Origin of the sequence: Arthrobacter sp. AFG7.2, from assembly GCF_002892835.1 — a bacterium.
Lineage (GTDB): Bacteria > Actinomycetota > Actinomycetes > Actinomycetales > Micrococcaceae > Arthrobacter.
In genome coordinates this window covers 56,736-113,935 of record NZ_PJMB01000010.1, presented here as the reverse complement: position 1 = coordinate 113,935, position 57,200 = coordinate 56,736, and the positions used below count along the sequence as shown (strand labels likewise).

Here is a 57,200-nt window from a genome sequence, read left to right as displayed (position 1 = left end):
GGCACTGGTGGTCCAGAGTGCACGCTCGTGGGAGGAACGTCCCGCTGACCTGAAGGTTCTCGACGCCGGGCGGGAAGCGGACAGCGGCTGGTTCATGTCCAACACCATGCTGGGCGGCGTCTGTTATGTGGACAGGTACGCGGACAACCTGGACGGGCTCCGCGCCAGCATCCCTTACTTCAAGGAACTGGGCCTGACCTACCTGCACCTCATGCCGCTGTTCCTGGCACCCGAACCGCATTCGGACGGCGGCTACGCGGTCTCAAGCTACCGGGACGTCAATCCAAAGCTGGGAACCATGGAGCAGCTCCGTGACCTCGCAGCCGAATTCCGCGGCCACGGCATCAGCCTGGTAGTGGACTTCATCTTCAACCACACCTCCGACGAACACGAGTGGGCGCGCAAGGCGGCCGCCGGAGATCCTGAATACAGCGATTACTACTGGATCTTCCCGGACCGGACCATGCCGGACGCGTATGAACAGAACGTGCGGGAAATCTTCCCCGAGAACCACCCCGGGTCCTTCATCCGGATGGAGGACGGCCGCTGGGTCTGGGCCACGTTCCACACCTATCAGTGGGACCTGAACTACGCCAACCCGGACGTCTTCCGCGCAATGGCCGGGGAGATGCTGTTCCTGGCCAACCAGGGCGTGGACATACTGCGCATGGATGCAGTGGCCTTCATCTGGAAGCAGCTGGGCACCCCCTGCGAGAACCTGCCCGAGGCCCATATCCTCCTTCAGGCGTTCAATGCCGTGTGCCGGCTCGCCGCTCCCTCACTGCTGTTCAAGTCCGAGGCCATCGTCCATCCGGACGAGGTGGCACTCTACATCGACCCCGCCGAATGCCAGCTTTCCTACAACCCGCTGCAAATGGCCCTGATCTGGGAAACGCTGGCCACACGCGACGTCGCACTCCTGGCCCAGGCACTGGAACGGCGGCACAACATCCCGGCCGGCACCTCGTGGGTGAACTACGTCCGCAGCCACGACGATATCGGCTGGACATTCGCGGATGAGGACGCGGCAGAACTGGGCATCAACGGTTTCGACCACCGCCGCTTCCTGAACTCCTTCTACGTCAACCGTTTCCCCGGCAGCTTTGCCCGCGGCGTGCCGTTCCAGGACAACCCCAAGACCGGGGACTGCCGGATCTCAGGGACGACGGCGTCGCTGTGCGGCATGGAGGTTGACCCGGCAGAGGCTGTGGAGAGGATCCTGCTGGCGCACTCGGTTGCCTTCAGCACCGGCGGGATTCCCCTGCTGTACCTCGGCGACGAAGTTGGCCAGGTCAATGACTACGGCTACGCCAAGGAGGAAGGGCACGACGCCGACAGCCGCTGGGTGCACCGGCCCCACTATCCGGCCGGGCAGTACGCGCGGCGGCACGAGGCTTCGACGCCGGAAGGTGCTGTGTACGCCGGCCTGAAAAGGATGATCGAGGTGCGTTCGGCCACCCCCGGGCTTGCGGGCACCACGCTGATCCCGTTCGACACCCGCAACAGCGGTGTCCTGGCGTACCAGCGACCCGCCGGCGCAGCTGCCGGGGGCGAAACCCGCGTCCTGGCCCTGGCAAACTTCAGCGACTCGCCGCAGTCCCTGCCCGCGGAAACCTTCGGCGGATTCCTGCCCGCCGCCGTCGACCTTCTCTCCGAAGCCGCGGTCCAGTTCGACGAGGGCGTCATGCTCCTCCCCCGCCAATATCTCTGGTTGCTTGTCACTCCCCGGTGATTGATTGGGTCCATCCGCTCCCGGCGTGAAACCATACGGAACATGGCCCAGAAGATTGCGTACCAGGGTGAGCCCGGCGCCAACTCCAATATCGCGTGCAAGCAGATGTTCCCCGACATGGAAAGCGTGCCCTGCGCCAGCTTCGAGGACGCTTTTGAACTCGTCTCAAGCGGCGAGGCGGAGTTGGCCATGATCCCCATCGAAAACTCCATCGCAGGCCGGGTGGCGGACATCCACATCCTGCTTCCCCAGTCCAACCTGCAGATCGTGGGCGAGTTCTTCCTGCCCATCCACTTCGACCTGCTGGGCATCCCGGGCAGCACCATCGAGGATGCCACCGAAGTGCACAGCCACATCCATGCCCTGGGCCAATGCCGCCGGCTGATCCGTGACCACGGACTGAAGCCGGTAATCGCCGGTGACACCGCCGGCTCCGCCCGCGAAGTCAGCGAATGGAACGATCCCCGCAAGCTCTCCCTCGCGCCCCCGCTCGCAGCGCAAATCTACGGCCTCGAAGTCCTGGCGTCACGGGTGGAGGACGATCCCTCCAACACCACCCGCTTCGTGGTCCTTGCCCGGGAAAAGGAGCTGCCGGCCAAGGATGAGCTTTCCGGACCGGCTGTCACGAGCTTTGTGTTCCGCGTCCGCAACGTCCCCTCCGCCCTGTACAAAGCGCTGGGCGGTTTTGCCACCAACGGCGTGAACATGACGCGGCTGGAAAGCTACATGGTGGGCAACGAATTCGCTGCCACCATGTTCATGGCCGACGTCGAAGGCCACCCCGAGGACCTGCCCCTCAAGCTGGCACTTGAGGAGCTGGACTTCTTCACCACCGAGGTGCGGATCCTCGGTGTGTATGCTGCCGCCGACTACAGGACTGGTCAGACGGTCAGCGTCTGACCCGCCGGGTGGCGCTTGAGCAACGGGCCGAAGAACTCCGCCAGCTCGCCGGTTGCCGTCAGCGGCAGGACGTTTGCCACGTACTGATCCGGGCGCACCACCACCACCACGCCGCCGCGGTCCAGGCCGCGGAGTTCAAAAATGTCAGCGTTGGGGTCGGTGGCGTAGACCTTCTCGTAGTCCGTGAGCTTGAAAGGGCCCACCTGCGGCTTGAAAACCGCCGGGACGGCGTTGATGTCAAGATCGGTGTGGGGCTGCTGGTAGATCACCTTGACGTCGAACCAGGCATCAGGATCAGCGTCCGACGGCGTCGCGGCCAGCGGTGATTCCGGCGAGTTCGCGAGCCATGCGGCAAACTTGCCCGTGCCCGATTCCGCCTGCTCCCCGGCCACCGGAGCCGGCTGGTCAGCGAACACATAGATCCTCCACCGGCCGTCGGCCGTGGCGTGATGGCCGAGGTGGATCGGGTTGGTGTCGCCCACGCGCACCACGGGGGCGGATTTGAAGCGCTTGCCCACCGGGAAGCCGGTGGCGAGCTCCTGGTGGTCGGAGCTGCCGACCACGATCGAGGGAGTGTACTGGGTCATGAAGCCGGCCGGGAACTCGGCGGTGCTGACGTAAAAGTCCTCAAGATCCGAGGGGTTGGCGAATTCCTCGGGCTTCTTGGCCATCATCGTGGACCACTCTTTGTCGAAGTCGATGAGGTTCTTCGCCACCACCTGGCGCTCTTCGGAGTAGGTGGCCAGCAGGCTTTCCGGGCTGCGTCCTTCGAGCACGTGCCCGAGTTTCCAGGCCAGGTTGAAGCCGTCCTGCATGGAGACGTTCATGCCCTGACCGGCCTTGGCACTGTGGGTGTGGCAGGCATCGCCGGTGATGAACACGCGGGGCGTCCTGGTGCCGCGCTGCTCCGGGAGAACGTCGTCGAACCTGTCCGTCAGGCGGTGGCCCACCTCGTACACGCTGTGCCACGCCACGTTGCGGACGTCCAGGGTGTAGGGATGGAGGATCTCGTTGGCCTTGTGGATGATCTCATCGATGGTGGTGCTGCGGACCGCACCTTTGTTGTTGGGGTCCACTTCGCCGAGGTCCACGTACATCCGGAACAGGAATCCGCCCTCGCGGGGAATGAGCAGGATGCTCCCCTTTTCAGCCTGGATGGCGCATTTGGTCCGGATGTCCGGAAAGTCGGTGACGGCCAGGACATCCATGACGCCCCAGGCGTGGTTGGCGGCGTCGCCCGCCAGGTGGCAGCCGATCGCATCGCGGACCTTGCTCCGGGCACCGTCAGCACCGATGACGTACTTTGCCCGGACCACCCGGTCGTTCCCCTCGTGGGGACCGGAGGTGTGGCCAAGAGTCACCGTGACGGGATACTCCCCCTCGCCCGTGACCTCAAGGCCACGGAACTCGTAGCCGTAGTCGGGGGTCATGCGCGTCGGAGAATTGGCCGCGACCTCGGCGAAGTAGTCCAGCACCCGTGCCTGGTTGACGATCAGGTGCGGAAACTCGCTGATTCCCATCTCGTCATCCACCGCGCGGGCGCTGCGCACAATGCGGGAGTGGTCCGCCGGGTCAGGCTTCCAGAACGCCATTTCCGTGATCCGGTACGCCTCTGCGATGATCCGCTCGGCGAACCCGAAAGCCTGGAAAGTCTCGACGCTGCGGGCCTGGATGCCATCCGCCTGGCCAATGGGGAGGCGCCCTGACCGGCGTTCAACAATGCGGGTGGTGACGTTCGGGAACTGCGAAAGCTGTGCGGCAGCGAGCATTCCGGCAGGCCCGGTGCCCACGATGAGGACATCGACCTCGGCGGGGAGATCAGCAGGGCGGTTGATGCCGACGCCGGCAGCGGGCTTGACGCGCGGGTCTCCGGAGACGTAGCCGTGGTGGTGAAACTGCACGGGATTCCTCACTTCGTTGTGTGGTTGCTTCGGCCGTTTCTGTTCGATAATAGAATTCCAGTTTCCATATTAGAAAGCTGCGGCACAGCACCACAGTACGCCACCTGTGACAGGGACTACAAGGGCGGGAATAGTCGCAGCCGGGCAGCTGCCGGCCTAAACAAAAACCGCGCCGGGCGCAGCTTGCGGCTGCAACCGGCGCGGCATCCTGCCGCTCCACCCGTTCAGGCGAGGGACAGGAAGAGCTTCTCCAGGTCTTTCTTGTCCATCGTTGCGTCTTTTTGGACGATGCACTGCTCAAGGCCCGTGGCGATGATGGCGAATCCTGCCCGGTCCAGTGCCTTGGAGACGGCGGCGAGCTGGGTCACGACGTCCTTGCAGTCCCGGCCTTCTTCCAGCATGCGGGTGACAGCGGACAGCTGGCCCTGGGCGCGCTTCAGGCGGTTGATGACTGGGGTCAGTTCTGAGGGATTGAGTTCCACGGGTTTCTCCAAAGGTCGGGGGCTTACACCCATTCTATACCCCACGGGGTGTTTTGACTACCCCCGGGGGTATCTGCAATACTCGGTGGGGTATCCACCCGACCCCTTCCGAGAGGCCAATCATGACTTCCCCTTCCACGGCAACCACCGTCACCGCCCTTGCTCCTGAAACCCTCCAGTCCTGGTTCAAAGAGCATCAGGACCTCGTGGTGCTCGATGTCCGCTCCGCCGCAGAGTTCGAGTCCATGCACATCCGCGGCTCCTACAACGTGCCGCTGCCGCTGCTGTCCGAGCACACCGACGAGCTCGCCGCCCGTCTCGGCTCCCGCGTAGTCCTGGTCTGCCAGTCCGGCGTGCGCGCCGAGCAGGCCCGCCAGCGCCTTGCCAAGGCCGGAATCGACACCGCCTACGTCCTGACCGGCGGCGCACCCGGCTTCGCCGCCGCCGGCGGGGACGTCGTCAAGGGCAAGGACCGCTGGGACCTGGAGCGCCAGGTCCGCCTCGCCGCAGGGTCCCTCGTGGTCCTGGGCCTGGCCGGCGGCAAGTTCGTCTCCCCGAAGATCCGGACCCTTGCCGGGGTCATCGGCACAGGCCTGACCTTCTCCGCAGCCACCAACACCTGCGCCATGGGCAAGGCCATCTCGGCCATGCCGTGGAACAAGGCCGCCCAGGAACCCACCCGCGAAAGCGCCATCCTCGCCCTTCCCGTGGCCACCGAGGTGAATGACGAGGCCAAGGCCTCATGACCCTCACCCTGCTCCTGGTTCTCGCCCTGTCGGTAGTCATCGGACTCTCGCTCGGCGTCCTGGGCGGCGGCGGATCGATCCTGACCGTGCCGATCCTGGTCTATGTGGCCGGGTTTGAGGCCAAGGAAGCCATCGCTGCTTCCCTGTTCGTCGTCGGCGTCACCTCCGCGGTCAGCGTGATCAGCCACGCCCGCGGCGGCAGGGTGATGTGGCGCACCGGCCTGATCTTCGGCGCCGCCGGCATGGCCGGCGCGTTCGTCGGGGGCCTGCTGGGCGGGCACATCCCCGGCCAGATCCTGCTGGTCGCCTTTGCCGTCATGATGGTGGCCACCTCCGTGGCCATGCTCCGCGGCCGGAAAAAGAAGAACGACGACGGCGCCGCGCCGGTCAAACACGAACTGCCCCTGGGCAGGGTCCTGCTTGACGGTGCCGTGGTCGGGCTCATCACCGGCCTGGTGGGCGCCGGCGGCGGATTCCTCGTGGTCCCGGCCCTGGCACTGCTGGGCGGGTTGCCCATGTCCGTTGCCGTAGGCACCTCCCTGGTGGTCATCGCCATGAAGTCCTTCGCCGGGCTCGCCGGTTACCTCACCACCGTCCAGCTCGACTGGGGCATAACCCTAGGCGTCACGGCAGCGGCCATCGCAGGCTCGCTCGCCGGCTCCAAGCTTGCAGGCCGGATCCCGGAAGCTGTCCTGCGGAAGGCCTTCGGCTGGTTCGTCCTGGCCATGGGAACCTTCGTCCTGATCCAGCAGGCACCGGCAGACCTGCGGTGGTTCATCGCCGCCGGAATCGCAGCCCTCACCGCAGCCACCGCAGGCATCTGCTGGTTCTTCATCAGCTCCTGCCCCCTGCGCAACCGCACCAGCGGCCGCCGCAGCAAAATTCCCTCACCCGCCTGAACCAACAACGCCAGCCAAGGAGAACACCATGGGCCTCATCAACTTCCTGAAAAAAGCCTTCAGCAAGCCCTACACTACGGTTTCAGTAGCTGAGGCCAAGGACCTCCTGTCCTCGGGCGCCGCGCTGATCGATGTCCGCTCCGCCCAGGAATGGCGCTCAGGACGGGCACCCCAGGCCAAGCACATCCCGCTGGACCGGCTGCAGGCCGGCACTGCCGGTATCAACAGGAACAAGCCCGTGATCGCTGTCTGTGCATCCGGGGTCCGCTCCGCCTCAGCAGCACGGCTCCTCGCCTCCCAGGGCTACCAGGCCTACTCCCTGCGCGGCGGCATGGGCGCCTGGCGTGCAGCCGGTGAACCCGTCCGCTAACTGCACCCACTATTTCGAAGGAGAATCCAATGGCTGAAATCACCATCACCGAAGCTGAACAGCGGCGCACCACCGCCCGCATCCTCGATGTCCGCGAGGACTTCGAGGTCGCGGAAGGCATGATCCCCGGCGCCCTGCACATCCCCATGGGCCAGCTGCAGGCACGCCTCTCCGAACTGGACCCCGCAGTCCCCGTCATCGCCGTCTGCCGCAGCGGCAACCGCTCATCCCGTGTGGCGGACGCCCTCAACGGAGTCGGCTTCACAGCGGACACGATGGGTGGCGGCATGATCGCCTGGACCCGCGCCGGCCTCCCCACCACCTGACCCTCCCCTCCCCGCAAACACGACCACGCACACGCACCAAAGACAACCCCCGAAAGGAACGAAAGACGATGGCAACCATCGACCTCACCGAACAGAGCTTCGCCCAGACCCTGGAGAGCAACGCGATCGTCTTCGTTGACTTCTGGGCAGCATGGTGCGGCCCGTGCCGCATGTTCGCCCCCACCTACGGGAAGGCCGCAGAACGCCACCCGGACATCACCTTCGCCCAGGTGGACACCGAAGCGGAACAGGCCCTTGCCGCAGCAGCAAACATCACCTCCATCCCCACCCTGATGGCCTTCAAGGACAAGACCCTGGTCTTCTCCCAGCCGGGAGCCCTCAACGCCACCGGCCTCGAAGAAGTCATCCAGGCCGTCAAAAACCTGGATATGGACAAACTCCGCGCTGAGGCAGTCCAGCAGCCCGCCTGACACCTGCACGGATTCGCTGCGGATATCCCTCGTTGCTGGATACCCCCCGGGGTATTACACTTGAAGCAAGACCTCCCTACAACACCTACTCCACGAAGGAGAGCACCAGATGCTTATCGAGCGCATTTACGATGAAGACCTCGCCCAGGCCAGCTACCTGATTGGCTGCCAGGCCAACGGCACCGCGGTTGTTGTCGACGGCCGCCGCGACATCGCGGTCTACCAGGAACTGGCTGAAAAGAACGGCATGAAGATCATCGCCGTCACCGAAACCCACATCCACGCCGACTACCTTTCCGGCACCCGCGAACTGGCCGCCGCCACCGGCGCGAAGATCTACGTGTCCGGCGAGGGCGGACCGGACTGGCAGTACGAGTTCGACGGCGAACGCCTTTACGACGGTGACAAGATCACCATCGGCAACATCAGCATCCAGGCCGTCCACACCCCGGGGCACACCCCCGAGCACCTGTCCTTCCTGGTCACCGACGGCGCGTTCAGCGACCAGCCCGGCTACCTGCTCTCCGGTGACTTCGTCTTCTCCGGCGACCTGGGCCGCCCGGACCTGCTGGACGAGGCAGCCGGCGGCATCGACACCCGCTTCGAAGGCGCCAAGCAGCTCTTCGCCAGCCTGCGGGACAAGTTCCTGACCCTCCCGGACTACGTCCAGGTCCACCCGGCGCACGGCGCCGGCAGCGCCTGCGGCAAGGCCCTCGGTGCCATCCCGTCCTCCACGGTCGGTTACGAGCGGCTCTACTCCTGGTGGGGCCCCTACCTCGCCGCCAACGACGAGCAGGGCTTCATCGACGAACTCCTCGACGGCCAGCCCGACGCGCACGCCTACTTCGGCCGAATGAAGCGCGAAAACCGTGAAGGCCCCGCCATCATGGGCGAACGCACCCCGCTGCCCGAGCTCGCACCCGACATCGTCGCAGCAGGCCTGGCAGAGGACACCCTGACCTTCATCGACACCCGCCCCAACAGCGAAGTCCATGAAGGCACCGTTGCCCGTTCCCTGAACGTGCCGGCAGGCAAGTCCGTTGCCAGCTATGGCGCCTGGGTCGTGAACCCCGAGACCGACAAGAACCCGCTGGTACTGCTCGCAGCAGACCAGGAACAGGCCATGGACATGTGGGACCACCTGGTCCGGGTCGGCATCGACAACGTCGCCGGCTACGTCACCAGCATCGAAGGGCTCCCCCTGACCACCCCGAAGCTGATCCAGCCGGAAGAGCTGCAGGGTTTTGACGCGGCCATGGTCGTGGACGTCCGCAACCGGAGCGAACACATCGCCGGGAACATCCCCGGCTCGTACCAGCTCAGCGGCGGCCGGGTCATGTGGCACCTGGACAAGCTCCCCACGGACGGCACCATCGTGACCTACTGCCAGTCCGGCGTACGGAACTCCGTGGCAGCCAGCGCCCTGCGCCGGGCCGGGTACGACGTCGTCGAACTCGACGGCAGCTACGCCGCCTGGGACGCCTTCCAGCAGACCCGACAGAACGCCGTCTCAGCAAAGTAAACCCCTCAGACCGCCCGGGCAGACCCCCCTCCTGCCCGGGCCCGCCCGGACGCGTCCCCCACGCGTCCGGGCACCTTTATGTCCCCGGAACGAAAGCGAGCATCCCGGAATGGCCGGAACAAAGGCGGAAAGGACACTGGACTCCGCCGGTGTCGTGCTGGGCCTGCGGCAGAACCTGGCGCAGTTCATGCTGCTGGTGACAGTGAACGCCCTGGTGGGCGGCACCCTGGGCCAGGAGCGCACCGTGCTGCCACTGCTGGCGGACCAAGTCTTTGGCGTGGGCCAGTACACGGCCGCCCTGACGTACATCGCGGCGTTCGGGCTGGCCAAAGCTGCCACCAACTACTTCGCCGGCACCTTCTCGGACCGCTACGGCCGCAAACCCGTCCTGGTCGCCGGCTGGCTCATCGCCCTCCCGGTCCCGCTCCTGCTGATTGCTGGCGATTCCTGGGGCCTGATTGTGGCCGCCAACGTCGTCCTGGGCATCAGCCAGGGCCTGACCTGGTCCACCACCGTCATGATGAAAATGGACCTTGTGGGCCCCGAACGCCGCGGCCTGGCCATGGGACTCAACGAAGCCGCCGGCTACCTCGGCGTTGCCGGCGCGGCGCTGGCCACCGGCTACATCGCCTCAACCTACGGACTGCGTCCAGGGCCCTTCCTCCTCGGCGCAGCCTTCATCGCCATCGGCCTCGGACTCTCAGTCCTGACCATCCGGGAAACCCACCACCATGCCAAAACCGAAGCCGCCACCCATGTCCCGATCCACGCCGGCAGCCATGCAGGGCTGAGCAACCGCGACGTCTTCACCCTGACCAGCTTCCGCGACAAATCCCTCTCCTCCGTCAGCCAGGCCGGTCTGGTCAACAACCTCAACGACAGCCTGGCCTGGGGCCTGTTCCCCGTCCTGTTCGCCGCAGCAGGGCTCAGCATCGAACGCATCGGCATCCTCGCCGCGGTCTACCCGGCCGTCTGGGGCGCCGGGCAAATGATCACCGGCCCGCTCTCGGACCGGATCGGCCGCAAACCGCTCATCGCCGGCGGCATGCTCGTCCAGGCCGCGGCCCTGGCCATGGTCGCAGTCGGACAGCATTTCCACACCTGGCTCGCTGCCGTCATCCTGCTCGGCGCCGGCACAGCCATGGTCTACCCCACGCTCCTCGCGGCAATCGGCGACGTCGCCCACCCGCTTTGGCGGGCACGTTCCGTGGGGATTTACCGCCTGTGGCGGGACGGCGGCTTCGCTGTCGGAGCCCTGCTTTCCGGGGTGCTGGCCGACGCTTACGGCATTCCCGCGGCTGTGCTTGTGATTGCTGCCATCACCGCATCGTCCGGGATGCTGGTGGCCGTGCGGATGCGCCGAAGTGATCATCACCGGCGCGCCTGAATTCAGCGCAGTTCAACCCGAGGCGTCGTCACAGCGCGGAGAGAATCCCGGCGACGTCGTCCAAAGCGCCGGGCACCAGGGAGTAGTAGGCCCACGTGCCGCGCTTTTCCCGGTGCAGGATCCCGGCTTCGACCAGGATCTTCAGGTGGTGGGAAACGGTGGGCTGTCCAAGGTCCAGCGGCTCCGTCAAATCACAAACGCAGGATTCCCCGGACTCCTCCGCCTTGACGATGGAGAGCAGCCGCAGGCGGTTGGGATCAGCCAGGGCCTTGAAAACCAGGGCCTTCCGCTGGGCCTCTTCGACGCTTAGTGCCGGCTTGCTGGAGGGAACGCAGCACGATGCGTCGACGGCGGGGCCGGCAGTCTGCAGGAGGTTCATGACACCCATTATGCACATAGATTGACATCCATCGATATAGCTGGCAATACTTCCTATATCGACTTTCATCAATCTTTTACTGAGCCGCCCAGGAGACCCGTGAGCACCCGGACCGAGACACTGCCCGCCCAAGGGGAAGAGGCCGTCGTCGGCAAACTCTCAACCCTGGACCGCTTCCTCCCCGTGTGGATCATCGCCGCAATGGCACTCGGCCTCCTGCTCGGAAACGTGGTGCCCGGCCTCAACACCGCACTGGAAGCGGTCAAAGTGGGCGAAGTGTCGCTGCCCATCGCCGTCGGCCTGCTGGTGATGATGTACCCGGTCCTGGCCAAGGTCCGCTACGACCAGGCCCACAGGGTGATTGCAGACAGGAAGCTCATGATCTCCTCCCTGGTGATCAACTGGCTCCTGGCCCCGGCCTTCATGTTCGTCCTGGCCTGGCTGTTCCTGGCGGACCTTCCCGAGTACCGGACCGGCCTGATCATCGTGGGCCTGGCCCGCTGCATCGCCATGGTGATGATCTGGAACGACCTCGCCTGCGGGGACAGGGAGTCCGCCGCCGTCCTGGTGGCCATTAACTCCGTCTTCCAGGTGGTGGCCTTCGGCGCACTGGGCTGGTTCTACCTGCAGCTGCTGCCGTCGTGGCTGGGCCTCCCCACCACCAGCGCGGATTTCTCCTTCTGGGCCATCACGCTTTCGGTGCTGATCTTCCTGGGCATCCCGTTGCTGGCCGGCTTCCTCACCCGCACCCTCGGCGAAAAAGCCAGGGGCCGCGACTGGTACGAAGGCGCGTTCCTTCCCAAGCTCGGACCGTGGGCGCTCTACGGCCTGCTGTTCACCATCACCCTCCTCTTCGCCCTGCAGGGGGAGACCATCACCGCCCGCCCGCTGGACGTTGCCCGGATCGCGCTTCCACTGCTGGTCTACTTCGTGGTGGTCTTCGGCGCAGGAATGCTGACCGGCAAGTGGCTGGGCTTGGGATACGCCAAAACCACCACCTTGGCGTTCACCGCGGCGGGCAACAACTTCGAACTGGCCATTGCTGTGGCGATTGGCACCTTCGGCGTCACGTCCGGCCAGGCCCTTGCCGGCGTCGTCGGCCCCTTGATTGAAGTGCCGGCACTTGTTGCACTTGTATACGCCGCACTATGGGCGCGCAAGCGCTTCTTCACCCCAACTGCCGTTTCCCTCTGACCGTCCACTGGAGAACACCATGACCACCGAAACCGCCAAGAAGCCATCCGTCCTGTTTGTCTGCGTCCACAACGCCGGACGGTCCCAGATGGCCGCGGCCTTCCTCACCAGCCTTTCCAAGGGTGCCATCGAGGTGCGCTCCGCCGGCTCCCAGCCCGCCAACCATATCAATCCGTCCGCCGTGGAAGCGATGGCCGAGGTAGGCATCGATATGTCAGCGGAGGTTCCCAAGGTCCTCACCACGGAGGCAGTCAAGGAATCAGATGTCGTCATCACCATGGGCTGCGGCGACGAGTGCCCGTACTTTCCGGGCAAACGCTACGAGGACTGGGTCCTGGAAGACCCGGCCGGCAAGGGCGTGGAGTCAGTCCGCCCCATCCGCGACGAGATCAGGGTCCGCATTGAGGACCTGATCGCGTCTCTGACCCCCGCCGTCAAGTAACTTCCCAAGAGCACCAGGAGACTCCCATGAGCGAGACAGTGAACGCAGAGACAGGGAACACAGACACCGTGAACACCGAACAGCTGATCATCATCGGTTCCGGCCCTGCCGGCTACACCGCCGCCATCTACGCTGCCCGCGCCGGCCTGAAGCCGCTGGTCCTGGCGGGTTCGGTCACCGCGGGCGGTGCCCTGATGAACACCACCGAAGTGGAGAACTTCCCCGGGTTCCCGGGCGGCATCCAGGGCCCGGAGCTCATGGACGGGCTGCAGGAACAGGCAGAAAAGTTTGGCGCCCAGGTAGTGTTCGACGACGTCACGGAGGTGACGCTGACAGGGCACCTTAAGCGGGTGGTCACCGGCGGCGGCGACGTGCACGAAGCCCCTGCCGTTATCCTGGCCACTGGCTCGGCCTACAAGGAACTTGGCCTTCCCGAGGAGAAAAAGCTCAGCGGCCACGGCGTTTCCTGGTGCGCCACCTGCGACGGGTTCTTCTTCCGCGAGCAGGACATCATCGTCGTCGGCGGCGGCGATTCGGCCATGGAGGAAGCGATGTTCCTGACCCGCTTCGGCAAGTCCGTCACCGTCGTCGTGCGTAAGGGCGAACTTCGCGCCTCCCGCATCATGGCGCAGCGTGCCAAGGACAATCCCAAGATCAGCTTCGCGTGGAACTCAGCCATCACCGCCATCCACGGGGACGGCAAGGTCACTGGCGTCACGCTCACGGACACCCGCAGCGGGGAGACCCGCGAGCAGTCCGCCACCGGCATCTTCGTCGCGATCGGCCATGTGCCCCGCACCGAACTGGTGGCCGGGCAGGTGGACCTCGACGAGGAGGGGTACATCAAGGTGGACTCCCCCACCACGGTCACCAACCTCTCGGGCGTCTTTGCCTGCGGGGACGCCGTGGACCACCGCTACCGGCAGGCCATCACCGCCGCCGGCACCGGCTGCGCCGCAGCGCTCGACGCCGAACGCTACCTCGCGGCCCTCGAGGACGCGGACAGCATCGCCACCGCACTGGTGGAAGAACCAACCCACGCCTAGAAACACTGCCAGGGGAGGGGGTGAGCTGAATGGGTACAGGATGCTGCGACGATTCCGGTTGCTGCGACGACGGTTCCTGCACTGACCAAGACTGCTGCTAATCACACCCCCCTCCCCCAACCAGGCAGCAGCAAGTGTCACAACAGCCTCTACTGCACCTGGTTGGGCCACACGAGCGGCCAGCCCTACGGATGAAAGCAGGACCCCATGGACGCAGCACAGATCCTTCCAGCATCTGACCTTCCCGTTGCCGTCATCGGCGCCGGCCCCGTTGGCCTGGCTGCCGCGGCGCACCTGCTGGAGCGCGGCCTTGAGCCGCTCATCTTCGAGTCAGGTACGACGGCGGGCGCGGCCATTGACCAATGGCGGCACATCCGGCTGTTTTCCCCTTGGCGGTTCAACCTAGATGCGGCGGCGGTCCGCCTGCTGGAGCGCAGCGGCTGGGAAGGCCCCCGGCCCACTGCGCTGCCGTACGGCGGGGAAATCGTGGACAGCTATCTCGCACCGCTGGCCGCATTGCCCCCAATAGCTTCCCGGCTGCACACGGGCGCCCGCGTCGTCGCCGTCACCCGTGAGGGGCTGGACAAGACCCATACCCGCAACCGGGACACCACACCCTTCATCGTCCGGGTCCTGCATGAGGACGGAGAAACCCGGGGCCATACCGTCGCCGCGGTTATTGATGCCTCCGGTACCTGGTCCCGCCGCAACCCCCTGGGCACCTCCGGCCTTCCCGCCATCGGCGAAGAACGCGCGGCCGCGCGGATCTCGCGGCCTCTGCCGGACGTCACAGGCCGGGACCGGGCGGCCTTCGCAGGACGCCGTGCCCTGGTGGTGGGGGCGGGCCACTCTGCGGCGAACACGCTCATCAGCCTCGCCGGGCTCACCAGGGAAGAACCTGATACCCGCGTCCTATGGGCTGTCCGCGGCGCCTCGGCGGAGAAAGTCTACGGCGGCGGTGACGCCGACGGACTGCCTGCCCGCGGCCAGCTGGGCGGCCGCGTCCGGCGGCTCGTGGAAGCAGGAAAAATCGAGCTCCACACCGGCTTCGGCATCCGCTCATTGAAGACCCTCGACACCCATGTCACAGTCGAAGCCGCCGATGGCCGCACCCTTGATGCCGACGTTGTAGTCCCCTGCACCGGCTTCCGTCCCGACCTGGACATCCTGCGCGAGCTCCGGCTGGAGCTTGATCCCACCGTCGAAGCTCCCCGTGAGCTCGGCCCGCTGATCGACCCGGAGTTCCACTCCTGCGGCACCGTCCCGCCGCACGGCGCCAGGCTGCTGGCCCACCCGGACAGGAACTTCTACATCGTGGGCATGAAGTCCTACGGCAGAGCGCCCACCTTCCTCCTGGCCACCGGGTATGAACAGGTCCGCTCCGTGGTGGCAGCCCTCGCGGGTGACCGCGAAGCAGCTGACGCCGTGCAGCTGGAACTCCCCGAAACCGGCGTCTGCTCCACCGATGCCGGCACCAGCTGCGACGTCCCCGGAGAAGCAACCGCAGCCGAGCCGGACCCAGGCTGCTGCACAGCCCCCGAACCGATGCTGGTGGGCTTTCCCACCGGCCTCTCACACGGCCGCTCCGGCAGCAACTAGGTCAATACCCTGGGCCCAAAGCGTCTACCCCATGGCGGGCGCGGTGGAGGTCCCGCCGGCGAACCGGCGGCGCGCCCAGCGGGCGAGTTTCCTGCCTTTGCCCTTCCACCAGTTGTCCTCGTCCTTGTCGTGGTGCAGCCGGAAGATGATGGCGACCAGCACGAACATACCCATCACCACGTCGATCCAGGACCAGAGCACCAAAGCGATAAGCACCGTCACTCCGTTGGCAATGATCGACGGAACCGCAAGCGTCCGGAACACCGTGCTGGCCAGGTATCGCCGGTGGGACCGCGGGACGGACAGCGCGCGCACCATGTCGAAGCAGACGCACACCACCACTATCGTCTGTCCCAGTGCCAGCATCACTTGGCCGGGAATAGAGCCGCTGAAGGCTGCCACCGACTCCATCCCCGGACTCACCGGTCCCCCTCAGCGGCAGGGCTGTAAAACGTGAAAGCACACATGGAAAACCCCCGGAAACCTTGGAACCACTGCTGCTGATCCAGCAGTGGTTCCATTGAAGTTTCCGGGGGCTCCGGGGGCACGAGTAGTGAGTACTCTATTTCCCGCCGGCACGCGGCGGTGGTACTTATTTTCCGATGGCGCGCGGCCGCCACAGCACCAGGGCCTGTGACCGCGGACGCGGACGCTGGCCCCGTGCCAGGCTCACCACATCACCGGCTGCGCCCGCTGCGAAGATCCGCGCGTCCAGGGGCTGCCGGCGCCGTGCCAGTTCCTCGGTCAGCTCAGAGACCCGGCTTTGCAGGGCGGCCACCTGGTTTTCAAGCTCCAGGATCCGCTTGATCCCTTCCAGCGACACTCCCTCCTGCGACAGCCGCTGGACTTCACGGAGCATGTTGATGTCCCGCTGCGAGTAGCGGCGGGATTTGCCGGGAGCCCGGCTGGGCGAAACGATGCCCAGCCGGTCGTACTGCCGGAGCGTCTGGGGGTGCATGTCCGCTAGCTCAGCCGCAACCGATATCACGAAGATCGGCTGGTCAGCACTGACGTCCACAGCACACCTCCCTGTTACAACCGGGCCTTGGCGGCCAGGCCCTCACGGACATCGGCTCCAGCCGTGGCCTCGGCAAACGCCTTGACCGCGGCTTCGGCGTCCTTGTTCAAGTTCTTGGGAACGGCGACGTCAATGGTCACCAGCAGGTCGCCGGTCCCCTTGGACGTTTTCACGCCTTTGCCCTTGACCCGCAACGTCCGGCCCGACGGCGTACCGGCCGGAACACGGACCCGCACCTTGTCGCCGTCGATGGTGGGCACCTCGATGTCTGCCCCCATAGCAGCTTCGGGGAAGGTGACGGGGACGTGGATGCGGAGGTTGTCGCCGTCGCGCGTGTAAAACGCGTGCGGCTGGACCGACACGGACACCACCAGGTCACCGTTGCCGGCGGCACCCGGCTGGCCCTTGCCGCGCACGCGGACCTTCTGCCCGTCCTTGATGCCGGCAGGCACCCGGACGTCGATCACTTCGCCGCTGGGCTCACGCAGGCCGATGGTGGTGCCGCGGATCGCGCCGGCGAAGGAAATGCTGGTGGACGCTGTGCGGTCCGCGCCCTTCTGCGGGGTCCGCTGGAAGCCGCTCTGGCCGAAGCCACCGCCGAAGAGGTCGGCGAACTCCGGCGGGATGCCGCCTGCGGAGGGGTTGAATCCCCCTGCATGCCGCCCGGTGTTGCCGGTGAACAGGCCGCCGAACATATCCTCGAAGCCGGCATTGCCGCCACCCGCGCCGCCGGGTGCAAACCTGGCGCCACCGCCCATGGCCCGGATAGCGTCGTACTGCTGGCGCTCATCAGGGTCCGAAAGCACGGAATAGGCCTCGGAGATGTCCTTGAACTTCTTCTCCGAAGCGGTGTCCCCCGAGTTCGTGTCAGGGTGGTGCTGCCGTGCAAGCTTCCGGTAGGCCTTCTTGATATCGGCGTCGGAAGCGTCCTTGGCAACACCAAGGATCTTGTAAAAGTCCTTGTCCACCCAATCCTGGCTAGCCAATGGCGTTTCCTTTCTTGTTCAAACCTAAGTGCTCGGCGCGGTTTCGCTCCGCTGGATAGGGGGCCGTGCCCGCTCCGCGGTGCCCGCCACGCCGCGGCCCCCTATCCAGCTGCGCGCGGTGCGGTCATCTCACCTTAGGCGAGACGAGCGCTGAGCGACGGACGGATAAGGGGGCCCGGGAGTGGCATCGGGCCTATCGGAGCTGGGTGGCGAAGGATCGTAGATCTTCGCCACCCAGCGTAGGGGCGGGGCCCCCTTATCCGTTCGGCGCGGTCCCAACGAGGGCGTAGCGCCGGAAGTACCCCGACTAAGCCGGAACCGCCACGATGACCTGGGCGGCCCGAAGGACGCGGTCGCCTGACTTGTAGCCGGAGCGGAGGACCTGGCTGACGGTGTCAACCTCGATGTCCTCGCCGGGCTGCTGGATCAGGGCTTCGTGGATTGTTGGATCGAATCCCACGCCTGTCTCGTTGATCCGGACCAGGCCGTAGGTCTTCAGCGCGTTCTCCAGTTTGGTGGCGATCGCGGCGAAGGGTCCGTCGGTGAGGTCGCCGTGCTGCCGTGCGGCGTCGACATCGTCCAGGACCGGGAGCAGGGAGTTCAGGACGCCAATGACGGCCATCTCCCCTGCCACGGCGCGGTCGCGTTCAACGCGCTTGCGGTAGTTGACGTACTCGGCCTGCAGGCGGAGGAGGTCGTTCCTCAGCTCGGCAGCCTCAGCATTGGCTGAACCTGACGCAGCCCCCTGGGCAACCGATTCCGCAGCCGGCACCTCAACGCCGTTGAGGATCTCCTCTGCCTGGGCCAGCGCATCGCCGTCGGAATCCTGAGATTCCGAAGCCGATGCATGGCTGTCCCCTTCGTGGTGACGGGCCTGGCCTGTCACCGGGTCAACCTTGCGGTTGTCCCGGATGACCGGTTCCTGGTGGCCGTTGCCCTGCCGCTCCTGGTCTGTGGAAGTGTGCTCTTCCTCGTTACCGTGATGGGGCATGGCTACTTCTTCGCTTCGTCTTCGTCGATGATCTCGGCGTCCACGATGTCTTCATCGGCCTTGGAACCTGCCGGGCCTTCAGTGCCTTCAGCGCCTGCAGCGCCGGTGGCACCGTCCGGGGATCCGGCCTGGGCGTAGATGGCCTCACCCAGCTTGCCCTGGGAAGCCTGCAGCTTCTCGAAGGCAGCCTTGACAGCGGCGTCATCGGTGCCTTCGAGCGCCTTCTTGAGGTCGTCGACGTCGGCCTGCACCTCGGTCTTGACCTCTTCAGGCAGCTTGTCGGCGTTGTCCGCGATGAGCTTGTCCACGGAGTAGGCGAGCTGCTCGGCCGTGTTGCGGGTGTCGGTTGCCTCGCGGCGGGCCTTGTCCTCCGCTGCGTGCTCCTCGGCGTCCCGGACCATGCGGTCAATGTCTTCCTTGGAGAGGCTGGAGCCGCCCGTGATGGTCATGGACTGTTCCTTGCCGGTGCCCTTGTCCTTGGCGGACACGTGGACGATGCCGTTGGCGTCGATGTCGAAGGTGACCTCGACCTGCGGGACGCCGCGCGGAGCCGGAGCAATACCGGTCAGCTCGAACGTGCCCAGCGGCTTGTTGTCCCGGGTGAACTCGCGCTCGCCCTGGAAGACCTGGATGGCCACGGACGGCTGGTTGTCGTCAGCGGTGGTGAAGGTTTCGGACCGCTTGGTGGGGATGGCGGTGTTGCGCTCGATCAGGTGCGTCATCACGCCGCCCTTGGTTTCGATGCCGAGGGACAGCGGGGTGACGTCGATCAGGAGGACGTCCTTGCGCTCACCCTTCAGCACGCCGGCCTGCAGGGCTGCACCAACGGCCACAACCTCATCCGGGTTTACGCCCTTGTTGGGCTCCTTGCCGCCTGCCAGTTCCTTGACCAGCTCGGAAACGGCGGGCATACGGGTGGAACCGCCGACGAGGACGATGTGGTCGATGTCGGAAAGCTTGATGCCGGCTTCCTTGATGACATCGTGGAACGGCTTCTTGGTGCGCTCAAGCAGGTCCTTGGTGAGGTCCTGGAACTTGGCGCGGGTCAGCTGCTCGTCCAGGTGGACCGGGCCGTCGGGGGTGACGGACAGGTACTGGAGGGAGACGTTGGTGCTGGTGGAGGAAGACAGTTCCTTCTTGGCCTGCTCGGCTGCTTCGCGGAGGCGCTGGAGGGCGATCTTGTCCTTGGACAGGTCGATGCCCTTGACCTTGAGCTGGTTGAGCAGGTAGTCAACAACGCGCTGGTCCCAGTCGTCGCCGCCGAGGCGGTTGTCACCGGCGGTGGCGCGGACCTGGATGGTGGAGAAGTTGTCTTCATCCTTGCCGACTTCGAGGAGCGAGACGTCGAAGGTGCCGCCGCCGAGGTCGAAGACCAGGATGAGTTCGTCTTCCTTGCCCTTGTCCAGGCCGTAGGCCAGGGCTGCCGCGGTGGGCTCGTTGACGATGCGCAGGACGTTCAGGCCTGCGATCTCGCCGGCTTCCTTGGTGGCCTGGCGCTCGGCGTCGTTGAAGTACGCCGGGACGGTGATGACAGCGTCGGTGACCTTTTCACCCAGGTAGGACTCGGCGTCGTTCTTCAGCTTCATGAGCGTACGCGCGGAGATTTCCTGGGCGGTGTACTTCTTGTCGTCGATGGCGACGGTCCAGGGGGTGCCCATGTGGCGCTTGACGGACGCGATGGTGCGGTCAATGTTGTTGACGGCCTGGCGCTTGGCAATCTCGCCCACCAGGACTTCGCCGGACTTGGAGAATGCAACGACGGACGGCGTGGTGCGGCCACCCTCGGCGTTGGCAATAACGGTGGGCTCGCCACCTTCGAGAACGGAGACGACGGAGTTGGTGGTTCCGAGGTCGATACCTACTGCACGTGACATATGTTGCTTCCTTCTTTCCTTGGAAACTGGTTGGCGCCCGCTATTGAGCGTTCTGCACTCAACTTTACTCAGCACGCCAATGATGTCAACACGGAGTTGAGCGAAGTACGCTCAACTTTGCGCCGCACGTACGGAGCGTTGGCTGTTCTGGCCAGCATTCGCGCGGTGACGGGGGCTTAAACGCGGACGACGGCGGGTTCTCCGTTTCGCTATTGGAGAACCCGCCGTCGTACTGCTTGTGATGTCCTGCTACCTCTCGCTGTCCCGGCGCCCGTGCAGCGGACCGCGCTCCTCGGCGGTCGTATTCACCTGCCTGTCCGTCAGGCCTTCCCGGATGGCATCCGTTTCCCGGCCGGCTGTACCGGCACTGCCGTAGTCGCCGTCCTCATACTCGCCGTCCTCAAGGTTCCCGGCGGGCTCTCCCACGGTGCCTGCATCGCCATAGTCACCGTCAACGTACTGCCCGCCCTCGCCCTCCAGGCCGGGGGCTGTACTGCCCCGACGGGGCTCCTCGCCAGGCACTTCCGGATTCTCGGTCATGGTGCATCTCTCCTTTGAGTTCCGCGTCCATGCGGGCGCAGTGGCAGTCTATCGAGCCGGCGTTTCCACCAACAGGGCCTCAGCCTGCCCCGGGCGCTGCTCCACGTCCTGCCGTCCCAGCTTGCTGGGCCACCAGATGCGGGGGCCGATGTCGTATGCCAGGGCCGGCACCAGCAGCGAGCGCACCAGGACTGTATCGAGCAGCACGCCGAAGGCGACGATGAAGGCCAACTGCACCAGGAACATGATGGGGATAACCCCCAGCGCGGCGAACGTCGCCGCCAGCACCACCCCGGCGGACGTGATCACGCCGCCGGTGACGCCCAGACCCCGGAGGATGCCGGGACGGGTGCCGTGCTTCAGGGATTCCTCCCGGACCCGGCTCATCAGGAAGATGTTGTAGTCCACGCCCAATGCCACCAGGAACACGAAACCGAACAGTGGAACGGTGGCATCAGCCCCCGGGAAGCCAAAGATGTTATTGAACACGAAGGCCGAGACGCCCATGGCTGCCGCGTAGGAGAGGACCACGGAGAGCACCAGCAGCACCGGCGCCAGGACGGAGCGGAGCAGCAGCATCAGGATGAAAAGGATGACCACAAGGACCACCGGGATGATGATCACCAGGTCGCGCTGGGCCGTGGTGTTGGTGTCCAGTGCCGTGGCGGTCACACCGCCCACGAGGGCTTCCTGGTCAACGGTCTTGACGTCGTCGCGGAGCGCCTTGACTGCCTCCTCGGCCTCGAGGGAATCCGCGGCAAAGTTCAGCGTGGCGTTGATCAGCACCTTGCCCTCGCGGACATCAGGTGCGCTGGGAGCTCCGGGGGCTCCGGTGATGGGGACACTGCCCTGCGCAAGCAGATAAGCCTCGCCCACGCCGTCGGCCGCTTTCACGACGTCCAGCACCTCCTGCGCCTTGCCCTGCTCCGCAACCACGACGGCGGGGCTGCCGCTGCCGGCGTCAAAGTGGCGCGCCAGGGCGTCCTGCCCGTCCACCGCGTTGGACGCCGTGAGGATGACGTCTGTTTGCGGGACGCCGTTGGCTTTGAGCTGCAGGACACCGGCGGACGCTGCCACCAACAGCAGGACCGAAGCGATCCACACTGCACGGGGCCTCCGGGCGACCAGGGAGCCGGTGGCGCGCCACAGTCCCTTCTGCCCCTCCAGCCCGGTCACCAGTTCGGGCTCACGTTCATCCGCAGGAACCAGCTTGGGGACGAAGGGCCAGAAGGCCGCCCGACCAAGGAGCCCCATCAGCGCCGGAAGCAGGGTAAGGGCTGCAAACAGGGAGCAAAGGATGCCCGCCGCTGCCACCGGGCCAAGGGCCTTGTTCGAGTTCAGGTCGGAGAACAGCAGGCACAGCAGGGCGATGATGACGGTGGCGCCGGAGGCCAGGATCGGCTCGAAGGACGCTTTCCACGCCGTCAGCACAGCGGCCGTGCGGTTTGTGGTGTGGGTCAGCGCCTCGCGGAACCGTGCCACGTAGAGCAGGGCGTAGTCCGTGGCGGCGCCGATCACCAGGATGGAAAGGATGCCCTGGCTCTGGCCGTTCAGCTGGATCCACTCGGCCTTCGCCATGCCGAATACCAGCAGGATGGCTGCGCACAGGGCGAAGACGGACGTCAGGAGCACCATGATGGGCAGCAGGATGGAGCGGTAGACGATCAGGAGGATGATAAATACTGCCGCCAGAGCCACCAGCAGCAGGATCCCGTCGATGCCTGCGAAGGCGGCAGTAAGGTCGGCCGCAAGTCCCGCCGGGCCGGTGACATAGGTCCGCATGCCCTCAGGGGCTGCCTCTGCCACGGTGTCCCGCAGTTCCTGTACGGCTTCCTTGATCTCGGCCGATTCGCTGATGGGCGCGATGAACTGGACCGCCTTGCCATCCTCGGAAGGAATGGGTCCGATCACCGCGCTGCCCAGCTGCAGCTCTTCAATCCCGCCCCGCAGGCCCGCCACTTCCCCCAGTTGGGCCGGCGTGAAGGCTTCATCGCTTTCGATCACTATGACGCCCGGAACCTCATCGGAATCCCGGAACTTCGCCTGCCAATCCTGGGCTGCGGTGGCCTCGGCACCGGCCGGAAGGAAGGACGCCTGGTCGTTGGAGGAAACTTCTTCGAGCCGGCCGAAGGTAGGTCCTCCAATGCCGGCCAGTGCCAGCCAGATCAGGACGAGGGTGGCGGGGACCAGCCAGCGCAGCCAGAACGGGACGCGTTCCTTAGGTGCGGATTTGTGTTTCATGAGTGCCTTCCGGACGACGGGGCCGAGTAGTATTGGTTCCATAGTAGAGTATCTCCATCATAGAGATAAGCGGCAGGCTAGCTTTGTCATTGGGGCCCGCACCGGCAGGTCTTGGTGCTGAAGTAATATCCGTCAGTACGGTAAACGCGCAGGGCGGTGGATCCGCCCGGAGATCAGGAGGTGGACGTGGCGAGGAACGATGAGCCCGCAGCGCACGGCCTGCCTCCCGGACCGCCTCCCCTGGTCCGGCTGCTGCAGGAGTTCACACTCGAGGCCAACCGGTACGTGGATACAGCCGGCGGCCGGAAGGACATGCACCGCACGGACCTCAACGCCCTGGCTGTGATCATGCGCCATACAGCGAAGGGAAATGTCGTGACGCCCGGGCTCCTGCGGAAGGAACTCAACCTGAGCTCGCCCGCCACCACTGCCCTGATCGACCGGCTGGACCAGTCCGGGCATGTGACCAGGGAAAGGCACAGCTCTGACCGCCGGCAGGTCCAGCTCAGGATGACACCCAAGGCTTTTAATGACGGCGGCGCAATCTTCGCCCCGCTGGCGCGCCGGATGGGCACTGCCATGGCCGATTTCTCGGCTGAGGAGCTGGAGACTGTTACCCGCTTCATGACCGCCATGGTGGAAGCTACCGTGGCGGCGCGGGAAGAGTCATCGCTGGGCCAGCCAGGCACCCCCGCCTCCGCTGCCGCACCCGCCTGACCTGCCTCAAGCACAGTGGCAGTGAGTGCAGCCAAACAGGCTTCCCGCAAGGTTGGATCTGACGCACTTGGGGGTAGCGTTTGGTTATGAGTGCGCAGCAGCCTGAAGACGACGTTTACACGCACGGCCATCACGAATCGGTGGTCCGCGCCCACGCTGCCCGGACGGCCGAAAACTCGGCTGCGTTCGTCCTGCCGCACCTCACGCCCGGCGCCGGCGTGCTGGACGTCGGCTGCGGCCCCGGGACCATCACGTGCGACTTCGCCATGCTGGTGGCGCCCGGAAAGGTGACCGGCCTGGACCGGTCGCCGGACATCATTGCCCAGGCGAAAGCCCTCGGGGTGGAACGCCAAGTTCACAACGTCGAGTTCGTCGCAGGCAACATCTATGACCTGGACTTTAAGGACGGGACGTTCGACGTCGTCCACGCCCACCAGGTCCTGCAACACCTCACGGATCCGGTGGAGGCGCTGCGGGAGATGCGGCGCGTTGCCAAGCCGGGCGGCATTGTTGCCGTGCGCGACGCCGACTTCCACGGCATGAGCTGGTACCCCGCCATTCCCGAACTCGATGAGTGGATGGAGCTGTACCAGCGGATCGCGCGCCGGAACGGGGCAGAACCCGACGCCGGGCGGCGGCTGGTCAGCTGGGCCCAGGCAGCCGGCTTCACCGACGTCGCGCCCACCAGCAGCAACTGGCTCTACGCCACCGGCCAGCAGCGCCGCTGGCAGGCCCGCGTCTGGGGTGAACGGGTGCTGCACTCGGCCTTCGCGGAACAGGCACTGGAGTACGGCTTCGCCAACCCGGCGGACCTGGCACGGATCTCCGCCGGCTGGCACCGCTGGGGATCCACGGACGACGGCTGGTTCCTGATCCCGAACGGCGAGGTCATCGCCCGCGCGTAAGGGACCGTGGCCTGGTGAGGACAGGGCCCGCGTAGGATTGTAAGGTGCAATTTTCCCTTTGGCTGGCCCTTGCCGGCGCCGGTGCGCTGATCAGCTTCACCCCCGGCGCCGGAGCCATCAACACCATGAGCAACTCCCTCAACGCCGGATTCCGCCGCTCCATCTGGGGGATCCTCGGGCAACAGGCAGCGCTCGTGATCCACATAGTGATCGTCGCACTGGGCGTCGGGGTGCTGGTGGCCAGTTCCCCTGTCGCGTTCAACGTGATCCGCTACGCCGGCGCTGCGTATCTGGTGTACCTGGGCATCAGGCAGTTCCTGAGCAAACCGGACCTTGAAGAGCAGCAGGCGGTGGCGCTCCGGAACGAGCCGGCCTGGTCCATCTTCCGCCGCGGGCTGTGGGTCAATCTGCTGAACCCGAAGGCCATCGTCTTTTTCCTGGCGTTCATGCCGCAGTTCATCCGGCCCGAACACCCCCTGCTGGCCCAGTACGCCGTCCTCACTGGCACCATCGTGGCCATCGACATCCTGGTGATGTGGTTCTTCTTCGCCGCGGCGGCCAGGTCCTTTCAACGGTTCACCCACACGGAACGGGGCCAGCTGGTCCTCGGAAAAGTCTTTGGGGTGCTCTTCATCGCGGTTGGAATCCTGCTCGCCGTCATGCACTGAGCCGCCACTGCGGCACGGCAAGCCAATCATGACTGCACTGAAACTCTTCTTTACAAAACATGTCAACATTTGTGAGTCCGCCCTAGCCAAGCGCGATGTTAGCGCCCATGCTTAGTCCATGAACTCAACGCCGAGCCCATACCGCGTCATCGCCGTCTGCACCGAGAACATCTGCCGGTCCCCCATGGCCGAGCTCATGCTGAGGGCGGCGCTGGAACGGGAAGGGCTGGACGGCCTGGCCGATGTGGATTCCGCCGGAACCACGGGTTATGAGGCCGGCAGGCCCATCGACCCCAGGGCGGCCCGCCGCCTGGCAGCGACGCAGCTCACGTCCGGGCAGCACATCGCGCGCGAGTGGGTCGGCGAATGGTTCCGGGAACGTGACCTGATCCTTGCCCTGGACATCGACCACTACGCCTGGCTGACCGAAGCGGCCCCGGACCAGGAATCCCTGGACAAAATACGTATGCTCCGCAGCTTCGATCCGGCGATGGCGGGGCGGGACCCACTGGACCAGGGCATCGAAGACCCCTGGTACGGCGGGCACGCGGACTTCGACGCCGTCTGGCACCAGATCCACGCCGCCCTGCCGGGAGTCGTTGACCACATCAAGGCGGCGGTCCTGAACAACGCACAGCTTCAGCGCCAGGCCTACTGAAACGGTACGCTCTACTGCATGAGCCCAGCCCCCGTCATCATCGCCATTGACGGACGCTCCGGCGCTGGGAAGACCACTCTCGCCGTCGAACTTGCAGCCCGCCTGCGGGCCCACCACAAAGTGTCCCTGTTCCACCTCGAGGACATCTACCCCGGCTGGAACGGGTTAGCTGCCGGCATCGAACGGTACGTTTCCACGGTCCTCGCGCCCCTGAGCCGCGGGGAAGCAGCAACCTGGGTCAGCTGGGATTGGGAAAGGCATTACGACGGCGATGCCCGGGTGACGCTGCCCGCAGAGATCGTCATCGTGGAGGGTGTCGGGGCGGCTGCGGCCGAGGCCGGCCCCCTCCTGAGCGCGGTCATCTGGGCTGAGTCACCGGACGACGTGCGCCGCACGCGCGCACTTGAGCGCGACGGCGCAACCTATGAACCCTATTGGGACCAGTGGGCGGCGCAGGAGGACGAGTGGCTTGGGCGCGACGACGTGCCCCGCCACGCCGACGTCCGGGTACGAAACCTGGCTGACGGTTCCGCCCCCGCCGACATTCTGCAGGTCCTCCCCTACCTTCCGGCGCTGGCGCCCGCACTTGCCCCTGAGTTGTCCTCGCGCCGCGGCCTGCGCCTCCGTGCAGAACGACTCGGGGCCCATCCCGACGCTTCCGCGCTGTTCCGTTCCCTCTACGGCAACTCCGCCAAGGCCGTATGGCTGGACTCTTCCAACGCGGGCACTGCCGACAGCCGCGCCGGGCACGAGGGCCCCGGGAACATTGCACCCGGCGCTGCTGCACGCAGCCGCTTCAGCATTATGGCGGACGACGGCGGCATGCTCGGCCAGTCGGTAACCCACAGTTCCGGCCGGAGCCAGGTCAGCGCAGGCTGTGCAACCGCCACCGTGGAGGGAGCCTTCTTCCGCTGGCTGGGCACGGTGTGGGGCCCAGCAGCGGTTGACGTCCCCGAAGGCTATCCCGGCGAGTTTGTACTGGGTTGGCTGGGATACCTGGGCTACGAACTCAAACGCGAAACCGGCGGAACGGATGTTTCCTCGCCCACGCCGGACGCTGCCCTGATCTTTGCCTGCAGGGCCGTCGTCCTGGACCATGAAGACGGCTCCGTGTGGATCCTGGCACTCGACGCCCCCGATGCCGCTGACTGGCTTGCCCAGGCAAAGGCAGCAGTGGCAGCTGCGGGACAACCAGCGCAGGACGGCGGCAGCACCGGCGTCGTTCTTCCTGCGGCCACTGCCTTCCGCAGCCGGGACACCCGCGCGGAATATCAGGCGAAGATCGCCGCCGCGCAGCACGAGATTGCGGAGGGGAACTCCTACGAGGTCTGCCTGACCACCACCCTGGCTGCTGCCGTTCCGGCCGACTCGCTGGATTCCTGGGACGCCTACCTGGCGCTGCGCCGCAGGAACCCCGCCCCCTTTGCGAGTTACTTGAAGCTCGGCGGGGTCACCGTTGCCAGCACCTCGCCCGAGAGGTTCCTGAAGATAGGGTCCGACGGCGGCATGCGCGCTGAGCCGATCAAGGGCACCCGCCGCCGGGCTTCAGAGCCTGGAGAGGACGCGCAGCTGCGGGAGGACCTGGCCACGTCCCTGAAGGACCGGGCCGAGAACATCATGATCGTGGACCTGCTGCGCAATGACCTCAGCCACTTTGCGGTGCCCGGATCGGTCACTGTGAGCCGGCTGTGTGCCATTGAAAGCTACGCAACGGTGCACCAGATGGTGAGCACCATTGATGCCCGGCTCCTCCCGGGAACTTCACGGGCCGAAGCCGTCGCGGCCTGCTTTCCCGCCGGGTCGATGACCGGTGCGCCCAAGATCAGCACGATGGCCATCCTTGACCGGCTGGAAGGGGCGGCACGCGGGATCTACTCCGGCGCCGTCGGATATTTTTCCCTGAACGGGGCAACGGACCTCGCCGTGGCCATCCGCACGCTGGTGATCCGTACGGAAGGCGACGGCACGGCTGGGTTGTCCCTCGGCGTCGGGGGTGCCATCACGGCGGATTCCGTGCAGGACGAGGAATACGAGGAGATCAGGACCAAGGCCTTCGGCGTCCTCTCAACGCTGGGCGCGGAATTCCCGGAAGGCTAGCCCAACCGGCAGTTCGCTCAGCCCCGCCGGGCAGGGCGGTCGAACTTCCACCCTTCGGCCTTGAGCCGGGGAATGACCTGGTCAACGGCTTCCACGGTCTGGGTTCTGTCGCCGCCGCCGTCATGGAGGAGCACCACACCGCCGGGCCGGATGCCTTCGAGGATCCGGCGGACCAGTTCCTGGGTTCCCGGCGGCTCCCAGTCACTGACAGTCAGCTGCCAGCCGAGTGGCTGCATGCCGAGTCGGGCAGCTACTTCCGGCGTCTGCCCCCAGCTTCCGTACGGGGCCCGGAAGTAGTCGATTTTCGCGTCCGGCACGGCCTCCCGGATGACGGCGTTCGTTTCCAGCAGGTCTGCTTCGATGGCCTCGGCGCCCCAGGCACCCATATTGTCGTGGTGCATGGTGTGGTTGCACAGCAGATGCCCGGCGGCGGCGATCTGCCGCACAATGTCCGGATGCTGTTTCACATGGTCACCCCACAGGCAGAATGCAGCCTTGACGTGGTGCTTTTCCAGGACTGCCAGCAGTTGGGGAGTGCTCACCGGATCCGGCCCATCGTCAAAGGTCAGGCTGACGTATTTGCCGTCGTGGCGGGTCGAGTCGACGATCGCGGGGGTTGCCGTATCCGCCTGGGCTGAGGTTGCACCGGCAGGGCCGGCGGGAACAGAGGCACCAAGAGCGAGGACTGCCGCGGCGAGCGGCAGGACTGCCTTACCCAGGGAAACCGGGCGGTGAATGGGGAGCTTCATTGCTTTCCTTTCGCTGAACCATGGGTCACGCTCCCACCGGAGGCCCGCCGTCCCGATGCATTGTCCGTGTACTGGCAGGCATTTGGGTAGGTGGTGGACCAGAAGAAGCCGCAGAGGGCTCGTGAATACCATGAACTTCCGGTAATTTCCGGAACATTGTTAGCGTAGGTACTCCCGGAAGCGTCGTCAAGGGTTGCGCTTGAAAAGGATGGCGCTGCTCAGGGGTATGCCGGCGGAGCGGTACTCTCCCTGACCACCAGCCGGGTGGACAATTCAACCCGGGGGCTCTCCGGTCCCTCACCCTGGAGCATCCGCAGTATGGTACGGGCAGCGAGCTTGCCCATTTCGGCGAGCGGCTGCCGGACGGTGGTAAGGGGAGGCGATGCCCAGCGGGCTTCCGGGAGGTCGTCGAACCCTACGACGCTGACATCCTCGGGCACCCGCAGGCCCTTTTGACGTACCGCTTCATACACCCCGAGCGCCATCTGGTCACTCGCCGCAAAGACGGCAGAGGGCGGCTCGGGCAGCTCAAGGAGCCTGCAGCCTGCACGGAAGCCGGACTGGTAGTCGAAGCCTCCCTCCACGACCATGTCTGGATCGAAGGCAATGCCGGCCGCGTCGAGGCCGGCCCTGTAGCCATCCAGCCGTGCCCTGCTGCACCACAGGCCAGGCGTGCCAGCGACGAATCCGATGCGGCGGTGCCCCGCCGCGGTCAGATGTTCTGTGGCGCCCACCGCTCCTGTCCAGTTGGTGGCGCCGATGGTGGGCACGTCCAGGTCCGGCACGCCGGCGGGGTCGACAACGACGGCAGGCACCTGCAGGCGCTGAAGTTCTGCCCGCAGGAACGAATCAAGATCAGTGGTCACCAGGATGGCCCCGTCGCTCGCCCGGGCGCTGACATTGTCCAGCCACTGCCGCGTGGATGAAGGGCTCGTGTGGCGGTGGATTGCGGACACCACGGTGGAGACCCCCGCTTCATTGGCAGCTTCCTCGACGCCGCGGATGATCTCCACCGCCCATGGACTGTCAAGGTCGTTGAAGACGAGATCAATCAGGCCGGACCGCGCTTCGGGACGTACCCCGCGGCGCTGGTAGCCGTAGTCCCGGAGCAGTGTTTCCACGCGTTCCCGGGTTCGGGGGGCAACATCACCGCGGCCGTTGAGCACACGGGAAACAGTCGGCACGGATACTCCTGCCTCAGCGGCAATGGTCGAAATCGTGACTGCCGGGCGGTGACTCTCCTGCACGCATTCCTCCTGGTCCGCTGCAAGTATAGGCCTTCCCGCCGCAGGCGCAGATCCGAGTTTCGCTAAAACCCTTGACGTGCTTACTGAAATCTTCGTAACCTACAACCACTCAACTTCCGGAAGCTTCCGGAAGTTGTTCGACCGGCATTGACCGGTTTATCCAGTACCTCAAAGGAGAGCTCTTCATGAAGGTTGCCCACCTAGTCGCCGCTGCTGTGCTGGCGTCGACCTTTGTCCTCCCAATGGCTCTGCCCGCCACGGCAGGTTCCGAGGACAAACCGCAGCCCCCAGGTCTCGCAAAGCAGGACACCCTGCGCTGGGCCGCCCCCAAGGATGTCCGCATCGGCACTGCAGTTGCCGGCGGCGGTCACCACGAAACCATGCCTTACGCCAACCCCTTTACGTCTGACGCCGAGTACCGCGAGGTCCTGGCTGCCGAGTTCAGCTCTGTCTCGCCGGAGAACCAGGCAAAGTGGGAGTTCATCCACCCCGCTCGGGACCAGTACCGCTTCGCCGAGATGGATGCCATCGTGGACTTCGCCCAGCAGAACGGGCAGGTGGTCCGCGGCCACACACTGTTCTGGCACAGCCAGAACCCTGCCTGGCTGGAGCAGGGCAACTTCAGCAAGGAGGAACTTCGCTCCATCCTGAAGGACCACATCACCACTGTGGTGGGGCGCTACGCCGGCAAGATCCAGCAGTGGGACGTCGCCAACGAGATCTTCAACGGTGACGGAACCCTCCGCACCACGGATAACATCTGGATCCGTGAACTGGGTCCGGAGATCATCGCCGACGCCTTCCGCTGGACCCACGAAGCAGATCCGAACGCGAAGCTGTTCTTCAACGATTACGGCGTGGAAAGCATCAACGCCAAGAGCACTGCCTACGTGGATCTCATCTCCCGGCTGCTGGCCGAGGGAGTCAAGGTGGATGGTTTCGCTGTACAGGGCCATCTGAGCACCCGCTATGGCTTCCCCGGCGACCTGCAGGCCAACCTTCAGCGCTTCGAGGACCTCGGCCTGGAAACAGCCGTCACGGAGATCGATGTCCGCATGGACATCCCCGCCGGGACCAAGCCGACCAGCGAGCAGCTGGCCAAGTAGGCCAGTTACTACCAGCGGGCCCTGGAAGCCTGCCTGAACATTGAGGGCTGCAAATCCTTCACCATCTGGGGATTCAACGACAAGTACTCCTGGGTGCCTGTCTTCTTTACCGGCGAGGGCGAGGCCACGGTGATGTGGGAGGACTACACCCGCAAGCCGTCGTACTACGCCCTGCAGTCCACCCTGGCAGCGGCAACCCCGGGCGGAGAACACCGCTACGGCCACCACCCCGCCTACCAGCGGTAGCCACCGACCCCAAGTAAATGCTGCAGTACTGCTGACAAAAGCGGCCCGGAACACAGGTTCCGGGCCGCTTTTGTCCTTTGGCCTGGCGTTCCTTTCGGGGCGGCCGGATCAGCTGGCAGGCGGTGCCGTGCTTTGGCGAACAACGAGCGATGTTGCCAGGTCCAGTCGCAGGTTCTGGGGCCGTTCGCCTTCCCGCAGGCGCAGCACCATCCGGGCAGCCTCTTCCGCCATCTCTATAAGGGGCTGATGGACAGTAGTCAGGGCGGGACTGGACCACCGCGCCACCTGCAGGTCATCGTATCCCACGATCGACAACTGCTCCGGAACAGACAAACCCAGCTGCCGGGCAGCGTCGAGCACTCCAAGGGCCTGCAGGTCACTGCCGGCGAAGATCGCAGTAGGCCTTTCCTTCATCGACAGCAGTTCCATAGCATGTTTTCGTCCGCCGTCCACATGGAAGTCGCCGTACCTGATCAGGGACCGGTCGATCCGGATGCCCGCCGTATTCAGGGCTGAGCTGTAGCCGTCGATGCGCGCCAGCGAACACATCATGTCCTCCGGGCCGGAGATCGCGGCGATGCGTTTGTGGCCCAGCTCGATGAGGTGCCGTGTTGCCATCATGCCTCCTGCCCAGTTGGCAGAGCCTACCGAGGGGACGTCAGGAGCAGGGTCGCCGGCAGGATCGATGATGGCGAAGGGTATGGAGCGGGCGTCCAGTTGCTGCCGGTACTCCAGCGGCAGGTCGGAGAAGACAAGGACCACCCCGGCGGGTCGTCGGGCTATTACGCCTTCAACCCAGTCCGTGCCCGGCGCATGCCTGGTGCCACTCTCAGTGAGGACCACGCTCATGCCGTTGGCTTTGGCCACGTTTTCGACACCCCGGATGATTTCCAGCGCCCAGGCGCTTTCGAGTTCCGGGAAGACAAGCTCGAGAAGTGCTGACCTGGAAGACGCCTTCCTCCTTTTGTACCCGTGCTCCTCCAACAGCTCCTCAACTTTCGCCCGCGTTTTGCGCGAAACGTCGGAACGACCGTTCAGCACTTTAGAGATTGTTGAGAGGGATACACCCGCCTCTTCCGCCAGTTGGGCCAGAGTCACACGCGCTTCAGGAGGGGAGACAGGGCTAGTCATGAGCATCATCATAGCGATAGTTTCGGGAATTATGTCGCTTTTTCGCGCAACTCTTGCGTGGTGGAATTGCCGCCTCTAGACTGTGATGCATCAAACAACTTTCGGTCTTAGCATCGAAACTTTCGAGAGGCGTTCAAGGATGAACCAGCATGGATGGCTAGCCCGCAGCCTTGCCGGCGGCGCGGCTTTGGCCCTCGGCCTGACCATGGCCGGGTGCTCTGGAGGGTCCGGCGCAGCAAGCCGGCCGGAGAATGAAATACATGTCGCTGTGTACGGCGATGCCGGCAACACCGTTGAGCAGAAAATGATCGACACTTTCAACGCAACCTCAGACGTCAAGGTTGTCCTGGACAAGATTCCGGGCGCTGAGTACCAGTCCAAACTGCAGACGATCATCGATACGCCCACGGCCCCCGATATCTTCTTCAACTGGGGCGGCGGCAGTATCAAGAACTTCGTGGAGGCTGATCTCGTGCTTCCGCTCGATGACTTCATCAAGGAAGATCCGCAGCTCAAGGATGCCTTCCTCCCGTCCGTCTTCGAGACTGCCGTCATTGACGACAAGGCTTACGGCATCCCCATGCGCGGCACCCAGCCCGTGATGCTCTTCAACAACTCAAAGGTCCTCGCGGATGCGGGTATCGCCAACCCTCCCGAAACCTGGGACGAGTTGCTGGACGACGTAAAGATCCTCAAGGACAAGGGCATCACGCCCATTGCCCTCGGCGGCGCTGACCGCTGGCCCACCCTAATGTGGGTCGAGTACGTCTACGACCGTGTTGCAGGTGAAGGCCTGTTCCAAAAGGCCCTTGAGGGCGACACCAGCGTCTGGGAGTCCGAGGAGAGCCGCAAGGCCCTGGGGATGCTCAGGGAACTGGTTGACGCCGGAGCGTTTGGCACCAACTTCGATTCCGTAAAGTTCACCGACGGCGGCTCGCCCGCCCTTCTTGCCAGCGGCAAGGCAGGCTTTGAGCTGATGGGCTCGTGGGAGTACGCCACTCAACAGAGCAGCGACCCGCAGTTCGCTGCCGAGGTCCTGGGCTACAGTGAGTTCCCCAAAATTGAAGGCGGACTCGGTGACGAGGACAACCTGGTGGGCAACACCAACAACTTTTACTCAATCCACAAGAACACGCGCTACCCGGAAGCCGCCCGCGACTTCCTGAAGCTCATGTACTCGGACCAGTTCGTTCAGGAACAGGTTGGCATTGGAAACCTGCCCACCACCACGAACACGGAGAAGTTCCTGGACAACGCCGCCGATCCCGAATACGCCAAGTACCAGTTCAACCTGGTGAAGGAAGCCCCGTCCTTCCAGCTCTCCTGGGACCAGGCATACCCGCCGGAAGCAACTGTCACCATCCACACCGCCGTCGCCCAGTTCTTCAGCGGACAGATCGACGAAGCCGGCTTCATCAAGGCCATGCAGAGCCTTTAGGGAATCACCATGACCACCACGCTTGCACCACGCAGGCGCCCGGCACGGCCGGGCGGCACCAATGAGGTCCGCCCTGCCGGCCGGGGCGGCTCCTCCGTGGGCCGCCCCGGCTTTGTCTGGGCCCTCCCTGCCAGCATATTCTTCGCGCTTTTTGCGCTCGTCCCGCTCCTCGCGGTGGCAGTGCTCTCCTTCACCAGCTGGAGCGGCCTGGGCGACCCGAAGTTCGTCGGGCTCAAGAACTGGGAAGCCCTCTTTGATGACCCTGTCATGCTCCAGAGCCTGTGGCTCAGCCTCTTGTTCATTGTGCTCGGCATCGTCACGCAGACGCCGCTCAGCATCCTGCTCGGCGTCTGGGCAGCCGGCAACCAGAGGAACCGGGCCATCCTGAGCGCCATCTACTTTGTTCCGCTCCTGCTCTCCTCGGCTGCCATTTCCGTCCTGTGGCGGGCGCTGCTGGACCCCAACTTCGGAATTCCCGGCCAGCTGTCCTGGCTGTTCGGAGATGGCAACGTCCTCGGCACGCAGACCGGTGCCATCGCGGTGCTGATCTTCGTGGGCATGTGGCAGTTCACTCCCTTCCATACCCTGATCTACCAGGGCGCCGCCCGCCAGATTCCGTCCGTCCTGTACCAGGCTGCCTCGATCGACGGCGCAGGCACCGTGCGGCAGTTTTTCAGCATCACCCTGCCGCAGCTGAAGAACAGCATCGTCACCTCCGTGATCCTCATGGTGGTCGGCGGCCTGACCACCTTTGAAACTGTCCTCATCCTGACGAACGGCGGCCCGGGAACCAGCACCACCATTACCGCCTTCCACATGTACCAGGAAGCCTTCCGGCGGTTCGACTTCGGCACCGGCAGTGCCATCGCACTGGTTCTCGTCGTCATCTCCACCGCCATCTCCTTTGCTGTGGTCCGCCTCTCGGGTTACGACAAGATGCGCAGTTCCCTGGAGGGGCTCTAAATGAAAACACGTCCGAATTACCTCGCCGGCATCGGAGCCTTCATGTGGCTGGCCATCGTAGCGGTTCCGCTCTACGTGATGCTGTCCGCGACGTTCCAGACCCGCGCCGAGTTCGGCGACAACGGGCCGCTTTCCCTGCCTGCCAGCTTCACCCTCCAGAACTACGTGGACGCGGTCAGCAGCGGATTTGGCCTGTACTTCCTGAACACCGTCATCGTCACGGCCGGCGTCGTGGGCATTGTCCTGCTCCTTGTGCCGCCGTTGAGCTACGCCATTGTCCGGAGCCAGAGCCGCGCCGCGTCAGCCATCTTCCGGCTCTTCCTGCTTGGCCTCGCAATTCCCGCCCAGGCTGTCATCGTCCCCGTCTTCTACCTCATCAACACGGTGGGCCTTTACGACAACCTGCTGGGCGTCATCCTCCCCACCGCAGCCTTTGCCCTGCCGATCTGCACCATCATCCTCAGCGGAACCATGCGGGACATTACACCCGAGCTTTATGAGGCCATGGCGATGGATGGCGCGACCCCAGCGCGCGCCTTCCTGCGCCTGGTACTGCCGCTGTCCAAGGGCGGCCTGTCCACCATCGCGGTGTTCTCGGCGCTCCAGGCCTGGAACGGCTTCCTTTTCCCGCTGATCCTGACGCAGTCCGAATCCACCCGGGTGGTCACGCTTGGCCTCTTCAACTTCCAGACCCAGTTCGGCATCAACATCCCCGGCCTGCTGGCCGCGGTGACCTTGTCCATGGTGCCGGTACTCCTCGTCTACCTCTTCGCGCGCCGCGCGCTTGTCCAGGGCCTCATGGGCGCTGGCGGAAAGTAACAATGTCCGAAACAACAACCCACCCCGCCCCCTGGCGGGACGTCACAGCCACCCCGCAGGAACGCGCCGACAGCCTGATAGCGGCCATGACCCTCCGGGAAAAGACTGCCCAGCTCTTCGGCGTCTGGGTCGGCGCCTCCACCGAAGGCGGCGAAGTCGCCCCGCACCAGAATGAGATGAACCCTCCGGTCGACCTGGACGAGATCCTTCCGCATGGCCTCGGACAACTCACCAGGCCCTTCGGTACGGCGCCTGTGGATCCGGCACTCGGCGCCCTGTCGCTCCAGCGGACCCAGCAACGCATCACCGCCGCCAACCGCTTCGGCATCCCCGCACTGGTCCATGAAGAATGCCTTGCCGGGTTCGCGGCCTGGCAGGCAACTGCCTATCCAGTGCCCCTTGCCTGGGGAGCCACATTTAACCCGGAGCTCATCCGCACCATGTCCGCTGCCATCGGTGCGGACATGCGCTCCGTTGGCGTGCACCAGGGGCTAGCCCCGGTCCTCGATGTTGTCCGCGATGCCCGCTGGGGCCGGGTGGAGGAAACCATCGGTGAGGATCCGTACCTCATCGGAACGCTGGCCACTGCCTATATCCAGGGGCTGGAAAGCAGCGGCATCATCGCCACGCTGAAGCACTTTGTGGGCTACTCGGCGTCCAAGGCCGGGCGGAACCTGGCTCCGGTCTCCGTCGGTGCCCGGGAACAGGCCGACGTCCTGCTGCCACCCTTCGAGATGGCAGTCCGCGAATCCGGTGTCCGCTCTGTGATGCATGCGTACACGGACATGGACGGCGTTCCCACCGCCGCCGACGCATCCCTGCTCACCGGGCTCCTCCGGGACACCTGGGGTTTCTCGGGCACAGTGGTGGCTGACTACTTCGGCATCGCCTTCCTGAAGAACCTGCATGGTGTCGCGGGATCCCTCGGGGAAGCTGCAGCCGCCGCACTGTCCGCGGGCGTCGACGTCGAACTTCCCACCGTGCACGCTTTCGGCGAGCACCTGATCACCGAAATTGAGTCCGGCCGCCTCTCCGTGAGCATGGTAGACCGCGCCCTGCACCGCGTACTGGTGCAAAAAATTGAACTGGGCCTGCTGGATGCGGACTGGTCAGCGGTTCCACCGGCCCTGGAAAACGCCAACCTGGAGGACGCTGAAGGTCTGGAGGGAAGCATCACGCTGGACAGCGACGCAAACCGCAAGATCGCGGCGCGCGTTGCGGAGGAATCAATCGTCCTGGCCGGCAACAACGGCATCCTGCCGCTGCGCACCCCCGGCCGCATCGCCGTCGTCGGACCCAACGGGGACAACACGCAGGCGTTCCTCGGCTGCTACTCCTTTCCAGCCCACGTGGGCGGGCAACACCCGGACGTTCCGGTGGGCATTCAACTGCCCACCGTGGCGCAGGCCCTGCGGGCCGAATTCCCGGATAGTGCCATCTCCGTCACCGCCGGATGCTCCGTTGACGGCGCTTCCACGGAGGGATTTGACGACGCCGTTGCTGCCGCCGCCGACGCGGACGTCGTCGTCGCGGTGTTGGGTGACCGTGCCGGCCTCTTCGGCCGGGGCACCAGCGGCGAAGGCTGCGACGCGGAATCCCTGGTGCTTCCGGGCGTCCAGCAGCAACTGCTGGACCTGCTGATCGGCACCGGCAAGCCCGTGGTGCTGGTCCTCCTCACGGGCCGCCCCTACGCCGTGGGTTCCGCCGTCGAGAATGCGGCAGCGATCGTGCAAGCGTTCTTCCCCGGCGAGGAAGGCGGTCCTGCTGTGGCGGGAATCCTCAGCGGCCGCGTCAACCCCAGCGGGCGGCTGCCTGTAAGCATCCCGGCCCGACCGGGGGCGCAGCCCTCCACCTACCTGGCGTCGCGCCTGGCTAAAGCCAGCAGCGTCTCCAACATCGATCCTGCCGCGGCCTTCCCGTTCGGCCACGGGCTCAGCTACACCACTTTTGAATGGAGTGGCCTGAGCCTGGACGGGCCGGCCGCCATTTCCGTGGACGGCGAAGCCAAGGCAAGCATCACGGTCACCAACACGGGCGGGCGGGCTGGAACGGAACTGGTGCAGCTGTATCTCCACGATCCGGTGGCATCAGTTGTCCGCCCGGAACTGAGGCTTGTGGGATATGCCCGCGTCCCCCTGGAACCGGGGGCCTCGGCACGCGTGGCCTTCACGGTTCCGGCCGACGTCGCCTCCTTCACGGGACGCGACGGACAACGGATCGTCGAGCCCGGCGACCTTCAGCTCGGTTTCGGTGCCTCCAGCGGAGACATCCGGCTGACGGCTGCTGTCACCCTGGCCGGCGAAACCCGATCCGTGGACCACACGCGTCGGCTGCACTGCAGCGTCGAGGTCACGCCGGCCACGTGACATACCGGCCGGGGCGCTCTTCCCGCGCCCCGGCAGGGGTATCCTCGTGACAAAGGGTGGTGCCGGCCACTTCACAGTTGAGCCCAGTGACCACATGCCTTACGGGCAGACCTGGGAATCCGTGAAACACCCGAACCAGCCAGCTGAACCGCTCAAGCCACGCGGCGGGCCGATCCTCAGTGCTTCCACACAGTAAGGTATTGCCGCGTGACGGACACACACCCCACAATTTCCAGCCCCCAGGCACCCCGCAGCAGCATCAAGTATGTGCTGATGCTGGGTGCCCTGGCCGCGCTTCCGGCCGTGACGACAGACATGTACCTGCCATCGCTGCCTGCCGTGGTGGAGGATCTTGAAACCACCCGGGCCGCGGCCCAGCTGACGCTGTCCGGAACCCTCCTCGGCGGCGGGATAGGCCAGCTGGTCATCGGCCCGTTCTCGGACCGGTTCGGCCGGCGGCTGCCGCTGGTCATCGGCATCTCCCTGCACGTGGTGATCTCGCTGCTCTGCTCCATCACGCCCAACATCGAAACGTTGACCGGGTTGCGCGTCCTGCAGGGTTTCTTCAATGCTGCCGCGGCGGTAGTGGCAATCGCCGTCATCCGGGACCGCTTCACTGGCTCCGAAGCAGCCCGACTGCTGTCCCGCCTGATGCTGGTAATCGGCGTCGCTCCCCTCTTTGCGCCCACCGTGGGCCAGGCCGTGGCGGGACTCTGGCACTGGCGTGCCGTCTTCTACGTCCTGGCACTCATCGGCGTTGTCCTGGTGGCCATCGTGGGGAAGTACATGCCCGAAACCCTGCCGCCGGAGAGTCGCAGCCCTGGCCGGCCCAGGCATGTTGCCGGTGCCTACTGGCTGCTCCTGCGGGACAAACACTTCATGGCACTGGCCGTCATACCGGGGCTCGGACTGGCCCTGATCATGAGCTACGTGGTGGGTTCCCCCTTCGTTTTCCAAAACGAGTACGGCTTCACCGAGCAGCAGTTCGCCCTCGCCTTCGCCTTCAACGGTGCGGCGCTGGTACTCTCGGCGCAGCTCAATGCCGCCCTGGTCCGGAAGTTTCCGCCGGTCCGCCTCCTGCGCGCTGCCGTCCTTGTCCAACTGGCCCTTGCCCTACTGCTGCTGGCGGCTGTGGCCACAGGCACTGGCGGTGTGGGGGGGCTGATGGCAGGGCTCTGGCTCGTGCTGGGTGCGCAGGGAATGATTCCGGCCAACGCCTCTGTCCTTGCCCTCCATAACTTCGGCCATATGGCCGGAACCGCCGCAGCGGTCATCGGAGCCCTGCAGTCGGGGGTGGCAGGCCTCGTAAGCCCCTTGGTGGGGCTGCTGGGCGGAAGCGCCCTGTCGATGGTCAGCGTTATGATCGGCAGCTGTGTGCTGACAGTGGCGGTCCTTGCTGCCGGCACCTCCGCGTACCGTCCAGGCGGCCGGCCGGAACATGCCAACCGCGGCGATGACGAACGCGTGGCCGCCGACGAGTAGCCGGACGGCAGGCAGCGCTGCTACTGGACCGTTGCGGTCAGCCTTGCCACGTTGTCCACGTACCGCGCTGCCAGAGGCCGATTGACCCAGTCCGTCAGTTTCAGCTCGTGTGAAATGTCCCGGTACGTGTCCTCAACCGCCCGCATCTTGGTGACGATGTCCTCGCCCAGCAGCATCACGGACACCTCCATATTGAGGGAAAAGGAGCGCATGTCCATGTTGCTGGAGCCCAGGACCGCGACCTCGTCGTCAATGGTGAAGTGCTTGGCGTGGAGCACGAACGGGGCCTTGTACAGGTAGATCCGGACTCCGGCTTCCAGCAGCGCCTCGTAGTAGGAACGCTGGGCGTGGTGGACCAGGAACTGGTCGCCCTTTTCGGACACGAACAGTTCCACATCCACGCCGCGCTGCGCGGCGGTGGTGATGGCGTAAAGCAGCGAATCGTCCGGGACGAAGTACGGGCTGCAGATCGAGATCCGGTGCTGCGCCGAGTAGATGAGCGTGTTGAAGAGCCGCAAATTGTTCTCGGTGATGAAGCCGGGTCCGCTCGGGACCACCTGCGCCGTGACATTTCCGGGATTCGGGTCCGACGGCAGCTGCAGCTGGTGCTCCAGCGATTCATCGGTTTCGCTCAGCCAGTCCGTGGCGAAGACAACGTTCAGGGTGGTGACGATCGGCCCGCGCAGGCACGCCATCAGCTCCACCCATTCCCGGCCTGCCTTGCGGTGCCGGGGGTTGTTGTAGGAGGGCTCGATCAGGTTCTGCGAGCCGGTAAAGGCGATTTCGCCGTCGATCACCATGATTTTGCGGTGGTTGCGCAGGTCCGGCCGGCGCCACTGCCCGTGGATGGGCAGGAGTGGGAGCATGCGTTTCCACTGGATTTTGCCCGCGCGGAGGCGTTTGAGGAGCTTCCGGTAACCCTGGACACGCAGGGTTCCGATGTGGTCGAACAGCACGCGGACTTCCACGCCGCGCTCGGCTGCTTCCTCGAGGGCAGTGAGCAGTTCATCAGTGATGTGGTCCGTGCTCATGATGTAAAACTCGGCGTTGACGAACTTCCTGGCCTTCCGGACCGCCGCGGTCATCTCGAAGATGGAGTCCGGATACCCGGGGATCAGGTCCACGGAGTTGCCGTCCACCATGGGCAGGGACCCGAGCCTGCGGTTCAGCTCGGCTGCGGACTTGACCCACTCCGGTCCCGGATAACTGCTCTCGACGGCGGAGAGCGACGACGTTCCGGCCCGTACCCGTTCGTTCACCTGCTGCTGCTGCTCCCGGCGGCGGCTGGACAGCTTGAAGTTGCCGAAGAGCAGGAACAGGATGATGCCCACGAACGGGACGAAGAAGATGCCCAGCAGCCATGCCATCGCGGTGGTGGGCCGCCTGTTCCCCGGAATGATTCCCAGGGCCAATATCCTGATGATGAGGTCGGCGACGCCCAGCAGCACCACAACCCACGCAGGTGCGGTGCCGGCAAGCGAAAATGGCCACAACACGTAAATAAACCCCCGAAGGATGGGCTCCCGGCGGACCGTTTCCTGCCAGGGCACTCTGCCCAGCTTATCCGTGCGGCGCCGCACTAAGCTGGAGCCATGACCTCTCCAGCTCCCGTGGTTCTTGTTTTCCTCGATACCGCCTTCCCGGAGGGCCGGACCGCCGATGCCTCCAAGCCCCAGCTCCTGGTGACTGACCAGGGCGCCACCCGCGGGGACGGCATCTTCGAAACCATGCTGGCCACAGGCGGCACGGTGCGGAAGATCCAGGCCCACCTGGACCGCCTCGCCGGCTCCGCAGAGGCACTCGACCTGGAGATCCCGAGCGGGGAGGCGTGGCGCCGTGCCATCGCAGCAGCACTTGGCGGGCACCGGTCCCAGCATCCTCCCGCAGATGCGTCCGGCGAGGAGCTGGTGGTCAAGCTGGTGGTGACCCGTGGCGTGGAGGGCGCTTCTTCTCCCACAGCCTGGGTTCAGGTGTCCGCGGCCGGCACGCTTGCACGGCACCAGCGGGAGACAGGCCTCGACGTCATCCTCCTGGACCGGGGCTATGACAGTGACGTTGCCGAGCGCGCCCCCTGGCTGCTGCTCGGGGCGAAGACCCTCTCCTATGCGGTGAACATGGCAGCGCTCCGCCACGCGCGCAAACAGGGCGCCGACGACGTCATCTTTATTTCCTCCGACGGGCGCGTGCTTGAAGGCCCCACCTCCACCGTGCTGCTCGCCCATGTTGAAACGTCCGACGACGGCACTGCAGTCAAGCGCCTCATCACCCCTCAGCTGGACAGTGGAATCCTCCCGGGCACCTCGCAGGGGGCGCTGTTCACGGCGGCAAAAGCGGCGGGCTGGGAACTGGGCTACGGGCCGCTTGAGCCACAGGACCTGCTGGATGCCGACGCTGTCTGGCTGATCTCGAGTGTCCGCCTGCTGGCACCGGTCAACCATATCGATGGCAAGGCGATCGGCACTCCGTCGTTGCAGAAAGAACTCACCGCTGAGCTGAACGGGTTGTTCTCCGGCATCCAGTAAAAGGACCTGCGTTTTGCTGCGTCCGGACCTAGGTTCCTTGGGTGCAGTGGCCGTAAGGTGTGGTTCATGGACTCGCAGACGCAGCCGAATGACAACCTGACCTTTGACGAATGCTGGGAACTTCTGGAGAACGACGCTGTCGGCCGCCTTGCGCTGGTGGTTGATGGCCACCCCGAGATCTTCCCGATCAACTACGTCGTGCACCGCCGAAGCATCGCGTTCCGCACCGCCGGGGTAACCAAGTTGTGGAGTGCCCTGTCGGAGAGGCCTGCGGCGTTGGAGATCGATGGCTATGATCCCAGCAGCGAAGAGGCCTGGAGCGTGGTGCTGCGCGGCGATACCGAGGTCATCCAGGACCAGGGGGACAAGGACGCCGTGGACAGCCTCGGACTCGAGCCGTGGCAGCCGGGAGAAAAGGCGAACTACATCCGCCTGTCGGCCCGCGCGCTCACGGGCCGCCGGTTCAAGGTAAACCGCCCGGATGTCTGGGCCACGCGGGCACAGGACAAGCGCCGGGCTTCCTTCGAATAGCCACGTCACCCGTGCTCCGGCTGACGGTTTCGGGCCGCCAGGTTGAGGGTCCGATTAGTCCGTTGGGTTTGCGCCGGTAAGGGAAAGCTGGGTTTCAAGCCCGGACAGCAGGATGGTGATGCCCTGGTCCAGTTCTGCCGAGCCATCGTATTCAGCCAGCGCAGGGGCCAGCGCACGGAGCCGGGGAAACTCCTTGGCCGGCAGCCGGTGCAGTCCCAGCCGCAGCAGGACTTCGTTTTCCTCCGGGTCCACCACGAATTCCTGGAGCTCGTTCAGGATATGGCCGTACAGGAAACCGTAGTACGCACGGTAAACGTGGAGGGCTCCGGCGGGGCTGAACCCTGCGCCAATAAGCAGGGACAGGATCTGTTCAAGGGGACGCAAGGTACCCAGCGGTCTTAGCCCCAGGGGGGTCGAGAGCGGCCGTGTCACCAGCAGCGGAACCACGTTGGGGTGCTCCAGCGCCAGGCTCCGCAGATTGTGCGCGATGAGGCGCAACTGTGCTTTCCAGTCAGGATCATCAGGCTCGATGGGGAGTTCGTTGAGGACCAGTTCGGAGACGCCGTCCAGCAACGCAGCACGGTTCTCGGCGTAGCGGTAGAGGCTCATCGGGTCACGGCCCAGCTCCTGGCCCAGGCGGCGCATGGTCAGCGCGTCCAGGCCCTCCTCGTCAACCACTTCGAGCGCTTTGGTCAGCACAAGTTCCCTGCTGAGCGGAGCCTTTCGAGCGGTCCCGCCTGCGGCGGAGGTCTTCGGGGAGCCCATGATTTCCGTCCTGTTGGCTGTTGCCCGGCCAAGCGTTCCTGTGAGTAAATCCACACGCTTGCCGGATAGGTAGTCTACGGGTAAAGTCTACAACGTAGATGCGGCAACAACCCCGCCCGTAGCCCGTCGATTTTAGCGGACTTCATCAACACTCCGTTGCCCCGTGCAGGGCAACGAGGGTTAGCTGCTGTAGCCGAACGGCGGCACCACCGCACTTAGCGAAGGGAAGCCGTCATGGCGCATTCGCAGTTCGATCTATTCCTCAACGAAGCCACCTACCTCGACCAAGCCTCGGATTCCACGCTCGAGCGCGACCGCCTGTATGGCCTGTACACCAGCTGGTGCTTTATCAACCAGCAAAAGCCGGGACCGGAATCCGCTTTTTGGTCGGCCATGAACGCCCGCATCGCACCCGGTCACAACGGCCTGCGCATGAAGGGCCCGGCTGCCGCCGACTACATCCTGGCCAGCTACCCGGGACTCGTATAGTCTTCCGGACGACGGAAAAACGGCGTGGACCGCTGCCTTACCGGCACGCGGTCCACGCCGTTTCTGTATGTGCGGAAACTACCTGCCTCCGGACGCCGGATACGCTGCGTCCACCTCCACCTCCACCAGCCAGCCGTTGACTGGCAGGTTCTCAATTTCCAGCGCAAAGCGAGACGGCCGGGCGGTGGTCTTCACGAACGGTTCGGCAGACGCAGCCGAGCCCAGGGGAACCTTGATGGGTGAGCCGTCCGAGAGGCTGGTGTTCGCAAAGTACTGTCTGTACGCGCGGTTCCACCCGTCAAAGTCGGCCTTTTCTGCACCGGCAGGATTCTGCAGGAAAACGCGCATGGTGATGACGTCGTCGTAATCCAGCCCTGCCTGCGCCAAATTCTCGCCAATCCGGCGGAGAACGTTGATGCCCTGGGCTTCTGTGATGGTGACGCCGGGCGTCAGGACTCCTCCTGGAAACACTTCGGTATCAACGTAGCGCTGCTCGCTGCCCGCCGGCGCGGCAGTATTGAGGGCGGCAGGCCCCAGCCCGCTGGTCTTGTAGATAGGCGTGTTCGCGCCGATGGCCACCCCGCTGGCGATCATCGGATTGTCCTGGCCGGCGGGAAGGTTGGACACCGTGGTGCCGGGCTTGGGGTCTGTGAGGTCCTTGAACACCGCAGGAGCGGCGAAAGATGCAGTTGCAGTGAGGGTAACGCCGGCAACACCGGCTGCGATCAGGGAAAGGCGGCGACGGAGCATGGAGTACTTTCTGGTTGCGGCTTGCGTTCCGGTGGGATAAGGCGTGCTTGTCATCCGGCCACCATTGCGGCGGCGCGGGTGTGCAGGGCGGTGACGGCAACCCGGGCGGACGTCATGGCGCCGTGCTGCCAGGCAATGGCATGGCTGAGGTGGTCACCGGCAAAGTAGATGTTGCCGGAAGGCTCAAGAAGCTTGGCGTATTTCGCATCGGTCTGGGACGGCCAGCCCACCCAGGCGCCTTCCGAGAACGCGGTGCTTCCCCAGTCCACCGAGAACGACGCCGCCACGTCCTTCCGGTATACGTCGCCATGAATCCGGGCTCCTTGGTCAAGGGCCCGGCTGAGCCGCTTTTCGGGGCTGAGTTCCTTGTAGGCACGTGCGCTGGCGCCGGTATTGTAGTAGCCCACCATGGTGCCACGCTGCCCGTGGAACCCGGTGGAGGGGTACCACATATTGCCGAGGTCGATGTTGGTGTTGGTGATACCGCCGTAAATCCGGTGGTCCTCTTCCCACCAGCGACGGGAGTACTCGATGCCAATCTTGCCGGCGTCGCTGGGGGTGGCGAATTTGAGGGCGTCCAGCACGTCTGTGGGAAGGTTTCCGGGGATCTTGGCTGCAATGTGCGGGGGCAGCGTGCAGACGGCGAAGTCTGCTTCGATCCTCTTGGTTTGGCCACCGGGGTTGGTGTAATCGACCGAAACACCGCCAGCGGTATTGTTCATCGACAGGACCTGGGCGCCGTACACGAACTTGTCCTTGCCGATGGCTGCTTCAAATGCATATGGAATGCGGTCCATGCCTCCCACGGGCTGGAACATCATCATGGCCTGGTCCCAGCCGAACTCGAAGGAGAAGTAGTTCCCCACGCCGCTGGCGAATACATCGGTCAGTGCGTCGGGCGCCAGCGGTGTTCCCGCTTCCATGCCTGCTCCGGGGTGTACGGAGTAGCCCTTACGGCCTGTGCCGGTGTACTTGAAGCTCGCAGCGGCGTCCCCCGGGACCTTGCCGCCGATCGCGCCAAAATTGCGCAGGAAGGAGATCAGGTTCTCTTTGTCGGCGGCGCTCATGTAACTGTCCAGAGCGCCCTGGTCCGTAGCTTTGGCAAGCAGTTCGGAGACGTACCCGTAAACATCGGCCTTAGCAGCGCGGTGCCGAATGGGGGTATTGGAAAGCTTGCTGCTGCCTTCACGGAAGAGGTAGCCGTCGGCGTTCTGGTTGGTGAAGGGCTCGATGGCCACCCCCAGTTCCTTGCAGTAGTCCATGGTGATGTGGTGCTGCGGAATGCGGCCGGGGCCTGCGTTCATGTACTGGTCTTTCGAGAACGTGGCCCGCTGCGTAACTCCCCGCAGGTCCGTTTCTTCGGTTCCCCCGCGCACGGTCCAGTTGCGTCCGCCCGGCCGCATCCGCGCCTCAAGAATCGTGACTTTGTAGCCAGCCTTACCCAGCTCATAGGCAGTGGTCAGGCCGGCTATGCCGCCACCAAGAACTACTACGCTTTTGCCGTTGCCGCGCAGGTCATCCGCCCGGGGCGCAGCATAGGCAGGCGCTGCTGTATCAGGAGCCAGGCCCATCGCGGCCATGGTCTCGTACATCACCCCGGCTCCCCCCACCATGCCCACGTAGCGGAGGAAATTCCTGCGAGTCGCATCTGTCATTTTTTCCCTTTCACCGGAGTGTTACGAGGTGAGCGTAGGGGTGAAATGTTTCGTCAAATGCTGTGACAGTGTCCGTGCTGTACCATTCTTATTTCCGTGGAGTAAACGCTGCTTCGGAGCCGCTCTCTGAAGGAGTCCCGTTCTTGACTGGCAGCAGCACGTATTTGAGGGAAGGACTTTGCATCCGCCCGCTGACGGAGGGGGATGCGGGCGCACTCGCAGAGGCATACCAGCGGAATCGCGGGCACCTCGCACCCTGGGAACCACACCGCGACGACAGCTTCTTCACTCCGGAGCACCAGCTCGAGCTCATCCGTGGCAAGCGTGCGCTGCACGCTGCCGGCTCCGAGCTTCCGTGGATTGTGGTGGAGCAAAAGGACGACGCCGCCGGCACGCCGGGGAGCGGCACCGGCGGTGAGCATGTGGTGGGGGCCGTCACGCTGACGGGAATTGTCCGTGGCCCCTTCCTCAGCGCCAACCTGGGCTACTGGGTGGACCACGGCCTCACGAGACAAGGAATCGGCACAGCAGCCGTCCGCTTTGCAGCCGGCTACGCGCGTGATGGACTCGGTCTCCACCGCATCCAGGCAGCAACGCTGCTCCATAACAAACCGTCCCGGCAAATCCTGCAGCGGGCCGGGTTCCAGGAGATCGGGGTGGCCCCGAAGTACCTGCAGATCGCCGGGCAGTGGCAGGACCACCTGCTCCACCAACTGATCCTGCCTCAGCCGTAATTTCCAGACCGGCAGGACTACCGGGGCCGCTAAGGAATCAGGTTGGGATGATGCGGAACAGGAACCGTGTCCGCACCATCACCCAGAGGAGCCCCAGCACCACGATGTAGGCCAGCGTGTTGATGAGGACATCTCCCTGCTGGAGCACCGGGATATTGGCCACCACGGCGATGAGCACCACGTGCATGATGAAGACGTAGAGGGTGGCACGGCCCAAAGGAACAAGGAACCAGCCGAGGGCCCGCTGCACCGGCCTCCAGTACGCAGTGAGGAAGGCATAGGCTGCCACCACCAGGACCAGGACGTTGAGTAACCGGCCGGGGGCAAGATAGGTGCGTCCAAAGAGCAGGTCGTACATGGTCCGGTACAGGGTATCCGGGATGATCGCCAGGCGGACGTCGAACCCGTTGGCCAGGTACGGGTTTCCCCAGGACAGGAATGCGAACGCGAAGGCCGCAGCAGTACAGGCCGCCACCACCCAGGGGTGTGCCGAAAGCCAGGCGACAATGCTGCGCCGGTGGAATCCGGCCACCAGGCCGATGATGAACAGCACCTGCCACACCAGCAAGGGGAAGGAATCCTCGAACTGCGACGGCAGGAGTCGGAAGCGCGTCACCGTACCCACGGCATACAGGGCAAGTGTTGCCGCCAGCACCCACACGGCTTTGCCGCGGTTGAGGGCGGCCAGGATGAGCGGGCTGGCCAGCAGCAGCACCACGTAGAGGCCCATCACGTTGAACTGCCACGGCCCAAACTGCAGCAGCAGGATGGCGGGCAGGACCTGCGCCGGGACAGGGAACTGGAACAGTGTTTCCATCCCGGCATACAGATCGTAGGTGCGGCCGGCCCCGTCGTGCCCTGCCCCGCCGGTGCCCTGGTCACTGAAAGTGGTGAGTGCTTCTGTCCGGAAAACTGGCAGCAGTGACATAAGGAAGACACCCACCAGCACCACGAGCGCCGTCAGGTAGAGCTTCCCCGCCCGCCGCGAGGTCAGGTCCACCACGGTGCCCAGATCCTCCTTGGCCCGGGGTCTATAGACCATGCCAACCACCAGGCCGGAGAACAGGACAAACAGCTCGGCACCAGAAACAAAGCCCACCGCTTCCTGGGTCAGGAGCTGGAAGAGCGACACCATGCCGAGGTGGTTCACCACCACAAAGACGATGGCCAGGCCCCGCAGCAGGTCCACCCGTGAGTCCCTGCTGGAGGGATCGCTGTACGCCCATGCCGATACCGCGCCCAGTCTGGCCGGGATGCGCCACAGCGCCACCAGCAGGATGATGAGCGCCGCCCCCACGGCCCAGGCCCCCGCGCCGGACAGGGTATTGGACCTGCTCAACCCGTTCCCGGCGCTGATGTCCGTGACGGGCCCGGTCACCACAGGCGAGGCCTGCAGCCGGGCCAGAGCCGCGTCGGCAATGGTGGAGTTTCCCGTCAGCCGCCAGTCGATGCTTGCAACCCCGGTGTCGCGGGTGCTGGTGCGCTCGTCCCAGACCACTGCCCCGGTAAGGGCGAAGCCAGCTGACCCGGCAGTACCGAGCACCTGGTCCCACCACGAATTCTTGATGTCGGCTTCCGATCCGCCACCGGAGGCCGGACTGTAAAAAGCAGCCGTCTGCAGCAGAAAGGGTTTGTCACGCCCGTCCGCATACGTGCCGTAAAAGTTTTCCCCACCCGAGGAGGTCAGCATTTCCTGCAGTTCACCCGACCGAGGGACCGTATTGACTGCTGCGCCTCCAGCAGTGTCGTCATGGTAGGCCGTCAGCCCAACCCAGTCCACGGCGTCGTCGCCCGGATAGAAGGGTTCGTAGGCAGCATCTGAACCCGTCCAGGCGCCGTCGCCGTTGGTATCCAGCAGGGCGAAGCCTTCGCTTCCGGGCGCCGGCGCATTCCGGTTCCGGTCAAAGGGATAGTCCTTACCCAGGTAGGGTTCCCACACCATCAGGTAACGGCCGCTGGCATCGGCACTCCGAAAGGCCGCCGTCATTGCCTGGAACGCCGAACGGTAGGCAGCCGGCTGTTGGCCCCAGTCCACCCAGCTGGCGTTCATGTCCGGGGCAAAGCGAATGAGCAGCTTCCCGTCGAAGTTCCCGGCCAGCCGCCGCACATCCTCGGCGAAGTCTGCAGCTGCTGCAGCAGAAACCTCTGCCAGGGGAACAGTGGGCCTGACCGTCAGCATCGCATGGGCGCCCTGACCGGCGGACTGTTCCAGGAATCCCCGGATGTCGTTCTCTTCCGAGGCGCGGGAAGGGAACGCCATGTCGTGCCCGAAGATTGCCGGGGACGCCCCGAGCCGTTCAGAAAAACCGGCAGCGGTATCCTCGCCCCATTCAAGGACTGCCCCGAGCAGCGGCTTGCCTTCCTCTGGAAAACTGCTGGCAGCCTGCGCCGGCGCTGCGGGTCCAACGGCGGACAGGACCGCGATCAGCAGTGTGGCGAGGAAAGCAAACATCCGGCCGGGCACAGGGGTGCCGCTTCGGACGGGACGTTTGGGCGCGGCGGCAGATGGCGTACTGATGAAGACCCCCAGGGACTGATGCTCCAGTGACGGGGCGGCGCCCCGAAAGAAACTTTATCCGGCTGGGGTGCAGCGGCCTGCACACCTGACGTCGACGCGCCCGCCGCGGAGCCGCCGTCGTACGTTGAATGAAGGTGAGGCCGACGGGCCCGCCGCTGCACCCGCTCAGTTACGCAACATGACGACGACGGCGGTGCGGGGCCGGGCGTCAGGTGTTACGTTTTTGGGGAGTAATGAGTACCGGCGCCAAGCCCTGACTGGCCGGTCGGCAACCCTCCTTCCGCGGCGGGGTGCCTCAGGTGAACACTCGGCATATCGACCCATTCGAGTTGCAAGCGTGAGAGAAGGAGATCCGTCGTGTCTGACGCACCTGCCCCTGAAGAAAAACTGTCCTACCGCCTCATCAGCGGATCGGACAACCGCGAATTCTGCGAACGGATCTCGAACGCCTTGGCCGAGGGGTACGTGCTGCATGGCAGCCCCGCCGCAACCTTCAACGGCACCAGCGTCATCGTGGCGCAGGCCGTGGTCCTGCCGGCAGCCATTGCGTCAGCGGATGCCGCCGTCGCCTACGCTGTTGACGATCTCGAGTCCGCGGGCGAGGACCTTGACTTCGACGGCGAGGGCCACGCATGAGCTACGCCGGAGACCTGACGCCCCAGGAGGCCTGGGAAAAGCTGGAACAGGGCGCCGTCCTGGTGGACGTCCGGACCGAAGGCGAGTGGGCGCACATCGGGATTCCCGATACCAAAGCCACGGACAACGATCCCCTCTTCATCCAGTGGTCCTTCCCGGGCGGTATTCCGAACCCCGACTTCATCATTGACCTGAACCAGCAGGCTCCGGAGGACCGTTCAACCGAACTGGTGTTCCTGTGCCGCTCAGGCCAGCGGTCCATTGCCGCGGCGATAGCTGCAACGCAGGCGGGCTTCACCTCCTACAACGTCCTTGAGGGCTTCGAGGGCGAGCCGGACCGCTTCGGCGAACGCACGGTCAACGGCTGGAAGAACCGCGGCCTGCCCACCAACCTGGGAAAGAACTAAGTGACCTTCAACGAAGACGCCGCCGGCTGGAGCCCCGACACGCAGGCTGTTCGCGGCGGGCTGGACCGCACCAACTTCCAGGAAACCAGCGAAGCCATCTTCCTGAACTCCGGGTTCGTGTACGAATCCGCTGCTGCTGCCGAACGCGCCTTCACGGGCGAGGACGAGCGCTTTGTCTACTCCCGGTACGGCAATCCCTCCGTGGCCACCTTCCAGGAACGGCTCCGCCTCCTCGAGGGAACTGAGGCATGCTTTGCGACGGCGTCCGGCATGTCCGCGGTATTCACGGCTTTGGGTGCCCTGCTGGCAGCCGGCGACCGTGTGGTTGCAGCACGCTCGCTGTTCGGATCCTGCTTTGTGATCCTCAACGAGATCCTGCCGCGGTGGGGCGTGGAAACGGTCTTCGTGGACGGACCCGACCTGGAGCAGTGGCGCGCAGCACTCTCCGAGCCCACCACAGCCGTCTTCTTTGAATCGCCGTCAAACCCGATGCAGGAGATCGTGGACATCGCCGCAGTCAGCGAACTTGCGCATGCCGCGGGGGCAACTGTCGTCGTCGACAATGTGTTTGCCACTCCCCTGCTGCAGCGCTGCGGGCAGTTTGGCGCGGACGTCATTGTCTACTCCGGCACCAAGCACATCGACGGCCAGGGCAGGGTGCTTGGCGGCGCCATCCTGGGCACGAAGGAGTTCATCGACGGCCCCGTAAAGCAGCTGATGCGCCACACCGGCCCGGCGTTGTCCGCTTTCAACGCCTGGGTTCTGACCAAGGGCCTGGAGACCATGGCGCTGCGCGTGAACCACTCCTCGGCCACCGCCCTGCGGCTCGCCGAGTGGCTGGAGCAGCAGCCTGCCGTGAGCTGGGTGAAGTACCCGCTCCTGAAGTCGCACCCGCAGTATGAGCTGGCCGCAAAGCAGATGAGCGCCGGCGGGACCGTCCTTACCTTGGAGCTTGCGACGACGGGTGGCCGCTCAGGCAAGGAAGCCGCCTTTGCGCTGCTGGACGGTTTGAGAATCATCGACATCTCCAACAACCTCGGAGACGCCAAGTCCCTCATCACGCACCCGGCCACCACCACGCACCGTGCGATGGGTCCGGAGGGACGGGCAGCCATCGGCTTGAGCGACGGCGTGGTGCGGCTTTCGGTGGGCCTTGAGGACGCGGACGATCTGATTGGTGACCTGGAACAGGCGCTCAAGCAGATCTAGCGTGTCTCTTCTCAGGAGTCCGCTGCGATCCGGACCTGGACCACGTCACCGGCCATAATCCCGGCCTTGTCCCGGACAGCCTTCTTGACCGGCAACAGGTATGAGTTCGTTTTGTTGTCTGCAAAGAGCGAGGTCTGCCACGAGTGGCCGGCAACTTCTGCGGTGACTTTCACGGAACCAAAGGCTCTGCTCGCGGCAGCATTTTGCTCCCGTACATCGTCCGCGATGTCCTCGGGCAGGGTCAGGAAATGCCAGCCCGCTTCACCCGGGTACAGCCACAGTTCCGCTTTGAAGGAATACGACGCCGTCACGGGCTGAGTATGGCAGGTTCGGGTCCGTCGGATAAGGGCCCTGCGATTCTTGCAGCCTCCAAGCGTTGCCGTCAGAATGTCAGACCCCCGTTAGAGGATGTTTCTATGGGAAGCGGCGCGGGGACTGCAGTGGCGATGGAGGGCATTCATGCCTCGGTCGACGCCCTGGAGGCGCTGTTCCTTGAGGAAGTTTCCCTGGACGCGGCGGCCGCTGCCGGCGCCGGCGTCGATGTGCTGCAGCGCGCGTACGAGGTCCGCCTGGAACGGTTGGGGCGGATCAAGCAGATGGAAGCCCAGCTTGCCGCGCTCAAAGCCCGGGACACGGCCGAGGCCGTCGAACTGCAGCACGCCATGACCCCACCCAACGCGCCCCTGCATGAACGAACCTACGCCGAAATGTCAGCGGTGGAGGAAATCGCCGGCGCGCTGACCGTAAGCTCCCCAGCTGCCGGGACGCTCACCACCCAGTCCCGCCGGCTCCGCTCCCTGCCGCTGGTACTGGACGCCCTGTCTGCCGGAATAATCTCCTGGCAGCACGCCAAAATCCTCGCCGACGAAACCGACGGCCTTGACCCCGCCGGGGCCGCCGCCCTGGTCGACCATTTCCTGGACCCCGATGCGACCAACCCGGCGCGCGGCGCCGCGGCCGGTGAGCTCGTCCCCTCCCGGTTCCGCGCCAAGGTCCGTACCTGGAGGGAACGCCACCACCCTGAATCCCTCGAGCAACGCCACGCCAAGGGCGTAGCCGATCGGCGCATGGAATACGCCAAGGACCGCGACGGCATGGCCTGGCTCTCGCTCTACCTGCCCGGCGATACCGCAAACGCCATCTGGAACCGCACCACCGCCCTCGCCCGCGGCCTCCAAGGCCCCCACGAGCCCCGAACACTCACTCAACTTCGGCCCGACATCGCCGCCAGCCTCCTGCTCGCCGCCCCTGCGGGCACTGCCCGGAACGCGAACACCCCCGATGAAGAGACGGCAGACGAGACAACCAGGCACAACACAATGGGGGACAACACAATGAGGGACAACGCGGGCATCGGCACGGTCCCGACGCCCAAGGCCGACGTGCTGGTCACCGTCCCGGTGTTCGCCCTGCTCGGAGCCACGGACGAACCCGCCCTCTTGGACGGCCATGGCCCGATCCCGGCGTCCATGGCACGTAACCTCGTCGCTGGCGGGGCTACCTCGTTCTACCGCGTCCTGGTCGACCCCCGAGACGGCGCACCACTGGAAATCGGCCGGACCAGCTACCGGCTTACCAAAGCGATGAAGCAGGCCCTGCGCGTGCGTGACAGCAAATGCAGCTTTCCAGGCTGCAACAACCACTCGCTCGACAACGACACCGACCACCTCACCGCCTGGCACCATGGCGGCACAACCGGCATCAGCAACCTGGCCCAGCTCTGCCCCAAACACCATCACCTCAAACACGCCAGCGGCTGGACACCAACCGCGGCAACCCGGAATGAACCACCAGGCTGGACCTCACCCACCGGACGTCACTACAAAGCCGAACACCACGACTGGGAACCACCCCAATGGCCCCAGGGAATCTACCGTCGCCTGGAAGGCTGGCCGGATGAGGCGGGTATTTCCCCACCTGACGACCCCGTTTGGGACAGCTTCTACGCCGTGCCCCCGGTTCTGCCTCCGGACCCGTTCCCTGAGTGGCACCTTTGGTTGGACAAGGCCCTCTCCGTCCCTTAACTTTCGTATTCGCTAGGACTGCCGGACCCGCAGGAGGTCCGGGGCCGCGTCCACGTCGGACAGGTCCGGGGCGCCCCGCATGGTGATGTTGACTGCGTGGCTGACCACGGCACCGAAGCCCAAATCATCAGGCCGGGATGCCGCCAGGACCCTGTCACGTACCCGGCGCTGCTCGGCTGCCCCTGTCCCGCGGGCAATAATGTCCTCCACCCCTTGCCGCACGACTGCCAGCTCTCCCTGCTCGTCCAGCACCGGGGCCAGATAGTCCACCAGCGATCGCACCACATCCGCGGCCCGCGCGGGCCTGAACGTGCCGAAATCGAGGATCTCCCCACGCAGGCCACTGCTGCTTGCCTGCCAGGAAGCCATGCGCAGCAGCACGGTGGGCACCGGCGCCGGGTCCACCCCGTCTTTCCATTCCCGGCTGCCGGACTCCACGAGTGCGCGCACCAGGAGTGCGATGATTGCGGCATCCTCGGCGCGGAGGCAAACATCGGCCACACGGACTTCCACGGTGGGGTGGTTCCGGGATAGCCGTGCGTCGAAGTAGAGCATCCCCTCGTCCAGCATCACCCCACTGTCCAGCAAACGGGTGACCACCCGGCGGTACGCCGGATAGGTCCCGTAAATGCCCGCCGGTCCCGCGGTGGGCCACCGGTTCCACGCCTGCGTCCGGTAGCTCTCGAAGCCTGTCTGCAGCCCGTTCCAGAACGGCGAGTTTGCGCTCAAGGCAGTCAGCACGGCCAGCTTGTCCCGAATCCGATCCAGGACGGCTACACCCTCCTCCGGCGACGCCACATACGTATGGACATGGAAGCCGCACGTGAGCTGCTCCTGCGCCGTCAGGCCAAAGCGCTCCAGCATCCGGGCATACCGGGGGTCCGGCGTCGTATGGCTGGTGGAAGCGAGCGGCGAGGTGGCAAGCGCAGCTACCCTGGCACCGTTCTTTCGGGCGGCCCGGTCAGCAAGCGTCCGGCCGGCCCGGATCTGGGCCAGCAGCTCGCCGTGCTCCAGGCAAGGCCGTGTCTGGGTCTCGATCTGCTCAAGCTTAAGCTCGGCACTCAAGCCCATCTCGTCGTCGTCGTAAACGGTTTTGTCTTCGGTGGCCAGGGAACGTGGATCGGGAGCGTCGTCCGCTGCCATCCTGTGCCCGGACAGCAGCGCATCGGCCAGGGCAAGCGGCTCCCCCGACTCCGGATCTACAATCAGGAGCTCTTCCTCTACGCCGAATGTACGCATAGTGCCATTCTGCGCCAGGGAGGAAGTTTTTGGCGGTGCACCCCGCGTGGATGACGAACCGTGAAAGGTCAGTCCTGGAAGTACTCCACTTTCGCACCGATGGCGTTCAGCCGCTCCGCCAGGTCCTCATACCCGCGCTCAATGACGTAGATGTTCCGCAGCTCGGACACTCCCCGGGCGGCAAGCATCGCCAACAGCAGGCAGGCTGCCGGGCGAAGCGCCGGGGGGCAGCCAACTTCGGCAGCACGCCATTTTGTTGGTCCATTGACATAAATGCGGTGCGGGTCCAGCAGCTGCACCTGGGCACCAAGCCGGTTCAGCTCCGTGAGGTAGATGGCCCTGTTTTCGTAGACCCAGTCATGGATCATGGTCTGGCCCTGGGCGTTCGCTGCAATGACCGCAAAGAAGGGCAGGTTGTCGATATTGAGACCGGGGAACGGCATCGGGTGGATCTTGTCCTCAGGAGCACGCAGCTCTGAAGGCTTCGTGGTCACGTCCACCAGGCGCGTCCGGCCGTTCCGGGCCATGTATTCGCCGGATATCTCCAACTGCTGGCCCATCTGCCCCAAGGTGGCGAGCTCAATTTCCATGAATTCGATGGGCACGCGGCGGATGGTCACCTCGGAGTTGGTGACAATGCCCGCGGTGATGAGGCTCATGGCCTCGATGGGATCTTCCGACGGAAAGTACTCGATCTCGGCGTCGATGGACAGGCGGCCGGTGATTTTCAGGGTAGTGGTGCCTACGCCCTCAATATCCACTCCCAGCATCTGCAGGTAAAAGCAGAGGTCCTGCACCATATAGTTGGGGCTGGCATTCCGGATGATGGTTGTTCCCTCGCGATGGGCCGCCGCCATGATGGCGTTCTCGGTGACGGTATCTCCCCGTTCACTCAGGACGAATGAGCGGTCGCGGGCATCTGCGGACGGGGCCTGAACTGCGTAAAAGCCGGCCGTTGCTTCCACCGACAGTCCAAACTGCCGCAATGCCTGCATGTGGGGTTCCACCGTCCGGGTCCCAAGATCACAGCCACCTGCATACGGAAGCCGGTACTCCTCCGACTCATCCAGCAACGGACCCAGGAGCATGATCACGCTGCGGGTACGGCGGGCAGCATCAACATCCATCGCTTCCAGGTCAAGCACCGCCGGCCGGCGAAGCTGCAGGTCAGTGTCGTTCAACCAGATGCACTCCACGCCGATGCTGGTCAGGACCTCGACAATCCTGTTGACCTCCTCGATCCGGGCCAGGCGGCGAAGAATGGTGGTACCCCGGTTGATGAGGCTGGCGCACAGCAATGCCACCCCGGCGTTCTTGCTGCTGTTGACATCCACGGAACCTGAAAGGGTATGTCCACCCTCAACCCGCAGGTGGGTCATCTGCGGCTTGCCCACATTGACGATGCTCCTGCCAAAGATCGTTTCCAGGCGCTGAATCATCTTGAGGCTCAAATTCTGTTTGCCCTGCTCCATCCGGGCCACGGCACTCTGGCTCGTTCCGAGCTCGGCGGCCAACTGCCCCTGGGTCCAGCCCTTCTCGCCCCGGGCATCCCTCAACATGGCGGCAACGTGCTCAGCAGTCTCTTGCGTCATGACAAGATTTATATCATAAATGAGCTACTGCGCGGGAAAACTCGTCAATCACTGGTATTCAGGGAGAACGCTTACCCACTACATGCGATAGAAGTGCCCCTTCTTGCCTTGCCGTAACGAGCAAAGAGCGGGAGACTGGTAAGCATCTCCTGGTCCAGCGGCAACGGAGGCAGTATGCGCCGGACACCACCGAACAAGTCATTGCCCGCTCCAACCACACGAACCGTACGGAACATCGTGGGTCTGGTTATCGCCGCCCTGCTCTTTATCCCCGCTTCCCCTGCCAACGCGGCGCCCTCACCCGGGGAGGGACAGCAGTCGCTTCTCGGCAACGACATCTCCTGGCCGCAGTGCAATGCCAGTTTTCCTGAGGAGCAGGCATTTGCGATTGTGGGAGTTAACAACGGCCTGGCCAATACCACCAATCCCTGCCTGCTCGAGCAGCTCACGTGGGCAGAAGATTCCGCAGGACACCCGGACCAGCCCACTGTCTCCCTCTACGTCAATACAGCGAATCCCGGCGCCGCAGGC

At 64.9% G+C, this 57,200-nt stretch carries 53 protein-coding genes, 1 pseudogene and 1 riboswitch (2 of these 55 cut by a window edge); of the genes and pseudogenes, 33 read left to right on the top strand and 21 right to left on the bottom strand.

Going from position 1 to position 57,200, the window contains the following annotated elements:
• Positions 1-1,732: the 3' portion of an amylosucrase gene (locus tag CXX84_RS16080; RefSeq protein ID WP_102977725.1), read on the top strand. The gene continues 179 nt to the left of window position 1, outside the view; 1,732 of the gene's 1,911 nt are visible here — the last part of the coding sequence; its start codon lies beyond the left edge, outside the window; the stop codon is at positions 1,730-1,732.
• A 42-nt stretch (positions 1,733-1,774) separates the two neighbouring features.
• The gene (locus tag CXX84_RS16075) at positions 1,775-2,632 is read left to right on the top strand and encodes a prephenate dehydratase (RefSeq protein ID WP_102977724.1); all 858 of its coding nucleotides are present in this window, start codon (positions 1,775-1,777) and stop codon (positions 2,630-2,632) included.
• Here CXX84_RS16075 and CXX84_RS16070 read toward each other — a convergent pair.
• Entirely contained in the window at positions 2,614-4,533 is a 1,920-nt protein-coding gene (locus tag CXX84_RS16070; protein WP_102977723.1) for an FAD-binding monooxygenase, read from the bottom strand. The two genes, CXX84_RS16075 and CXX84_RS16070, sit on opposite strands and share 19 nt — an antisense overlap.
• A 224-nt stretch (positions 4,534-4,757) precedes the next feature.
• Positions 4,758-5,015: a metal-sensitive transcriptional regulator gene (locus tag CXX84_RS16065; protein ID WP_014920545.1), complete on the bottom strand. Its 258-nt coding sequence runs from the start codon at positions 5,013-5,015 to the stop codon at positions 4,758-4,760.
• A 122-nt stretch (positions 5,016-5,137) separates the two neighbouring features.
• Between CXX84_RS16065 and CXX84_RS16060 the strand changes: the two genes are divergently transcribed.
• The 7 genes from CXX84_RS16060 to CXX84_RS16030 all read left to right on the top strand — a co-directional run bounded on the left by CXX84_RS16060 (position 5,138) and on the right by CXX84_RS16030 (position 10,696).
• A complete protein-coding gene (locus CXX84_RS16060; protein WP_102977722.1) occupies positions 5,138-5,761 on the top strand; it encodes a rhodanese-like domain-containing protein in 624 nt (207 codons plus the stop codon).
• Positions 5,758-6,660, top strand: coding sequence for a sulfite exporter TauE/SafE family protein (locus CXX84_RS16055; RefSeq protein WP_102977721.1), 903 nt, complete (start codon positions 5,758-5,760; stop codon positions 6,658-6,660). Before CXX84_RS16060 ends, CXX84_RS16055 begins: the two co-directional genes overlap by 4 nt.
• A 28-nt stretch (positions 6,661-6,688) precedes the next feature.
• Positions 6,689-7,030 (top strand): rhodanese-like domain-containing protein, encoded by a 342-nt coding sequence (locus tag CXX84_RS16050; protein WP_102977720.1) that lies wholly within the window; start codon positions 6,689-6,691, stop codon positions 7,028-7,030.
• Between the two features lie 29 nt (positions 7,031-7,059).
• Positions 7,060-7,356: a rhodanese-like domain-containing protein gene (locus CXX84_RS16045; protein WP_102977719.1), complete on the top strand. Its 297-nt coding sequence runs from the start codon at positions 7,060-7,062 to the stop codon at positions 7,354-7,356.
• A 68-nt stretch (positions 7,357-7,424) separates the two neighbouring features.
• Positions 7,425-7,787 carry a thioredoxin family protein gene (locus CXX84_RS16040; protein WP_102977718.1) on the top strand — a complete coding sequence of 121 codons (363 nt, stop codon included), beginning with the start codon at positions 7,425-7,427 and terminating at the stop codon, positions 7,785-7,787.
• Between the two features lie 109 nt (positions 7,788-7,896).
• Positions 7,897-9,309: an MBL fold metallo-hydrolase gene (locus CXX84_RS16035; RefSeq protein WP_102977717.1), complete on the top strand. Its 1,413-nt coding sequence runs from the start codon at positions 7,897-7,899 to the stop codon at positions 9,307-9,309.
• A 109-nt stretch (positions 9,310-9,418) separates the two neighbouring features.
• Complete coding sequence (locus CXX84_RS16030) at positions 9,419-10,696, top strand: MFS transporter (RefSeq protein ID WP_189337625.1); 1,278 nt, start codon at positions 9,419-9,421, stop codon at positions 10,694-10,696.
• 28 nt (positions 10,697-10,724) lie between these two features.
• Here CXX84_RS16030 and CXX84_RS16025 read toward each other — a convergent pair whose 3' ends face one another.
• A complete protein-coding gene (locus CXX84_RS16025) occupies positions 10,725-11,075 on the bottom strand; it encodes an ArsR/SmtB family transcription factor (protein WP_102977745.1) in 351 nt (116 codons plus the stop codon).
• Between the two features lie 99 nt (positions 11,076-11,174).
• Between CXX84_RS16025 and arsB the strand changes: the two genes are divergently transcribed.
• The 4 genes from arsB to CXX84_RS16005 all read left to right on the top strand — a co-directional run bounded on the left by arsB (position 11,175) and on the right by CXX84_RS16005 (position 15,356).
• Positions 11,175-12,269 (top strand): ACR3 family arsenite efflux transporter, encoded by a 1,095-nt coding sequence (arsB, locus tag CXX84_RS16020; RefSeq protein ID WP_102977716.1) that lies wholly within the window; start codon positions 11,175-11,177, stop codon positions 12,267-12,269.
• 19 nt (positions 12,270-12,288) lie between these two features.
• On the top strand, positions 12,289-12,711 hold the full coding sequence (locus CXX84_RS16015) for an arsenate reductase ArsC (RefSeq protein ID WP_102977715.1): 423 nt from the start codon (positions 12,289-12,291) through the stop codon (positions 12,709-12,711).
• Between the two features lie 68 nt (positions 12,712-12,779).
• A complete protein-coding gene (trxB, locus tag CXX84_RS16010) occupies positions 12,780-13,757 on the top strand; it encodes a thioredoxin-disulfide reductase (protein ID WP_102977744.1) in 978 nt (325 codons plus the stop codon).
• A gap of 207 nt (positions 13,758-13,964) precedes the next feature.
• A complete protein-coding gene (locus CXX84_RS16005) occupies positions 13,965-15,356 on the top strand; it encodes an FAD-dependent oxidoreductase (RefSeq protein ID WP_102977714.1) in 1,392 nt (463 codons plus the stop codon).
• A gap of 24 nt (positions 15,357-15,380) precedes the next feature.
• Here CXX84_RS16005 and CXX84_RS16000 read toward each other — a convergent pair whose 3' ends face one another.
• From CXX84_RS16000 to CXX84_RS15970, 7 genes are all read right to left on the bottom strand, one after another.
• Positions 15,381-15,767 carry a hypothetical protein gene (locus CXX84_RS16000; protein ID WP_102977713.1) on the bottom strand — a complete coding sequence of 129 codons (387 nt, stop codon included), beginning with the start codon at positions 15,765-15,767 and terminating at the stop codon, positions 15,381-15,383.
• A gap of 181 nt (positions 15,768-15,948) precedes the next feature.
• Positions 15,949-16,374 (bottom strand): heat shock protein transcriptional repressor HspR, encoded by a 426-nt coding sequence (locus tag CXX84_RS15995; RefSeq protein ID WP_102977712.1) that lies wholly within the window; start codon positions 16,372-16,374, stop codon positions 15,949-15,951.
• Between the two features lie 14 nt (positions 16,375-16,388).
• Entirely contained in the window at positions 16,389-17,360 is a 972-nt protein-coding gene (locus CXX84_RS15990; RefSeq protein ID WP_189337624.1) for a DnaJ C-terminal domain-containing protein, read from the bottom strand.
• A gap of 307 nt (positions 17,361-17,667) precedes the next feature.
• A complete protein-coding gene (locus CXX84_RS15985; protein WP_102977710.1) occupies positions 17,668-18,351 on the bottom strand; it encodes a nucleotide exchange factor GrpE in 684 nt (227 codons plus the stop codon).
• Positions 18,352-18,353: 2 nt separating this feature from the next.
• Complete coding sequence (dnaK, locus tag CXX84_RS15980; RefSeq protein WP_102977709.1) at positions 18,354-20,225, bottom strand: molecular chaperone DnaK; 1,872 nt, start codon at positions 20,223-20,225, stop codon at positions 18,354-18,356.
• Between the two features lie 249 nt (positions 20,226-20,474).
• A complete protein-coding gene (locus CXX84_RS15975; protein WP_102977708.1) occupies positions 20,475-20,765 on the bottom strand; it encodes a hypothetical protein in 291 nt (96 codons plus the stop codon).
• 48 nt (positions 20,766-20,813) lie between these two features.
• Positions 20,814-23,006: an MMPL family transporter gene (locus CXX84_RS15970; protein WP_102977707.1), complete on the bottom strand. Its 2,193-nt coding sequence runs from the start codon at positions 23,004-23,006 to the stop codon at positions 20,814-20,816.
• 186 nt (positions 23,007-23,192) lie between these two features.
• On the opposite strand from CXX84_RS15970, the gene CXX84_RS15965 reads away from it, so the two are divergent.
• From CXX84_RS15965 to pabB, 5 genes are all read left to right on the top strand, one after another.
• Positions 23,193-23,723: a MarR family winged helix-turn-helix transcriptional regulator gene (locus CXX84_RS15965; protein WP_223253124.1), complete on the top strand. Its 531-nt coding sequence runs from the start codon at positions 23,193-23,195 to the stop codon at positions 23,721-23,723.
• Between the two features lie 86 nt (positions 23,724-23,809).
• A complete protein-coding gene (locus tag CXX84_RS15960; protein WP_102977705.1) occupies positions 23,810-24,628 on the top strand; it encodes a methyltransferase domain-containing protein in 819 nt (272 codons plus the stop codon).
• A 44-nt stretch (positions 24,629-24,672) separates the two neighbouring features.
• Positions 24,673-25,296 carry a LysE family transporter gene (locus tag CXX84_RS15955; RefSeq protein ID WP_102977704.1) on the top strand — a complete coding sequence of 208 codons (624 nt, stop codon included), beginning with the start codon at positions 24,673-24,675 and terminating at the stop codon, positions 25,294-25,296.
• Positions 25,297-25,414: 118 nt separating this feature from the next.
• Entirely contained in the window at positions 25,415-25,954 is a 540-nt protein-coding gene (locus CXX84_RS15950; protein ID WP_102977703.1) for a low molecular weight protein-tyrosine-phosphatase, read from the top strand.
• A gap of 18 nt (positions 25,955-25,972) precedes the next feature.
• Positions 25,973-28,051: an aminodeoxychorismate synthase component I gene (pabB, locus tag CXX84_RS15945; RefSeq protein WP_102977702.1), complete on the top strand. Its 2,079-nt coding sequence runs from the start codon at positions 25,973-25,975 to the stop codon at positions 28,049-28,051.
• Between the two features lie 17 nt (positions 28,052-28,068).
• Here the strand turns inward: pabB and CXX84_RS15940 are convergent, their stop codons facing one another.
• Both CXX84_RS15940 and CXX84_RS15935 read right to left on the bottom strand, forming a co-directional pair.
• The gene (locus CXX84_RS15940) at positions 28,069-28,800 is read right to left on the bottom strand and encodes a polysaccharide deacetylase family protein (RefSeq protein WP_102977701.1); all 732 of its coding nucleotides are present in this window, start codon (positions 28,798-28,800) and stop codon (positions 28,069-28,071) included.
• A 218-nt stretch (positions 28,801-29,018) separates the two neighbouring features.
• Positions 29,019-30,047 carry a LacI family DNA-binding transcriptional regulator gene (locus CXX84_RS15935; RefSeq protein WP_102977700.1) on the bottom strand — a complete coding sequence of 343 codons (1,029 nt, stop codon included), beginning with the start codon at positions 30,045-30,047 and terminating at the stop codon, positions 29,019-29,021.
• Between the two features lie 185 nt (positions 30,048-30,232).
• Here CXX84_RS15935 and CXX84_RS15930 point away from each other — a divergent pair.
• A pseudogene (locus tag CXX84_RS15930) lies at positions 30,233-31,399 on the top strand (endo-1,4-beta-xylanase).
• Positions 31,400-31,507: 108 nt separating this feature from the next.
• On the opposite strand, the gene CXX84_RS15925 reads toward CXX84_RS15930, so the two are convergent.
• Positions 31,508-32,530, bottom strand: a complete 1,023-nt coding sequence (locus tag CXX84_RS15925) for a LacI family DNA-binding transcriptional regulator (protein WP_317614957.1) — start codon at positions 32,528-32,530, stop codon at positions 31,508-31,510.
• A 139-nt stretch (positions 32,531-32,669) separates the two neighbouring features.
• On the opposite strand from CXX84_RS15925, the gene CXX84_RS15920 reads away from it, so the two are divergent.
• From CXX84_RS15920 to CXX84_RS15900, 5 genes are all read left to right on the top strand, one after another.
• A complete protein-coding gene (locus CXX84_RS15920; protein WP_102977699.1) occupies positions 32,670-33,968 on the top strand; it encodes an extracellular solute-binding protein in 1,299 nt (432 codons plus the stop codon).
• Positions 33,969-33,977: 9 nt separating this feature from the next.
• Entirely contained in the window at positions 33,978-34,931 is a 954-nt protein-coding gene (locus CXX84_RS15915) for a carbohydrate ABC transporter permease (protein WP_102977698.1), read from the top strand.
• Positions 34,932-35,750 (top strand): carbohydrate ABC transporter permease, encoded by an 819-nt coding sequence (locus CXX84_RS15910; RefSeq protein ID WP_102977697.1) that lies wholly within the window; start codon positions 34,932-34,934, stop codon positions 35,748-35,750.
• 2 nt (positions 35,751-35,752) lie between these two features.
• Positions 35,753-38,116, top strand: coding sequence for a beta-glucosidase family protein (locus CXX84_RS15905; RefSeq protein ID WP_102977696.1), 2,364 nt, complete (start codon positions 35,753-35,755; stop codon positions 38,114-38,116).
• Positions 38,117-38,323: 207 nt separating this feature from the next.
• Complete coding sequence (locus CXX84_RS15900) at positions 38,324-39,598, top strand: multidrug effflux MFS transporter (protein WP_102977695.1); 1,275 nt, start codon at positions 38,324-38,326, stop codon at positions 39,596-39,598.
• Positions 39,599-39,618: 20 nt separating this feature from the next.
• Here the strand turns inward: CXX84_RS15900 and cls are convergent, their stop codons facing one another.
• On the bottom strand, positions 39,619-41,094 hold the full coding sequence (gene cls / locus CXX84_RS15895; RefSeq protein WP_411266221.1) for a cardiolipin synthase: 1,476 nt from the start codon (positions 41,092-41,094) through the stop codon (positions 39,619-39,621).
• Between the two features lie 96 nt (positions 41,095-41,190).
• Here cls and CXX84_RS15890 point away from each other — a divergent pair, with 96 nt between their 5' ends.
• Positions 41,191-42,120 (top strand): aminodeoxychorismate lyase, encoded by a 930-nt coding sequence (locus CXX84_RS15890; protein ID WP_102977694.1) that lies wholly within the window; start codon positions 41,191-41,193, stop codon positions 42,118-42,120.
• A 66-nt stretch (positions 42,121-42,186) separates the two neighbouring features.
• Positions 42,187-42,651, top strand: a complete 465-nt coding sequence (locus tag CXX84_RS15885; protein WP_102977693.1) for a pyridoxamine 5'-phosphate oxidase family protein — start codon at positions 42,187-42,189, stop codon at positions 42,649-42,651.
• Between the two features lie 54 nt (positions 42,652-42,705).
• Here the strand turns inward: CXX84_RS15885 and CXX84_RS15880 are convergent, their stop codons facing one another.
• On the bottom strand, positions 42,706-43,416 hold the full coding sequence (locus tag CXX84_RS15880) for a TetR/AcrR family transcriptional regulator C-terminal domain-containing protein (RefSeq protein WP_102977692.1): 711 nt from the start codon (positions 43,414-43,416) through the stop codon (positions 42,706-42,708).
• A 234-nt stretch (positions 43,417-43,650) separates the two neighbouring features.
• On the opposite strand from CXX84_RS15880, the gene CXX84_RS15875 reads away from it, so the two are divergent.
• Positions 43,651-43,905, top strand: coding sequence for a hypothetical protein (locus tag CXX84_RS15875; protein WP_102977691.1), 255 nt, complete (start codon positions 43,651-43,653; stop codon positions 43,903-43,905).
• A 78-nt stretch (positions 43,906-43,983) separates the two neighbouring features.
• Here the strand turns inward: CXX84_RS15875 and CXX84_RS15870 are convergent, their stop codons facing one another.
• Both CXX84_RS15870 and CXX84_RS15865 read right to left on the bottom strand, forming a co-directional pair.
• Positions 43,984-44,709, bottom strand: coding sequence for a Rid family hydrolase (locus CXX84_RS15870; RefSeq protein ID WP_223253123.1), 726 nt, complete (start codon positions 44,707-44,709; stop codon positions 43,984-43,986).
• Entirely contained in the window at positions 44,706-46,310 is a 1,605-nt protein-coding gene (locus CXX84_RS15865) for a flavin monoamine oxidase family protein (protein ID WP_102977689.1), read from the bottom strand. The genes CXX84_RS15870 and CXX84_RS15865 overlap by 4 nt, the downstream gene beginning before the upstream one ends.
• A 143-nt stretch (positions 46,311-46,453) precedes the next feature.
• Between CXX84_RS15865 and CXX84_RS15860 the strand changes: the two genes are divergently transcribed.
• A complete protein-coding gene (locus CXX84_RS15860) occupies positions 46,454-47,044 on the top strand; it encodes a GNAT family N-acetyltransferase (protein ID WP_102977688.1) in 591 nt (196 codons plus the stop codon).
• 37 nt (positions 47,045-47,081) lie between these two features.
• Here the strand turns inward: CXX84_RS15860 and opgC are convergent, their stop codons facing one another.
• Positions 47,082-49,496: an OpgC domain-containing protein gene (opgC, locus tag CXX84_RS15855; protein ID WP_102977687.1), complete on the bottom strand. Its 2,415-nt coding sequence runs from the start codon at positions 49,494-49,496 to the stop codon at positions 47,082-47,084.
• Positions 49,497-49,791: 295 nt separating this feature from the next.
• A riboswitch (SAM riboswitch) is annotated at positions 49,792-49,906 on the top strand.
• Positions 49,907-49,919: 13 nt separating this feature from the next.
• Here opgC and CXX84_RS15850 point away from each other — a divergent pair.
• The 3 genes from CXX84_RS15850 to CXX84_RS15840 are packed head-to-tail and all read left to right on the top strand — an operon-like array spanning position 49,920 to position 51,814.
• Complete coding sequence (locus CXX84_RS15850) at positions 49,920-50,198, top strand: DUF1737 domain-containing protein (protein ID WP_102977686.1); 279 nt, start codon at positions 49,920-49,922, stop codon at positions 50,196-50,198.
• The gene (locus CXX84_RS15845) at positions 50,195-50,605 is read left to right on the top strand and encodes a rhodanese-like domain-containing protein (protein ID WP_102977685.1); all 411 of its coding nucleotides are present in this window, start codon (positions 50,195-50,197) and stop codon (positions 50,603-50,605) included. Before CXX84_RS15850 ends, CXX84_RS15845 begins: the two co-directional genes overlap by 4 nt.
• Positions 50,606-51,814, top strand: coding sequence for an O-succinylhomoserine sulfhydrylase (locus CXX84_RS15840; protein WP_102977684.1), 1,209 nt, complete (start codon positions 50,606-50,608; stop codon positions 51,812-51,814).
• 11 nt (positions 51,815-51,825) lie between these two features.
• Here CXX84_RS15840 and CXX84_RS15835 read toward each other — a convergent pair whose 3' ends face one another.
• On the bottom strand, positions 51,826-52,125 hold the full coding sequence (locus CXX84_RS15835) for a DUF1905 domain-containing protein (protein ID WP_102977683.1): 300 nt from the start codon (positions 52,123-52,125) through the stop codon (positions 51,826-51,828).
• 105 nt (positions 52,126-52,230) lie between these two features.
• Between CXX84_RS15835 and CXX84_RS15830 the strand changes: the two genes are divergently transcribed.
• Entirely contained in the window at positions 52,231-53,838 is a 1,608-nt protein-coding gene (locus CXX84_RS15830) for an HNH endonuclease signature motif containing protein (protein WP_102977682.1), read from the top strand.
• A gap of 12 nt (positions 53,839-53,850) precedes the next feature.
• On the opposite strand, the gene CXX84_RS15825 is transcribed toward CXX84_RS15830, so the two are convergent.
• Together CXX84_RS15825 and CXX84_RS15820 are read right to left on the bottom strand one after the other, a co-directional pair.
• On the bottom strand, positions 53,851-55,077 hold the full coding sequence (locus CXX84_RS15825) for a glutamate--cysteine ligase (RefSeq protein WP_102977681.1): 1,227 nt from the start codon (positions 55,075-55,077) through the stop codon (positions 53,851-53,853).
• Positions 55,078-55,145: 68 nt separating this feature from the next.
• Positions 55,146-56,669 (bottom strand): UDP-N-acetylglucosamine 1-carboxyvinyltransferase, encoded by a 1,524-nt coding sequence (locus tag CXX84_RS15820; RefSeq protein WP_102977680.1) that lies wholly within the window; start codon positions 56,667-56,669, stop codon positions 55,146-55,148.
• Between the two features lie 174 nt (positions 56,670-56,843).
• Here CXX84_RS15820 and CXX84_RS15815 point away from each other — a divergent pair, with 174 nt between their 5' ends.
• A protein-coding gene (locus CXX84_RS15815) for a hypothetical protein (RefSeq protein WP_102977679.1) crosses the window boundary here: on the top strand, positions 56,844-57,200 show its start. Its footprint extends 492 nt past the window's final position; 357 of the gene's 849 nt are visible here — the first part of the coding sequence; it begins with the start codon at positions 56,844-56,846; its stop codon lies beyond the right edge, outside the window.

Bases quoted from the DNA above. Each gene is read 5' to 3' on its own strand.
- CXX84_RS16075 (WP_102977724.1), top strand. From the start codon at position 1,775: ATGGCCCAGAAGATTGCGTACCAGGGTGAGCCCGGCGCCAACTCCAAT.
- CXX84_RS16060 (WP_102977722.1), top strand. From the start codon at position 5,138: ATGACTTCCCCTTCCACGGCAACCACCGTCACCGCCCTTGCTCCTGAA.
- CXX84_RS16055 (WP_102977721.1), top strand. From the start codon at position 5,758: ATGACCCTCACCCTGCTCCTGGTTCTCGCCCTGTCGGTAGTCATCGGA.
- CXX84_RS16050 (WP_102977720.1), top strand. From the start codon at position 6,689: ATGGGCCTCATCAACTTCCTGAAAAAAGCCTTCAGCAAGCCCTACACT.
- CXX84_RS16045 (WP_102977719.1), top strand. From the start codon at position 7,060: ATGGCTGAAATCACCATCACCGAAGCTGAACAGCGGCGCACCACCGCC.
- CXX84_RS16040 (WP_102977718.1), top strand. From the start codon at position 7,425: ATGGCAACCATCGACCTCACCGAACAGAGCTTCGCCCAGACCCTGGAG.
- CXX84_RS16035 (WP_102977717.1), top strand. From the start codon at position 7,897: ATGCTTATCGAGCGCATTTACGATGAAGACCTCGCCCAGGCCAGCTAC.
- CXX84_RS16030 (WP_189337625.1), top strand. From the start codon at position 9,419: ATGGCCGGAACAAAGGCGGAAAGGACACTGGACTCCGCCGGTGTCGTG.
- CXX84_RS16025 (WP_102977745.1), bottom strand. From the start codon at position 11,075: ATGAACCTCCTGCAGACTGCCGGCCCCGCCGTCGACGCATCGTGCTGC.
- CXX84_RS16015 (WP_102977715.1), top strand. From the start codon at position 12,289: ATGACCACCGAAACCGCCAAGAAGCCATCCGTCCTGTTTGTCTGCGTC.
- CXX84_RS16005 (WP_102977714.1), top strand. From the start codon at position 13,965: ATGGACGCAGCACAGATCCTTCCAGCATCTGACCTTCCCGTTGCCGTC.
- CXX84_RS16000 (WP_102977713.1), bottom strand. From the start codon at position 15,767: ATGGAGTCGGTGGCAGCCTTCAGCGGCTCTATTCCCGGCCAAGTGATG.
- CXX84_RS15985 (WP_102977710.1), bottom strand. From the start codon at position 18,351: ATGCCCCATCACGGTAACGAGGAAGAGCACACTTCCACAGACCAGGAG.
- dnaK (WP_102977709.1), bottom strand. From the start codon at position 20,225: ATGTCACGTGCAGTAGGTATCGACCTCGGAACCACCAACTCCGTCGTC.
- CXX84_RS15975 (WP_102977708.1), bottom strand. From the start codon at position 20,765: ATGACCGAGAATCCGGAAGTGCCTGGCGAGGAGCCCCGTCGGGGCAGT.
- CXX84_RS15970 (WP_102977707.1), bottom strand. From the start codon at position 23,006: ATGAAACACAAATCCGCACCTAAGGAACGCGTCCCGTTCTGGCTGCGC.
- CXX84_RS15960 (WP_102977705.1), top strand. From the start codon at position 23,810: ATGAGTGCGCAGCAGCCTGAAGACGACGTTTACACGCACGGCCATCAC.
- CXX84_RS15950 (WP_102977703.1), top strand. From the start codon at position 25,415: ATGAACTCAACGCCGAGCCCATACCGCGTCATCGCCGTCTGCACCGAG.
- pabB (WP_102977702.1), top strand. From the start codon at position 25,973: ATGAGCCCAGCCCCCGTCATCATCGCCATTGACGGACGCTCCGGCGCT.
- CXX84_RS15940 (WP_102977701.1), bottom strand. From the start codon at position 28,800: ATGAAGCTCCCCATTCACCGCCCGGTTTCCCTGGGTAAGGCAGTCCTG.
- CXX84_RS15925 (WP_317614957.1), bottom strand. From the start codon at position 32,530: ATGACTAGCCCTGTCTCCCCTCCTGAAGCGCGTGTGACTCTGGCCCAA.
- CXX84_RS15920 (WP_102977699.1), top strand. From the start codon at position 32,670: ATGAACCAGCATGGATGGCTAGCCCGCAGCCTTGCCGGCGGCGCGGCT.
- CXX84_RS15915 (WP_102977698.1), top strand. From the start codon at position 33,978: ATGACCACCACGCTTGCACCACGCAGGCGCCCGGCACGGCCGGGCGGC.
- CXX84_RS15910 (WP_102977697.1), top strand. From the start codon at position 34,932: ATGAAAACACGTCCGAATTACCTCGCCGGCATCGGAGCCTTCATGTGG.
- CXX84_RS15905 (WP_102977696.1), top strand. From the start codon at position 35,753: ATGTCCGAAACAACAACCCACCCCGCCCCCTGGCGGGACGTCACAGCC.
- CXX84_RS15890 (WP_102977694.1), top strand. From the start codon at position 41,191: ATGACCTCTCCAGCTCCCGTGGTTCTTGTTTTCCTCGATACCGCCTTC.
- CXX84_RS15885 (WP_102977693.1), top strand. From the start codon at position 42,187: ATGGACTCGCAGACGCAGCCGAATGACAACCTGACCTTTGACGAATGC.
- CXX84_RS15880 (WP_102977692.1), bottom strand. From the start codon at position 43,416: ATGGGCTCCCCGAAGACCTCCGCCGCAGGCGGGACCGCTCGAAAGGCT.
- CXX84_RS15875 (WP_102977691.1), top strand. From the start codon at position 43,651: ATGGCGCATTCGCAGTTCGATCTATTCCTCAACGAAGCCACCTACCTC.
- CXX84_RS15870 (WP_223253123.1), bottom strand. From the start codon at position 44,709: ATGACAAGCACGCCTTATCCCACCGGAACGCAAGCCGCAACCAGAAAG.
- CXX84_RS15865 (WP_102977689.1), bottom strand. From the start codon at position 46,310: ATGACAGATGCGACTCGCAGGAATTTCCTCCGCTACGTGGGCATGGTG.
- opgC (WP_102977687.1), bottom strand. From the start codon at position 49,496: ATGTTTGCTTTCCTCGCCACACTGCTGATCGCGGTCCTGTCCGCCGTT.
- CXX84_RS15845 (WP_102977685.1), top strand. From the start codon at position 50,195: ATGAGCTACGCCGGAGACCTGACGCCCCAGGAGGCCTGGGAAAAGCTG.
- CXX84_RS15830 (WP_102977682.1), top strand. From the start codon at position 52,231: ATGGGAAGCGGCGCGGGGACTGCAGTGGCGATGGAGGGCATTCATGCC.
- CXX84_RS15825 (WP_102977681.1), bottom strand. From the start codon at position 55,077: ATGCGTACATTCGGCGTAGAGGAAGAGCTCCTGATTGTAGATCCGGAG.
- CXX84_RS15820 (WP_102977680.1), bottom strand. From the start codon at position 56,669: ATGACGCAAGAGACTGCTGAGCACGTTGCCGCCATGTTGAGGGATGCC.